The 56,015-nt window shown below is 36.6% G+C and carries 67 protein-coding genes and 1 riboswitch (1 of these 68 cut by a window edge); of the genes, 29 read left to right on the top strand and 38 right to left on the bottom strand.

All coding sequences use genetic code 11. The features are described 5' to 3' along the window. From carB to VB691_RS13920, 4 genes are all read left to right on the top strand, one after another. On the top strand, positions 1-257 hold the final stretch of the coding sequence (gene carB / locus VB691_RS13930; RefSeq protein WP_323292099.1) for a carbamoyl-phosphate synthase large subunit. The gene continues 2,989 nt to the left of window position 1, outside the view; the window shows 257 of its 3,246 coding nt (coding positions 2,990-3,246); the start codon falls outside the window, past its left edge; its stop codon occupies positions 255-257. 149 nt (positions 258-406) lie between these two features. Beyond that, the gene (locus VB691_RS13925) at positions 407-1,711 is read left to right on the top strand and encodes a transporter substrate-binding domain-containing protein (protein WP_323292098.1); all 1,305 of its coding nucleotides are present in this window, start codon (positions 407-409) and stop codon (positions 1,709-1,711) included. A 5-nt stretch (positions 1,712-1,716) separates the two neighbouring features. Further along, on the top strand, positions 1,717-1,863 hold the full coding sequence (locus VB691_RS25865; protein WP_416245126.1) for a DUF6888 family protein: 147 nt from the start codon (positions 1,717-1,719) through the stop codon (positions 1,861-1,863). After that, positions 1,860-2,066, top strand: coding sequence for a DUF6887 family protein (locus VB691_RS13920; RefSeq protein ID WP_323292097.1), 207 nt, complete (start codon positions 1,860-1,862; stop codon positions 2,064-2,066). Before VB691_RS25865 ends, VB691_RS13920 begins: the two co-directional genes overlap by 4 nt. 404 nt (positions 2,067-2,470) lie before the next feature. On the opposite strand, the gene gyrB is transcribed toward VB691_RS13920, so the two are convergent. Further along, a complete protein-coding gene (gene gyrB / locus VB691_RS13915; protein WP_323292096.1) occupies positions 2,471-4,399 on the bottom strand; it encodes a DNA topoisomerase (ATP-hydrolyzing) subunit B in 1,929 nt (642 codons plus the stop codon). Positions 4,400-4,678: 279 nt separating this feature from the next. Here gyrB and VB691_RS13910 point away from each other — a divergent pair, with 279 nt between their 5' ends. Then, positions 4,679-5,803 (top strand): AAA family ATPase, encoded by a 1,125-nt coding sequence (locus tag VB691_RS13910; RefSeq protein ID WP_323292095.1) that lies wholly within the window; start codon positions 4,679-4,681, stop codon positions 5,801-5,803. A gap of 279 nt (positions 5,804-6,082) precedes the next feature. Here the strand turns inward: VB691_RS13910 and VB691_RS13905 are convergent, their stop codons facing one another. From VB691_RS13905 to VB691_RS13865, 9 genes are all read right to left on the bottom strand, one after another. After that, on the bottom strand, positions 6,083-6,343 hold the full coding sequence (locus VB691_RS13905) for a type II toxin-antitoxin system HicB family antitoxin (protein WP_323292094.1): 261 nt from the start codon (positions 6,341-6,343) through the stop codon (positions 6,083-6,085). Beyond that, positions 6,344-6,724 (bottom strand): hypothetical protein, encoded by a 381-nt coding sequence (locus tag VB691_RS13900; protein ID WP_323292093.1) that lies wholly within the window; start codon positions 6,722-6,724, stop codon positions 6,344-6,346. 74 nt (positions 6,725-6,798) lie between these two features. Next, on the bottom strand, positions 6,799-7,185 hold the full coding sequence (locus VB691_RS13895) for a type II toxin-antitoxin system VapC family toxin (RefSeq protein ID WP_323292092.1): 387 nt from the start codon (positions 7,183-7,185) through the stop codon (positions 6,799-6,801). Beyond that, entirely contained in the window at positions 7,185-7,553 is a 369-nt protein-coding gene (locus tag VB691_RS13890) for a DUF2281 domain-containing protein (protein WP_323292091.1), read from the bottom strand. Before VB691_RS13890 ends, VB691_RS13895 begins: the two co-directional genes overlap by 1 nt. Positions 7,554-7,682: 129 nt before the next feature. After that, a complete protein-coding gene (locus VB691_RS13885) occupies positions 7,683-7,829 on the bottom strand; it encodes a type II toxin-antitoxin system HicB family antitoxin (RefSeq protein ID WP_416245105.1) in 147 nt (48 codons plus the stop codon). A gap of 275 nt (positions 7,830-8,104) precedes the next feature. Further along, complete coding sequence (locus VB691_RS13880) at positions 8,105-11,866, bottom strand: Eco57I restriction-modification methylase domain-containing protein (protein WP_323292090.1); 3,762 nt, start codon at positions 11,864-11,866, stop codon at positions 8,105-8,107. Positions 11,867-11,901: 35 nt separating this feature from the next. Then, positions 11,902-12,312, bottom strand: a complete 411-nt coding sequence (locus tag VB691_RS13875) for a putative toxin-antitoxin system toxin component, PIN family (RefSeq protein WP_323292089.1) — start codon at positions 12,310-12,312, stop codon at positions 11,902-11,904. Beyond that, on the bottom strand, positions 12,302-12,523 hold the full coding sequence (locus tag VB691_RS13870) for a hypothetical protein (RefSeq protein WP_323292088.1): 222 nt from the start codon (positions 12,521-12,523) through the stop codon (positions 12,302-12,304). The genes VB691_RS13875 and VB691_RS13870 overlap by 11 nt, the downstream gene beginning before the upstream one ends. Positions 12,524-12,600: 77 nt before the next feature. After that, positions 12,601-12,810 carry a hypothetical protein gene (locus VB691_RS13865; RefSeq protein WP_323292087.1) on the bottom strand — a complete coding sequence of 70 codons (210 nt, stop codon included), beginning with the start codon at positions 12,808-12,810 and terminating at the stop codon, positions 12,601-12,603. Between the two features lie 343 nt (positions 12,811-13,153). On the opposite strand from VB691_RS13865, the gene nifJ reads away from it, so the two are divergent. Beyond that, positions 13,154-16,792, top strand: coding sequence for a pyruvate:ferredoxin (flavodoxin) oxidoreductase (nifJ, locus tag VB691_RS13860; RefSeq protein WP_323292086.1), 3,639 nt, complete (start codon positions 13,154-13,156; stop codon positions 16,790-16,792). Positions 16,793-16,991: 199 nt separating this feature from the next. Here the strand turns inward: nifJ and VB691_RS13855 are convergent, their stop codons facing one another. From VB691_RS13855 to VB691_RS13830, 7 genes are all read right to left on the bottom strand, one after another. Beyond that, positions 16,992-17,234, bottom strand: a complete 243-nt coding sequence (locus VB691_RS13855; protein ID WP_323292085.1) for a YgiT-type zinc finger protein — start codon at positions 17,232-17,234, stop codon at positions 16,992-16,994. Positions 17,235-17,261: 27 nt separating this feature from the next. Then, positions 17,262-17,579, bottom strand: a complete 318-nt coding sequence (locus tag VB691_RS13850) for a DUF4258 domain-containing protein (RefSeq protein ID WP_323292084.1) — start codon at positions 17,577-17,579, stop codon at positions 17,262-17,264. A 191-nt stretch (positions 17,580-17,770) separates the two neighbouring features. Next, on the bottom strand, positions 17,771-17,938 hold the full coding sequence (locus tag VB691_RS13845) for a DUF6887 family protein (protein ID WP_323292083.1): 168 nt from the start codon (positions 17,936-17,938) through the stop codon (positions 17,771-17,773). Positions 17,939-17,982: 44 nt separating this feature from the next. Further along, entirely contained in the window at positions 17,983-18,141 is a 159-nt protein-coding gene (locus VB691_RS25860) for a DUF6888 family protein (protein WP_416245124.1), read from the bottom strand. Positions 18,142-18,313: 172 nt separating this feature from the next. After that, positions 18,314-18,529, bottom strand: coding sequence for a DUF6887 family protein (locus tag VB691_RS13840; RefSeq protein ID WP_323292082.1), 216 nt, complete (start codon positions 18,527-18,529; stop codon positions 18,314-18,316). After that, on the bottom strand, positions 18,529-18,705 hold the full coding sequence (locus tag VB691_RS13835) for a DUF6888 family protein (RefSeq protein ID WP_323292081.1): 177 nt from the start codon (positions 18,703-18,705) through the stop codon (positions 18,529-18,531). The genes VB691_RS13840 and VB691_RS13835 overlap by 1 nt, the downstream gene beginning before the upstream one ends. Before the next feature lie 237 nt (positions 18,706-18,942). After that, positions 18,943-19,542 carry a restriction endonuclease gene (locus VB691_RS13830; RefSeq protein WP_323292207.1) on the bottom strand — a complete coding sequence of 200 codons (600 nt, stop codon included), beginning with the start codon at positions 19,540-19,542 and terminating at the stop codon, positions 18,943-18,945. Positions 19,543-19,547: 5 nt separating this feature from the next. Here VB691_RS13830 and VB691_RS13825 point away from each other — a divergent pair, with 5 nt between their 5' ends. From VB691_RS13825 to VB691_RS13785, 9 genes are all read left to right on the top strand, one after another. Then, positions 19,548-20,819 (top strand): site-specific DNA-methyltransferase, encoded by a 1,272-nt coding sequence (locus tag VB691_RS13825; protein WP_323292080.1) that lies wholly within the window; start codon positions 19,548-19,550, stop codon positions 20,817-20,819. A 217-nt stretch (positions 20,820-21,036) separates the two neighbouring features. After that, positions 21,037-21,267 carry an addiction module protein gene (locus VB691_RS13820; protein WP_323292079.1) on the top strand — a complete coding sequence of 77 codons (231 nt, stop codon included), beginning with the start codon at positions 21,037-21,039 and terminating at the stop codon, positions 21,265-21,267. Continuing rightward, positions 21,264-21,569, top strand: a complete 306-nt coding sequence (locus VB691_RS13815) for a type II toxin-antitoxin system RelE/ParE family toxin (protein WP_323292078.1) — start codon at positions 21,264-21,266, stop codon at positions 21,567-21,569. The genes VB691_RS13820 and VB691_RS13815 overlap by 4 nt, the downstream gene beginning before the upstream one ends. A gap of 128 nt (positions 21,570-21,697) precedes the next feature. After that, positions 21,698-22,045: a hypothetical protein gene (locus VB691_RS13810; RefSeq protein WP_323292077.1), complete on the top strand. Its 348-nt coding sequence runs from the start codon at positions 21,698-21,700 to the stop codon at positions 22,043-22,045. A gap of 125 nt (positions 22,046-22,170) precedes the next feature. After that, entirely contained in the window at positions 22,171-22,407 is a 237-nt protein-coding gene (vapB, locus tag VB691_RS13805; protein ID WP_323292076.1) for a type II toxin-antitoxin system antitoxin VapB, read from the top strand. After that, entirely contained in the window at positions 22,408-22,695 is a 288-nt protein-coding gene (locus VB691_RS13800; protein ID WP_323292075.1) for a type II toxin-antitoxin system VapC family toxin, read from the top strand. A 246-nt stretch (positions 22,696-22,941) separates the two neighbouring features. Further along, entirely contained in the window at positions 22,942-23,262 is a 321-nt protein-coding gene (locus VB691_RS13795; RefSeq protein ID WP_323292074.1) for a DsrE family protein, read from the top strand. Between the two features lie 19 nt (positions 23,263-23,281). Further along, entirely contained in the window at positions 23,282-23,692 is a 411-nt protein-coding gene (locus VB691_RS13790) for a DsrE family protein (protein WP_323292073.1), read from the top strand. Between the two features lie 9 nt (positions 23,693-23,701). Then, the gene (locus VB691_RS13785; protein ID WP_323292072.1) at positions 23,702-24,082 is read left to right on the top strand and encodes a hypothetical protein; all 381 of its coding nucleotides are present in this window, start codon (positions 23,702-23,704) and stop codon (positions 24,080-24,082) included. Positions 24,083-24,130: 48 nt separating this feature from the next. Here the strand turns inward: VB691_RS13785 and VB691_RS13780 are convergent, their stop codons facing one another. Together VB691_RS13780 and VB691_RS13775 are read right to left on the bottom strand one after the other, a co-directional pair. Then, the gene (locus VB691_RS13780) at positions 24,131-24,469 is read right to left on the bottom strand and encodes a cupin domain-containing protein (RefSeq protein WP_323292071.1); all 339 of its coding nucleotides are present in this window, start codon (positions 24,467-24,469) and stop codon (positions 24,131-24,133) included. A gap of 122 nt (positions 24,470-24,591) precedes the next feature. Continuing rightward, a complete protein-coding gene (locus VB691_RS13775) occupies positions 24,592-26,961 on the bottom strand; it encodes an ATP-dependent Clp protease ATP-binding subunit (protein WP_323292070.1) in 2,370 nt (789 codons plus the stop codon). Between the two features lie 404 nt (positions 26,962-27,365). Between VB691_RS13775 and VB691_RS13770 the strand changes: the two genes are divergently transcribed. Beyond that, a complete protein-coding gene (locus VB691_RS13770) occupies positions 27,366-28,685 on the top strand; it encodes a hypothetical protein (protein WP_323292069.1) in 1,320 nt (439 codons plus the stop codon). Between the two features lie 50 nt (positions 28,686-28,735). Here VB691_RS13770 and VB691_RS13765 read toward each other — a convergent pair whose 3' ends face one another. Next, positions 28,736-29,158 carry an FHA domain-containing protein gene (locus VB691_RS13765; protein ID WP_323292068.1) on the bottom strand — a complete coding sequence of 141 codons (423 nt, stop codon included), beginning with the start codon at positions 29,156-29,158 and terminating at the stop codon, positions 28,736-28,738. Between the two features lie 337 nt (positions 29,159-29,495). Between VB691_RS13765 and VB691_RS13760 the strand changes: the two genes are divergently transcribed. After that, positions 29,496-30,125: a DedA family protein gene (locus VB691_RS13760; RefSeq protein ID WP_323292067.1), complete on the top strand. Its 630-nt coding sequence runs from the start codon at positions 29,496-29,498 to the stop codon at positions 30,123-30,125. 69 nt (positions 30,126-30,194) lie between these two features. Continuing rightward, positions 30,195-31,259 (top strand): molecular chaperone DnaJ, encoded by a 1,065-nt coding sequence (locus tag VB691_RS13755; RefSeq protein ID WP_323292066.1) that lies wholly within the window; start codon positions 30,195-30,197, stop codon positions 31,257-31,259. A 241-nt stretch (positions 31,260-31,500) separates the two neighbouring features. On the opposite strand, the gene glyQ is transcribed toward VB691_RS13755, so the two are convergent. The 3 genes from glyQ to obgE all read right to left on the bottom strand — a co-directional run bounded on the left by glyQ (position 31,501) and on the right by obgE (position 33,981). Beyond that, on the bottom strand, positions 31,501-32,373 hold the full coding sequence (glyQ, locus tag VB691_RS13750) for a glycine--tRNA ligase subunit alpha (RefSeq protein WP_323292065.1): 873 nt from the start codon (positions 32,371-32,373) through the stop codon (positions 31,501-31,503). 148 nt (positions 32,374-32,521) lie between these two features. Beyond that, the gene (locus VB691_RS13745) at positions 32,522-32,983 is read right to left on the bottom strand and encodes a DUF29 domain-containing protein (RefSeq protein WP_323292064.1); all 462 of its coding nucleotides are present in this window, start codon (positions 32,981-32,983) and stop codon (positions 32,522-32,524) included. After that, complete coding sequence (gene obgE / locus VB691_RS13740; RefSeq protein ID WP_323292063.1) at positions 32,980-33,981, bottom strand: GTPase ObgE; 1,002 nt, start codon at positions 33,979-33,981, stop codon at positions 32,980-32,982. The genes VB691_RS13745 and obgE overlap by 4 nt, the downstream gene beginning before the upstream one ends. Positions 33,982-34,185: 204 nt before the next feature. Between obgE and VB691_RS13735 the strand changes: the two genes are divergently transcribed. Next, positions 34,186-36,546 (top strand): GUN4 domain-containing protein, encoded by a 2,361-nt coding sequence (locus tag VB691_RS13735; protein ID WP_323292062.1) that lies wholly within the window; start codon positions 34,186-34,188, stop codon positions 36,544-36,546. A 95-nt stretch (positions 36,547-36,641) separates the two neighbouring features. Here VB691_RS13735 and VB691_RS13730 read toward each other — a convergent pair whose 3' ends face one another. The 8 genes from VB691_RS13730 to VB691_RS13695 all read right to left on the bottom strand — a co-directional run bounded on the left by VB691_RS13730 (position 36,642) and on the right by VB691_RS13695 (position 40,220). After that, positions 36,642-36,935 carry a type II toxin-antitoxin system RelE/ParE family toxin gene (locus VB691_RS13730; protein ID WP_323292061.1) on the bottom strand — a complete coding sequence of 98 codons (294 nt, stop codon included), beginning with the start codon at positions 36,933-36,935 and terminating at the stop codon, positions 36,642-36,644. Then, complete coding sequence (locus VB691_RS13725) at positions 36,935-37,225, bottom strand: ribbon-helix-helix domain-containing protein (RefSeq protein WP_323292060.1); 291 nt, start codon at positions 37,223-37,225, stop codon at positions 36,935-36,937. Before VB691_RS13725 ends, VB691_RS13730 begins: the two co-directional genes overlap by 1 nt. A gap of 74 nt (positions 37,226-37,299) precedes the next feature. Then, a complete protein-coding gene (locus VB691_RS13720) occupies positions 37,300-37,491 on the bottom strand; it encodes a type II toxin-antitoxin system RelE/ParE family toxin (protein WP_323292059.1) in 192 nt (63 codons plus the stop codon). Between the two features lie 29 nt (positions 37,492-37,520). Further along, a complete protein-coding gene (locus tag VB691_RS13715; protein WP_323292058.1) occupies positions 37,521-37,658 on the bottom strand; it encodes a hypothetical protein in 138 nt (45 codons plus the stop codon). Further along, positions 37,651-37,872: a type II toxin-antitoxin system VapB family antitoxin gene (locus VB691_RS13710; protein ID WP_323292057.1), complete on the bottom strand. Its 222-nt coding sequence runs from the start codon at positions 37,870-37,872 to the stop codon at positions 37,651-37,653. The genes VB691_RS13715 and VB691_RS13710 overlap by 8 nt, the downstream gene beginning before the upstream one ends. Positions 37,873-37,986: 114 nt before the next feature. Then, complete coding sequence (locus VB691_RS13705) at positions 37,987-38,685, bottom strand: Mo-dependent nitrogenase C-terminal domain-containing protein (RefSeq protein ID WP_323292056.1); 699 nt, start codon at positions 38,683-38,685, stop codon at positions 37,987-37,989. Between the two features lie 125 nt (positions 38,686-38,810). After that, complete coding sequence (locus tag VB691_RS13700; protein ID WP_416245094.1) at positions 38,811-39,365, bottom strand: L,D-transpeptidase; 555 nt, start codon at positions 39,363-39,365, stop codon at positions 38,811-38,813. A gap of 159 nt (positions 39,366-39,524) precedes the next feature. Next, positions 39,525-40,220 carry a ComF family protein gene (locus tag VB691_RS13695; protein ID WP_323292055.1) on the bottom strand — a complete coding sequence of 232 codons (696 nt, stop codon included), beginning with the start codon at positions 40,218-40,220 and terminating at the stop codon, positions 39,525-39,527. A gap of 315 nt (positions 40,221-40,535) precedes the next feature. Here VB691_RS13695 and VB691_RS13690 point away from each other — a divergent pair, with 315 nt between their 5' ends. The 4 genes from VB691_RS13690 to VB691_RS13675 all read left to right on the top strand — a co-directional run bounded on the left by VB691_RS13690 (position 40,536) and on the right by VB691_RS13675 (position 43,863). After that, a complete protein-coding gene (locus VB691_RS13690; RefSeq protein ID WP_323292054.1) occupies positions 40,536-41,624 on the top strand; it encodes a Fe(3+) ABC transporter substrate-binding protein in 1,089 nt (362 codons plus the stop codon). 138 nt (positions 41,625-41,762) lie between these two features. Further along, positions 41,763-42,020, top strand: coding sequence for a FeoA family protein (locus VB691_RS13685; protein WP_323292053.1), 258 nt, complete (start codon positions 41,763-41,765; stop codon positions 42,018-42,020). A gap of 11 nt (positions 42,021-42,031) precedes the next feature. Continuing rightward, positions 42,032-43,042, top strand: coding sequence for a multicopper oxidase domain-containing protein (locus VB691_RS13680; protein WP_323292052.1), 1,011 nt, complete (start codon positions 42,032-42,034; stop codon positions 43,040-43,042). A gap of 53 nt (positions 43,043-43,095) precedes the next feature. Next, positions 43,096-43,863 carry a hypothetical protein gene (locus VB691_RS13675; protein ID WP_323292051.1) on the top strand — a complete coding sequence of 256 codons (768 nt, stop codon included), beginning with the start codon at positions 43,096-43,098 and terminating at the stop codon, positions 43,861-43,863. A gap of 161 nt (positions 43,864-44,024) precedes the next feature. On the opposite strand, the gene VB691_RS13670 is transcribed toward VB691_RS13675, so the two are convergent. The 5 genes from VB691_RS13670 to VB691_RS13650 all read right to left on the bottom strand — a co-directional run bounded on the left by VB691_RS13670 (position 44,025) and on the right by VB691_RS13650 (position 48,591). Beyond that, positions 44,025-44,390 carry a nitrogen fixation protein gene (locus tag VB691_RS13670; protein WP_323292050.1) on the bottom strand — a complete coding sequence of 122 codons (366 nt, stop codon included), beginning with the start codon at positions 44,388-44,390 and terminating at the stop codon, positions 44,025-44,027. Between the two features lie 245 nt (positions 44,391-44,635). Beyond that, positions 44,636-44,938 carry a DUF4278 domain-containing protein gene (locus tag VB691_RS13665; RefSeq protein WP_323292049.1) on the bottom strand — a complete coding sequence of 101 codons (303 nt, stop codon included), beginning with the start codon at positions 44,936-44,938 and terminating at the stop codon, positions 44,636-44,638. Positions 44,939-44,979: 41 nt separating this feature from the next. Further along, positions 44,980-45,054, bottom strand: a riboswitch (Glutamine riboswitch). 209 nt (positions 45,055-45,263) lie between these two features. After that, the gene (locus VB691_RS13660; protein ID WP_323292048.1) at positions 45,264-45,692 is read right to left on the bottom strand and encodes a hypothetical protein; all 429 of its coding nucleotides are present in this window, start codon (positions 45,690-45,692) and stop codon (positions 45,264-45,266) included. Between the two features lie 306 nt (positions 45,693-45,998). Beyond that, positions 45,999-48,224 (bottom strand): PBP1A family penicillin-binding protein, encoded by a 2,226-nt coding sequence (locus VB691_RS13655; protein ID WP_323292047.1) that lies wholly within the window; start codon positions 48,222-48,224, stop codon positions 45,999-46,001. 127 nt (positions 48,225-48,351) lie between these two features. After that, a complete protein-coding gene (locus tag VB691_RS13650) occupies positions 48,352-48,591 on the bottom strand; it encodes a hypothetical protein (RefSeq protein ID WP_323292046.1) in 240 nt (79 codons plus the stop codon). A gap of 194 nt (positions 48,592-48,785) precedes the next feature. Here VB691_RS13650 and bioB point away from each other — a divergent pair, with 194 nt between their 5' ends. The 3 genes from bioB to lspA are packed head-to-tail and all read left to right on the top strand — an operon-like array spanning position 48,786 to position 51,015. Continuing rightward, the gene (bioB, locus tag VB691_RS13645) at positions 48,786-49,892 is read left to right on the top strand and encodes a biotin synthase BioB (protein WP_323292045.1); all 1,107 of its coding nucleotides are present in this window, start codon (positions 48,786-48,788) and stop codon (positions 49,890-49,892) included. Next, on the top strand, positions 49,855-50,496 hold the full coding sequence (locus VB691_RS13640) for a biotin transporter BioY (protein ID WP_323292044.1): 642 nt from the start codon (positions 49,855-49,857) through the stop codon (positions 50,494-50,496). Before bioB ends, VB691_RS13640 begins: the two co-directional genes overlap by 38 nt. 45 nt (positions 50,497-50,541) lie before the next feature. Then, positions 50,542-51,015, top strand: a complete 474-nt coding sequence (gene lspA / locus VB691_RS13635; protein WP_323292043.1) for a signal peptidase II — start codon at positions 50,542-50,544, stop codon at positions 51,013-51,015. 160 nt (positions 51,016-51,175) lie between these two features. On the opposite strand, the gene VB691_RS13630 is transcribed toward lspA, so the two are convergent. Next, positions 51,176-52,417: a bifunctional oligoribonuclease/PAP phosphatase NrnA gene (locus VB691_RS13630; protein ID WP_323292042.1), complete on the bottom strand. Its 1,242-nt coding sequence runs from the start codon at positions 52,415-52,417 to the stop codon at positions 51,176-51,178. A gap of 210 nt (positions 52,418-52,627) precedes the next feature. Here VB691_RS13630 and VB691_RS13625 point away from each other — a divergent pair, with 210 nt between their 5' ends. From VB691_RS13625 to VB691_RS13615, 3 genes are all read left to right on the top strand, one after another. Then, positions 52,628-53,416 (top strand): ABC transporter permease, encoded by a 789-nt coding sequence (locus VB691_RS13625; RefSeq protein WP_323292041.1) that lies wholly within the window; start codon positions 52,628-52,630, stop codon positions 53,414-53,416. A 48-nt stretch (positions 53,417-53,464) separates the two neighbouring features. Next, positions 53,465-53,884 carry a hypothetical protein gene (locus tag VB691_RS13620; RefSeq protein ID WP_323292040.1) on the top strand — a complete coding sequence of 140 codons (420 nt, stop codon included), beginning with the start codon at positions 53,465-53,467 and terminating at the stop codon, positions 53,882-53,884. 68 nt (positions 53,885-53,952) lie between these two features. Further along, the gene (locus VB691_RS13615) at positions 53,953-55,533 is read left to right on the top strand and encodes a hypothetical protein (protein WP_323292039.1); all 1,581 of its coding nucleotides are present in this window, start codon (positions 53,953-53,955) and stop codon (positions 55,531-55,533) included. A gap of 37 nt (positions 55,534-55,570) precedes the next feature. Here VB691_RS13615 and VB691_RS13610 read toward each other — a convergent pair whose 3' ends face one another. Next, the gene (locus VB691_RS13610; RefSeq protein WP_323292205.1) at positions 55,571-55,966 is read right to left on the bottom strand and encodes a four helix bundle protein; all 396 of its coding nucleotides are present in this window, start codon (positions 55,964-55,966) and stop codon (positions 55,571-55,573) included. Positions 55,967-56,015 lie beyond the last annotated feature (49 nt).

The following is a 56,015-nucleotide window of genomic DNA, read 5'->3' as shown; positions in this document are numbered from 1 at the left end:
TTGAAGTAGTGTTAAAACTTCATGAAGGTCGTCCCCATGTGATAGATTGGATCAAGAATAAACAGATCCAATTTATTATTAATACGCCAAGTGGAGAAGAATCACAAGTAGATGGTCGTATGATTCGACGCACTGCATTAGATTACAAATTGCCCATTATTACCACTATAGCAGGGGCAAAAGCAACAGTGGCAGCGATTCGATCTTTGCAGACTCAACCCTTAGAAGTTAAAGCATTGCAAGACTACCTTTCCTAACATTAGTAGGGTGGGCAATGCCCACCTTTTTTCCTTAAATTAGAAAAAGTATGCTACAATGCTATAAAAAAACACTAAATTTATCCATATTTGTTGTTCTTTAACCCACTTATCTATCTAAATTAGACAATCATGGAGTTGCAAAATTGATGTCATTCAAGTCAGTCAAACAGTGGGAAAAGTTATTTTTATTGGTTCAAGCATCAGCTATTATGCAGTTAACTATTCCTCAGTTGACTATTGCTCAAAATAATCCTGTAGACTCACAAAAAACTATTAATTTTGGTTTTGCAGAAGATGCTTATCCTGTAAGTTCGTTGGCAGATCAGTCTTCTAGGGATTTAGACAGGGATACATTTTGTTATCAGTTATATGAATATCTTAAAACAGAAAAAAAATTTTCGTCCTATAAGTTTAAGTTAATTCCAATTTCCTATACACAAGATTTTGGAGATAAAATAATAACTTATGAGGAAGAAGAAATTGAACTACAAGTTAATTGCGGTTCCATTTCAATAACTGATGAGAGAGAAAAAATTTTAGAAAGTAAGAAAGACGGTCCTACTTTTTCAAATAAATATTTTGAAACTCCATCTAAATATATAGTTAAAAAAGATAAACTTAATTTAAAATCAGCATTAGAGAATCGTTCAGAAATCGATCCAAAGAATAAGATTACAGTAATTTATGGAACCACTCAATATTTCTTTCTTAAACAATATTATAGTAAGAATCTTGATCAAGATTTGCCTCAAACTCAAAGCCGCTCAGAAGTTCGAGAAAAATTATTAGAAGATAATAATATTGTTGCTTACTTGACTGATGATATACTTTTAAAAGGGATGTTAATTAAGTTTCCAGAAATAATAGAAAAATATCAATATGTTACCAAGTATCCCACAAGAGATCCTGAAAAGTTAGGCATTCTTATTTATAATAAAGAGCTTTTAGGCGATACAATTAATCAGTGGATTAATGAGACGGGTAAGGATTGGATAAGGGAGAAAAATGAAGATTTAGACAACCAACTAAGAGATCTGAATCGTCAACATTGGATAAAAGACAATTTTCTATTAATAATAATAATAATCGTGGTTATAATATTAGTAGTAATTTTGTGTTTTATTGTTTTACAAAGAAAAAAATCTAAACAACAAAAATTAACGGCTATCATGCACTTGGAAACGATGGTAAAAGAATTAATTTCAGATTACGAAGATAACGAAAATAAAAAGCAACTATTAACGGCAATAGAAAACCTCAAACAAGGCTTTCAAAATTCCACTCAAGAACAAATACAACAGAGACTAATTGGAATATCTAAAATGATAAAAAGAATCACTGATTTTGCAAAAGATGCCCCTGGAAATATGGAAGAAGTTAACAAAACTCTCGGAGAAATAAAAAAAACTAAAGATATTCTTGAATCTTTATTCAATAAGCATAAGGACTAAAATGTATTTATCTATGTCAGTCATTAACCAATACTTATCAGCCAATTTATCTAATACGTCTTGATGAAAGAGATGGTAAATTATTTATTTTGGCAGGTAATGATATCCAAATATTAATTAGTCGTAATGGAGACTGGGAGTTTTTAACATGAAACCAGATTTTAATAAAATGAGTAAAGATGAGTTACGTCAATATGTTATTAGTCATCAAGATGATAAAGAAGCATTTTATATTTATGCAGATCGTTTAAAGTCTCATCCCTCTACTAAAGTTTATTGTAACTCACTTTCTCCTCAAGAAATTGATCAAGTTATTACGAGACATTTAGAACAACAAAATTTAACTAATGGTTAATAATAATAAGTATGGTTATTCGTAAATTATCAATTCAAAAATAAAACAGAGATAAAAGATCAACTTGATGCAGTATGGAATGCAGCAGGATATCCGCGATCGCTTAATTATGATGAACAGGGAAATTGGTTAGGAAATAAATGATATAATTTAAACAATTGACAGTGTTATATTGGGTTTATGTTAAATTTTTACTGTTCTTACTTATGTTTAAAATTAAAAACCTTACAAGTATGAGAACTGCTATAAGTAATCTTAAAAAGGAATTTTATTAAATCAATAAACAAAAGTAGATTGCCTATGAATTAAAGGTTGAAATGCCGTGTATCAAGAGCGTTAATTCTTGAGGGTAGGAAGCCCCACCCGATGGCGCAGCAATAGCTCCCGTAGGGTGGGGTACTTCGCTAAATATCTAAATCTAGTAAATTCAACTTCGGCCCATAGGTTTCAATAAATTCCCGTCGGGGGGCCACGCGATCGCCCATTAACACTGTAAAAATGCGATCAGCTTCAGCAGCATCTTCAATTTCTACCCGTTTCATGCTACGAGTTTCTGGGTTCATGGTGGTTTCCCAAAGTTGAGTGGGCATCATTTCTCCTAACCCTTTAAATCGTTGAATGTTATAATTCGCATTGGCTGGCAAAGTGTTCAAATGTTCTTGTAATTGTCTTTCATTGTAACAATAAACATGGTTGCGCCCCCGTTCTACTTTATACAATGGAGGACAAGCAATATAGATATATCCTTGATCCACTAAGTCCCGTTGATAACGATAGAAAAAAGTTAACAAAAGAGTTCTGATGTGCGCCCCATCAACGTCAGCATCGGTCATAATTACTATGCGATGATAACGCAATTGTGCGGAATCAAATTCTTCCCCTTTAATGCCTAATCCTAAAGCAGTAATTAAGGATTGAATTTCGTTATTTTTGTAGATTTTAGCATCATCGGTTTTCTCAATATTAATGATTTTTCCTCTGAGGGGTAAAATTGCTTGAAACCGTCGATCTCGTCCCTGTTTTGCGCTACCTCCTGCGGAGTCTCCTTCTACTAAGAAAATCTCTGATTCTTGGGGATCTCTACTACTACAGTCCGCTAATTTTCCAGGTAGGGGAGAAGATTCTAAAACCGACTTACGGCGGACTAACTCTCTGGCCCGTCTTGCTGCTTCTGCTGCTTTAAATGCTTGGACTGCTTTCTCAATAATATTATCAGCAACATGGGGGTTAAATTCTAAGTATTCTCCTAGCACTTCTCCCACTAAGGAATCAACAATTCCTCGCACTTCTGTGTTGCCTAATTTGGTCTTTGTTTGTCCTTCAAATTCTGGATCAGGAACTTTCACCGAAATGACTCCGGTTAAGCCTTCACGGACGTTTTCGCCCCCTAAGTTCGGTTCGTTTTCTTTGATTTTGTTGCGTTTGCGAGCAACATTATTCATTGTCCTGGTTAGGACTGTTTTTAACCCTTCTAAGTGGGTTCCTCCGTCAATAGTTCTAATGTTATTGGCAAATCCTAACAAGTTATCATTATAGGCATCAATACACCATTGTAAGGCAACTTCTAATTGAACCCCATTTTTTTCACCAGAAACGTAGATAATATCTTGATGTAATGGGTCTTTGTCTCGACACATATAGGCGACGTATTCTTTAATACCGCCTTCATAGCAATAACTTTCTATATGGGGTTCTTCTTTTCTGTGGTCAGTAAAGGTAATTCTGACTCCCGCATTCAAATATCCTAATTCTCGTAATCTTCCCGACAATGTATTATAATCAAACTCAATTCCTCCGGTGAAGATTTGAGTATCCGGCAAGAAAGAAATAGAGGTTCCGGTTGAATGTTCTGGATCGGGTTTTGCTTCTAAGGTCGTGACAGGAACTCCCCTTTCGTAGCGTTGTACATGGATTTTTTCATCTCGCCAAACTGTCACTATTACCCATTCGGATAAAGCGTTGACAACGGAAATTCCGACCCCATGTAACCCCCCAGAAACTTTATAACCTCCTCCCCCAAATTTTCCCCCCGCATGAAGTACGGTCATGACGGTTTCTAATGCAGATTTTCCCGTGGTAGGATGGATATCGGTGGGAATGCCCCGTCCGTCGTCGATAACAGTAACGGAACCATCAGCGTTAATATCCACTTCAATGTGGGTACAGTGACCAGCTAACGCCTCATCAATGGAGTTATCCACCACCTCATAGACGAGATGATGTAGTCCCCTCGGCCCAGTGGTTCCAATGTACATCCCTGGACGTTTACGAACAGGATCTAGTCCTTCGAGAACCTGAATTTGCTCCGCACCGTAGTTACTTGTTGTTGTCATGGAACTTCCCTAAATAATCCCTCACGAGGCGACTTCCGACTCCTCGATAACAAAATCTTCAAAAATTCTAACACAAAAGGGTTAAAGGTCGCTTTTAATAACGCTGAGAATATTTTTTTTGTGGGGGTAAAGCGTTTTCGTCTGATGGGGTGTTAATTTGGTGAAGGGTGAGGGGAATAATAAATTAGCACTTTTTGCGATCGCGTCTTTTGGGGTTAACATAACTATTTTAACCCATAATGGCAACAGTTTCTTAATTCTTTAGATGAGGCTATCAGTATGTCTGACTATAATAATTATCATGATTTGGTTAAACAAGATCTGGAAAAATTAAGGCTAGAAGAACAAAAAAAACAAGAGAGAATTAAACAAGAAGTTGAACGCGATCGCCAACTTATTAAACGGGAGGAAGACTATAAAAGGCAGCAAAAAATTGAACAAGAGAAAGTTAGATTGAGAGAAGAATTAAGTAGACAACAAAGAAGAAAACAAGAGGTTAAATATGAGAAAACTAAAACCACAAATTGGGGAAATGTCACCACGCAAAAAAGCTCTTATCATTCAGATAATTATACTCAGAGTCATTCCATTGATGAACATCTACAAGAATTAAATAATCTGATTGGACTCAATAATTTAAAAGATGAAGTGCGTCAATTTATTAATTTCCTGAAGATTCAAAAGTTACGGGAACAACAAGGTTTATCTCGAACTCCTATAACCTTACACTCAGTTTTTTGTGGTTCTCCAGGTACAGGTAAAACGACGGTTGCGCGTTTGATGGGTAAGATTTATCAACAATTAGGAATTCTTAAAAAAGGACATTTGATTGAAACTGATCGATCTGGAATGGTTGCAGGATATGTAGGACAAACAGCAGAAAAAGTCAATGAATTAGTAGAATCTGCGTTAGATGGGGTATTATTTATTGATGAAGCTTATACCTTAAAACCTGCTGATTCTGGTCATGATTTTGGACAAGAAGCGATTGAGATGTTACTTAAACGCATGGAAGATAATCGAGAGAGATTAGTGGTTATTGTAGCAGGTTATGGAGACGAAATGACCCGATTTATTGAATCAAATCCTGGTTTAAAATCTCGGTTTAATCGTTACTTTCATTTTGCAGATTATACCCCTCAAGAATTATTAAAAATCTTTGAGCAAATTTGTCAGACAAATAATTATGAGTTAACGTTAGATGCTAAAACAATGATGTTAACTCAATTAACTTATTTATACGAGAAACGAGATAAAAGTTTTGGTAATGGTAGATTAGTTAGAAATATCTTTGAAAAAACGATTGAAAAACAAGCAAATAGATTAGTAACTCTCCCTAATATTAATCAAACAATGATGAAAGAAATTGTCCCTCAAGATATTTATTTAGAAATCAATAAATAAGTAAGATTTATGTGACTTGTAGGGGGGGTTAGACGCGGGTATTATTTTGATGAAAAACTAATAAATTTTAATCCGCTTCGTAACCCACCATCTTAAGTATTGTAGCTAATTTAAGTTGTTTATATTAATCTATAGCAATCAGTAATGATATGTGAGAAGCAAAAATATACTAGGACATAATGGTATTATGTCCCTACAAATACACCCTTGTAGGGATTTAACACTGTTAAATCCTCCTCCTAATTTTCTCACAATTGAAACCTGATTGCTATAGGAAACTTAGGCAACTTTTACCTCCATAGTCATAGTCCAAATTTCTTGACTTAATTGTTCTTTTTCCTCGTCATCAGAAAGGGTAGACAAATAAAGTTCAATTGCTGTGTGAATATTCGTTTTAATTTCTTCTAAAGAATCTCCTTGTGTTTGACAACCTTCTAACTGTGGACAATAAGCATAATAACCATATTCATCTTTTTCGATAACAACACTGATTTGATAAACATCTTGAATCATAACTATTTTCTCTAAAAAGTGTTTCATTTATTCATTATCATGGGTGTCTAACAATGTTTGTCCTAAATATTGATTATGATTTTCTACCCAATCTGATCCTTTTGTATCAATTATGCCAATAAATGGTTCTAGAGGTTCGTTTTGATGAGAAGTATCTGTTATATATTTATCTTTCATTCTATCTCCTATAATTTTTTTACAAACATCTCTATCTGATAAGTTTCCAGTTCCCTGTAATAGAAACTTAGGATAACCTCCCATCTTTTCTATGACTGTTTTTTGTTGATTCTTATTGTTTTCATCTAAGGGTTCTATTGATTCGATGAATTCCAAAACTGTATTAAGTTGTTCTTGGGATAAATTCCATAATCTTTGATTAATTTGTGTGCGTATTTCTAACGAACTCATTAGGTTATTAACTCCTTTACTTGTTACGCTACTATCTACTATAGCAATTTTTACTCATACGCTTCATTGATAACTTATAACCAGAAACGGTGAATAGGATAATTATCAAAAATTTGATCTCGACTAACTAAAATTAAAGAATTATTGATCGATTGAGCAATTAAAATACGGTCAAAAGGATCTTTATGATGTAAAGGTAAATCGTAAAGCTTAATAGTATCTTGTAAAGTAATAGATAACAACTTGAATCGGGTAGCCAAAAAACGAGTTTCTATATCATTAAAATCACAACTTAAAGCAAGTTTACCAATTTTCACTTTAATAGATATTTCCCAAAAACTAGCAACACTGACAAACACATTTTCTGTATTTTCTAGATAATCTTTGATGGCAACAGGTAAACTAGAATCATTCTCCGCTAACCAGATAAAAACATGAGTATTTATTAAAACACTACTCATTACATATAATCCTCAAAATCTTCTAACGGTTCATCAAAATCCTCAGACAACGGTAAAACAAAAGTACCTTTCATTGAACCCGCTAATCCTTTTTTATTTGTTATCTCCTCATTTTTTACCCAATCTGATCCTTTAGTATCAATTATGCCAATAAATGGTTTTAGAGGATCATTTTCATGAGAAGTATCTGTTATATTACTATCAAGGCAACCTGCGAATTCTTTCGCCGCTTCAAGAAAAGATACTGGTTCCTCTATTTTTTCGGGTTCTATTTTAGATTGAAGAAATTCGATAAAATCTAACACTTCTTGCTGTTTGTCAAGGGGTAGTTCTAGTAATTTTGCTGATGCGATTTCTACAATTGTCATTATGGTTTCCTCTTTTTCTTTCGCTTCTCATTACAATTTATCATATTCGTCAGGTTCGGGATCGCTGACTTTATTTAAAACTTGTTGAAACTTTTCCCAACTTCCTTATTTTACTTCATTTTCCATTTCTCAACAAAGTTCTATCGCTTCTTTTATTCGTTCCATTAATTCATCAAATGTTTTTGCTTGAGTATGACATCCTTTTAAGCTAGGAACAGATGCGACTAAGTACCCATCACCATCTTTTTCTATGATTACATTAAAATATCGGGTCATTGTTTTTTCTCCCTTTTGTAAAAATTCTAAAAAAAGCTTGCTTTTGTTTGACTTGACATGATATATTATACATGATGGAAAAGGTGTGCGCCTGTAACCTCTATTTTTAGGGGAAAGAAGATACGATACAAAACAGTCCCAAAAGGCAAACATTTTAGCTATTGTAATAAGGTAATCAAACCAGTTTGTTGAAAACGAGGATTGAAGGATTTAACAGTGTTAAATCCCTACATGGGTGTATTTGTAGGGACATAATACCATTATGTCCATTGCACTTATTTGGTTACACTAGCCTCTATTATATCAATTTCCTCCTCATTTAACCCATAAAGTTCATACACTAATTGATCAATCTCTCTCTCTAATTCACTAACATCAGCATTAAGATTATTATTTTTAATTTCTAGAATTTTATTAACTATTTCTGTAACATACGCATCTTGTGTGTCTGTGGTTTTTGGAATAGGAATTTGAGAAACATAGGGAGTTTGCATAGCAAATGCTCCTCCTTGTAATTTAGAAGTTGTATAATCTAAGAAAAACCAAACTAATTTTGAATTTAATAAACCTAATAAAAATAGGTTAGAATCAGGAATTAAAAATGTTTTATTGTTAGAATATGCACCTGATATATCCCATGAAAATGCTTGATAAGTTGCAATCTCCTGATACAAAATTTTAGAACTTTCAAACTCATTATAATAAGCAATATTATCTTGTATTTCATACCATTGATAACTTCCTGCTTTTCTCCCTCCTTCTATTCCAGGTGTCAATCTATCTTTATACTGACTTAAATGATTAAGAATCGCAGGATATTCATTTATATTTATTCCCCGTCTTGTAAAAATTAACCACAAATCAGGATTATTTATCACCCATCTTTTAACATCCCGTCCCCTTAAAAACGGTTTTAAAACTTCTTCTGATGAAGGATGTTCAGCAATTAATCTATCTCTGGTTTCTCTATCAATAACAAACGCTTCATTAAACCCTGTTAAAACACCACGATAAAACCTACCGTTAATATAATCTCCTAATGGTGTACCTGCATTTCTCAACTTATCTAATAATCGTAATACAGCAGAAGATTCTAACCGCCATCCATCAGATAATAAATCTTTTTGCTGCATCACAAAATTATTTTTAGTAATAATAGAAATAAACTCATTAAAAGGTTTATCTGCTTCCCAAGTTAAGACATTTATAGTTGTATCACTATTTTGATTTTGTGGTGATAGATTAGAAAGCGTTGCTACATTTATTTTGTCTAAGATAATAATACTAGGATAAGCGATCGCTTCTTCAAAAACTGGTGCATCACCAAAGTCTATTAATGTATGTATGGTGGTATTTGTTGTTAAAAATGATCGCAATTTTTCCCCATATCCTGACCGAAAATATTTATTAGAAGAAATATAAGTCAAACTGCCTTGCATTTTCAGTATATTAAATCCTTTTTCATAGAAATAGATGAATAAATCAGCAACTCCTGTATAACAGGTATATTGTTGTTGTAAATAAGGTTTAAATGCTTTAATTTCTTCTTGTCTAATATAAGGAGGATTACCAATAATAACATCAAAACCAACAAAATCACCCTTATTATTTAACACTTCTGGAAACTCAAAACGCCATTCAAAAGCATTCTCATAAATCTTACCGCTTTCTATTTCTTCTAACTCAACAGTTAACTTATCAATCTCATTATTTAATTTATTGATTTTCTTTTCTCTTGCTTTTTTATCGGTTTTACTTTCCTCTAATAATAATGTTTGATTCTCCAATAAATTTAATTGCATTTTTAACTTTCTGATTTGAGATTTTTTTGGATCTTGTTCATTTAATATTGTTCTAAAATTATCCTTGATTTTCTTAATTAATCCTTCTGTTTCTCGTTTTTCTTGCTTACTTTTAGTTTTGCGATAAATTCGTACTGCATTTTGATAAGATAAAATATCATATTGCTTATTTTTCAATCCAAACCCTAAAGGAGAGTGTAACTCAAAACGACTAATTAAAGAATTCCCACACTTAATATTAATATCAATATTCGGTAAAGTTTCTAACTCATTTTGTCCCTTATAATAAGCATTCTTCAATAATTCAATCCATAACCGCAACCGACAAATTTTAACCGAGTTTGGGTTAATATCCACCCCAAACAAACAATTTTCAATTAAAGTCTGTTTCTCATGAAATAAAGTTTCTTGTATGCGCTGACTTTCCTTATTATTGGGATTATATTCAAACAAACTGCCATTATCATCAATAATAATCAACTCATCATTGACTACTTCAATTTGATAATCTCGTAAAGTTTTACCCTGTCTATCTAATAAGATTTTTAGTTCACTCTTAATAGCAATAATTTCATTCAATGCAGACACTAAAAAATGACCTGAACCCACAGCAGGATCACAAATTTTCAGACTATTGATAATATTGTTTGCTTCGGGTTTATTGTCAATTTTGTCATAAAGATCATCAATAGTTTGACAGTTCCAGTTTTTAACCTCATTAAACTTTTGAATAATAGCGCGTCTAATGGTTTCTCGACACATATACATAGTGATGAAACCTGGGGTAAAAAATGACCCATCTTTATAACCGTTGATCTTTTCAAATATTAACCCCAAAACTGACGCATTAATTAACCTTTTATTATCTTCTTGTATCGCTTCTGAACCCTCACTACTAAAATCATAAGCATCCAGAAACTCAAACAAATATTGCAGCGCATTGAGTTCACCCGTGCGCTTTTTACCTGCATTATCTTTTAATACCGTTGCCGAAAAAATAGATAAACTTTCATCTCTAAGATTACTAATAACAATGGTTTCATGTTCTAAGTTTGTGGGTTCAAATAGAGAACTATTGAGATAGGGAACAGTCGCAAAATTCTCGTTAATATACTCATCTCTTTGACTGGTTTCACAAGCTAATACATTGAAAAAGAGAAAATTTAAGTCAGAATAATTTTTAAGCTTATCTAAATTCAAAAAAGCAAAAGACTTGTCACCCTTATGGTAATTAATAAGTTGCGCTTCTAATAACTTTAAGAATAAAATACGATTAACCCAAGTAATAACTAATTCTAACCCCACCGCAAACAGTTGATCATCTTCATTTTCCCCAAACTGTAAAGAGTTTGTCAGTCGAGAAAGTTTGTCTAAACCGTGTATTTGAGTAATGACATTTTCTAAGAGAGAACCTATATTTCTGTTTCCTTCCTTATGACGTTGAATAAGTTTCTTACTCCCCTGTTTAACTTCGGTTAGACCAATAATATGTAATAATTCACTATAAAAGTCTTTATCTAAACTATTACTGTCATTAGCAAAGGGTAATTTTAATAAATGTTCTGGAGAAAATAACTTATATAGTGGGATTAAATTATGATCATGTTCTATATTATTATTCCTGAGATCAACATAAACAAATTTAAGTTCAGACTCTATCGCTTTAATAGCAGGTTTAGCAACCTCTTGATAGAAAAAATCTGTTTTTGTTCCGCTTAACTTTCCTTCTCTAAACTCATTAAACTGCTTAACTAAAGATTTATTGTTAAAAAATAATCTTTCAAAGTCTTGAACATCAAAAATAAACCATTCATAAATATTAGTAACAATTAAATGCTTAAGATTAATATTATTTTCTATAATTCTTTCCTGTAAAAAATACCAGAGTAACTGCTGCAATGCTTTAACATTGAGATTATCCAACTTAAGCATCTCATTTTTGGTACTAGGCTTTTTAAATTCTGAAATAACCCCGACTGAAGTATCAGAATTTTTGCCTGTATGAATAACTAAATCATTTCTATTTTTAGTATTGATAAAATGTTGAGACTGATAATAAGTCTGCTTAAGAAAATCACTAATGAGGTTTTTATGAAATTCTTCTGATTCTGATTCTTTAATTTGAGCAAGTAATTCTTGTAAATTAGTTTTAAATATGTCAATATCACTGCGGTTAGGTTTAACTTTGAGAAACGCTTTATTGAGTGCTTGACGAGGATATAAACAGTTAGACATTTAAGTTACTGGTTGAGAATAATGGGGTAAAAAAATTATAACATTTTCAAGAATTCATTAACAGTAATAACTGGAATATTTTTAAAAGAATTTAAAATCAATAAATCTTGATCTCCTGTTATAATGAAATCAGCTTTACCACTCACTGCTAATTCTAAAAATTTATTGTCTTTGGAGTCACGACAAATAGTAATAATTTCTGTAATTCTAACTAATTCTGATCTTTCTATAAATTTAAGAATAAATTCTTGTTTTTCTTCTAAAGTAAGATATTTATCAAACTTTTTGCGGGTTAAAACTTGGTTTATTTCTTGTAAAGTATCTTCAGAATATAAAGTCACTCCAATAGTTTCGATGATTTTGATGACTTTGAAGGTAGAAGAATTTTTAATCAGTAAGGCACTGACTAAGATATTCGTATCTAAGACAAAACGTTTATTCTTCATCGTTTAAGATATCTTCTAAAATTTCGGGAGTTAGACCTCTTTTTTTTGCTTTATCTGCGATCTCTGCCATTACATCACTAAGACTTTTGTTAGCAAATTCTGGTTGAAGGAATAGCTTAATAATGACACTTATTTTTTCCTGTTTTTTGCTATCAGATTCTCGATAAGCTTTGGCAACTTCTTGATCAACCTTAATCGTAATAGTTTCCATTGTTTTTCTCATTTATTCTAGATTTATATTATATACTCTTAATGCTTCAAGATAAAAAGTATCAAGAAATATTCTTGTTATTCTTCGTAATCTTCATCCTTTGGTGCGCCATACATATAATGTTCAAAATTACGAGCAAAATCTTTAGGTAACTTATTCCATTCTTCAATAGGAACTTGTTTGCCAATTTCTACAATACGCTTCCAAAAAGGTATTTCATCTTCGCAAAATTGCCGATCATCTTCCGTTGTCTTTTCAGTGATAGAGTTATTATTGGAATCATCCATTATTTTTACCCGTTTTAGATTTGACTATTACTTGATTCTATTATAACAAAACAAATCTTTTAATTAAATATCTTAAAAAATTATAATAAATTGTCCATCATATTTAATTCTATTCGATGATAGTAAGAGCAGGATTATCACACAAAAACCTCATCCCTTATATGGTACAGAAATTTGAAGCCAAACTATCTACCCTTCAATCTATCTAAAAAACAACCCTAAAGTTGCTTTACTGTCCCCAATAAATGAGTCATTTTCGGACGTTTATTCAAGAATTTGTCAAGCATTTGTCACAAAAAATTACCCTTGTCCTTAACCGATCGCTGAACTCACGAAAACACTTATGAACACCAAAAACTACGCCACCATCGATGGAAACGAAGCAGTTGCTAGAGTTGCCTACCGCCTCAATGAAGTGATCGCCATCTATCCCATCACCCCGTCATCCCCCATGGGAGAATGGGCCGACGCTTGGGCCTCAGAAGGGCGGCCCAACCTTTGGGGAACCGTCCCCTCTGTGGTCGAAATGCAAAGCGAAGGAGGGGCGGCCGGTGCGATACATGGCGCATTGCAAACGGGGTCCTTAACCACCACATTTACCGCCTCTCAGGGCTTATTATTGATGTTGCCCAACCTCTACAAAATAGCGGGCGAACTCACCTCAATGGTACTCCATGTAGCAGCGCGATCGCTGGCTGCCCAAGGGTTATCTATTTTTGGGGATCATGCAGACGTAATGTCCGCCCGTGGTACAGGGTTTGCCCTCATTAGTTCTGCATCTGTGCAAGAAGCCCAAGACTTTGCAGCTATCACTACGGCGGCTAGTTTTGAATCGAGAATCCCTGGAATGCACTTTTTTGACGGTTTTCGGACTTCCCATGAAGTGCAGAAAGTCGAGTTATTAGATGATAGTGTGTTGCGATCGCTGATTAAAGATGAATGGGTGATCGCCCACCGTGAACGCGCTTTAACCCCTGATCGTCCCATTATTCGGGGAACTGCCCAAAACCCTGATGTGTACTTCCAGGCCAGGGAAACTGTCAACCCATTTTATACAGCTTATCCCGAAATTTTACAGAAAGCAATGGATAAGTTTGCCCAACTCACAGGGCGACAATATCACCTTTTTGACTATCATGGTGATCCTGAAGCAGAAAGGGTGATCATTTTAATGGGATCTGGTTGCGAAACCGTTCATGAAACCGTTGACTACTTATTAAACCAAGGGGAAAAAGTAGGAGTCTTAAAAGTCCGTTTATATCGTCCCTTTGAAGCAACAAAATTAATTGAGGCATTACCCAAAACCGTCAAAAAAGTTGCAGTATTAGACCGCACGAAAGAACCAGGGGCAGGAGGAGAACCCTTATATTTAGATGTAGTCACTGCCTTTGTAGAGACGTTGCCTGCAACGTCTCTACCTAAAATTGTTGGGGGAAGATATGGACTATCTTCTAAAGAATTTACCTCCGCAATGGTTAAAGGAGTCTTTGATAACTTAGCTTTAGCTACTCCCAAAAATCACTTTACTATAGGTATAAACGACGATGTAAGCCATACCAGCTTAACTTATGATCCTAACTTTTCCACCGAACCTGATAACGTCGTCAGAGCAATATTTTATGGTTTAGGATCAGACGGAACCGTAGGGGCTAATAAAAACTCCATCAAAATTATTGGAGAAGAAACAGACAACTACGCCCAAGGATATTTTGTGTATGACTCCAAAAAATCCGGTTCTGTAACTGTCTCTCATCTTCGTTTTGGCCCTAACCCCATTCTGTCTACCTACTTAGTGACTAAAGCCAATTTTGTCGCCAGTCATCAATGGGAGTTTGTGGAAAAATTTGATCTCTTAGAAACTGCCATTGATGGGGCAACCTTATTATTAAACAGTCCCTACAAACCCGACGAAATATGGCATCATTTCCCCCGTCCTCTCCAAGAACAAATTATTAAGAAACACCTCAAAGTTTATGCCATTAACGCTGTCCAGGTTGCCCAAGAGGCAGGAATGGGAGGACGAATAAATACAGTCATGCAAGTCTGTTTCTTTGCCTTATCGGGAGTATTACCAAGAGAAGAAGCCATAGAACAGATTAAAAAAGCGATCCGTAAGACTTATGGCAAAAAAGGCGAAGAAATCGTTCAAATGAACATGAAAGCCGTTGATGCTTCCTTAGACCATCTCCATCAAATAACTATACCGACTGCGGTAGATAACGACGCAAGCGACATTCAACCCGCTATCCCTGACCGGGCCCCCGCATTCATCCGAGATGTACTAGGAAAAATGCTGTCCCGTGAAGGAGACGACATCCCCGTTAGTGCATTACCCTGTGATGGAACCTATCCCAGTGGTACAGCAAAATGGGAAAAACGCAACGTTACCCAAGAAATACCCGTTTGGGATACGGATGTCTGTGTGCAATGTGGTAAATGTGTGTTAGTTTGTCCCCACGCCGTTATTCGGTCTAAAGTGTATGAAGAAGCTGCGTTAACTAATGCCCCCGAAACCTTCAAAAGTACCGAGGCCAAAGACTTAGACTGGAAGAAAACCGATCTAAAATTCACTATTCAAGTTGCGGCCGAAGACTGTACAGGTTGTGGTATTTGCGTTGATGTGTGTCCCGCAAAAAATAAATCTGAACCCAAATTTAAAGCCATCAATATGGCCCCACAGTTGCCTATACGCGAACAAGAACGGGACAACTGGGACTATTTCCTATCTATTCCTAACCCAGATCGTAACACCTTAAAACTCAATAAAATTAGTCATCAACAGATGCAAGAACCTTTATTTGAGTTCTCTGGGGCCTGTGCAGGATGTGGAGAAACCCCCTATGTTAAGTTAGCGACTCAACTATTCGGCGATCGCATGGTAGTGGCCAATGCGACGGGATGTTCTTCTATATACGGGGGGAACCTACCTACTACTCCTTGGTCATATAACCAGGAAGGACGGGGGCCAGCATGGTCTAATTCCTTATTTGAAGATAACGCAGAATTTGGGCTAGGGTTTCGGGTTTCCATTGATAAACAAGCAGAGTTTGCTGCTGAGTTACTCAAAACTTTGGCTAATGAAGTCGGAGAAAGTTTAGCCACTGATATCTTAAACGCAAACCAAAAGGATGAAGCAGACATCTTTGAACAACGGGAACGAGTCGCTATCCTCAAGCAACGGTTAGCAGAGTTAAGCAATGGCAACTTAGAGGACAGTTTGCAAGCTAAAGTGACTATGTTACAGTCCTTAGCTGACTATTTAGTATACAAGAGTGTTTGGATCATTGGGGGTGACGGTTGGGCTTATGATATTGGTTCTGCTGGCTTAGATCATGTGTTCGCCAGTGGTCGCAACGTCAACATTTTGATCTTGGATACGGAAGTCTATTCTAACACGGGTGGACAAGCCTCTAAGTCCACTCCACGCGCTGCTGTAGCCAAATATGCGTCAGGGGGTAAACGTTCAGCTAAGAAAGACTTAGGGTTAATGGCTATGACCTACGGTAACGTATATGTAGCCAGTGTGGCCATGGGTGCAAAGAATGAACAGACCATCAAAGCTTTCATGGAAGCAGAAGCTTATGAAGGGGTATCTGTGATTATTGCTTATTCCCATTGTATCGCCCACGGCATCGATATGACCACTGCCATGACTCATCAGAAGGACTTAGTAGATACGGGACGGTTGTTATTGTATCGCTATCATCCCGACTTGATAGAAGAAGGAAAGAACCCCTTACAGTTAGATATGCGGACTCCTAAGCTTCCTATTGAACGGGTAATGTATCAAGAAAACCGTTTCAAAATGTTAGCAAGAAGTAAACCAGAGGTTGCTAAACAACTGCTAAAACAAGCGCAAGATGATGTTAATACCCGTTGGAAAATGTATCAATATTTAGCGGCAAGGCAGGTAGAACCAGCTAACGGCAATGGACATGATCAGGGGAATATTGAGTCTGAAAGTTCGGTTAGTGAGGTTTAGTTAGTGAGGGTTTAGGGTGGGTTTTTAGGACTCACCCTTGGTTTATTGATGGGTGTTAATATCTTATGTTTATTTTGTTTTTGAGTTAAGTCTATCATTTCCTCTCATTGACATATTTTTTGATACAATACCCAAATTTTAGTAATTTGCCTACCCTACGCGGATATTTTAGGGTATGTTATGATGACGCTAAAAACGTCTAATTAACGGTAAAAGATTGACCAACTAACACAAAATCTCCTGTTTCTTGACGTTCTAATTTAGCTTTAATATCTTCAAATCTTCTCACAACATCCGCATTATAATATCGTTCTCCACATTTTTGACAAACTAAAGCTTTAACTGTCAAAGTCGCTGTATTACCTGCCCCCCGTACAATTTCGGTGACTTCTTGCTCTTTTAAAGTTCCTGAACAGATAATACATTGACTAATAGGTAGCATTTTGATTAATCCTAATTTGGATATTAATTAGTTTGTTTTTCTTCTAGTACGACAATTAATCCATTTTTCAGGACTTGGACGATAAACTGTTATTAGGACAGCATAACCTGTATCTTCATTATATGCCCAAACACTGTGAATTGGTTCTTGTTTTTGATTATCACCATAAATTAAACAACTTGGGTATGGTTTATCATCATCATAATTCTCAATTATTTCTCCCTTAGTTACTGAATTTAGGATTTCTTCAAGCGTTAGATTGTCGGCTTCTGCTTCTTCTTTTGCATGACGAGAAACAATAACCTGATTCATCTCAACCGCTAATTTTATATTTTTTATAATCATAAAAGTTTTAAAAAAATCACTTAATAAAATTTAATTTTGGTTTTGTTCTTCTAACAAATTTTTCTATCGTTTATTATTCAGTTTTCAAGGTGCGCTCCTTTATAATAAAACAATAACACAACTAATAACAAGCAAGTGCGATCGCCGATCTTGTAGGGTGCGTTAATGATAATATAACGCACCTAACTAACTTATTGATTACTAAAATTTTCTAGATTACCCTCAATTTTCTGCTTAATTACTGATTTTATTTGTTCCCTTCCTTCTTCTGTATTAGGGAAATTATACTTAATTGAATTAGGATCACGACGACTCATTAAAGCGCGTAAAGCTTCCTTATCTTCTTTATTTTGTAACACATATGCTCTCAATTGTGCTTTATTCATTGTGTCAAAATTAGGTTTCATTTGGTAAAAACTCCCAACTTCCACGATAGATAAATAATAACTTCGATATCTTGTCCTGCCAAAATATAAATCTCCCCTTTAACATCATCAAAACGAAATAAAACAATATCTTGATGAAGATCAGAGAAACTTTGACAAAGTTCAACCGATTTAATTGCTTGTGCTACGGTTAAAGAAATTGACTTATCCTCAATGATAACATTCTCAATTATACTTGATCACCGACGAGTGTAGGTTGGGTTGAGGGACGAAACCCAACATAACCCTTCTTGTCTTTTACATCTATTTGTTGGGTTGCACGACCTTTAACCCAACCTACAATATCGTTTATGAATTAGAATGTTTACGATCTTGTAACTTTTGCTCAATTGCATTTTCTATCTTAAGATCAAAATCAGGATCACCTACTTTTGTAATTACCTGTCTAGGTTTACTTCTGCGTCTTTCTAAATAAGCTTGAAACGCTGACTCATCATCCCGATGCTTGAGAAAATATTCTCTTAACGCTTCATCAGACATCGTAGCATAATTAATTTCACTCATTAAATAACCTCCCCAATGGGTGTAACTTCTATTTCAATATCTTCTTGATCTCCTGCTAAAATGAACAAATTTTTTGTTCTTTGATCAATACAAATAAGATGAATGGGTTGAAACGCACGATAAGTTAAATAATAACAAATTCGATAAAGTCCCTCTAACTGTTGGTATGTCGGCATTTACTGATAATAATTGCATTTTACCTCGATTTTATAATCTTACCATAACTAATTGTTAGATAGCGATCGCCGATCTTGTAGTGCGATCGCCGATCTTGTAGGTTGGGTTGAGGGACGAAACCCAACATAACCCCTTCTTGTCTTTTACATATATTTGTTGGGTTGCACGACCTTTAACCCAACCTACAAGATCGTTCTTTTTTGTAAGGTGGGTTAATTGATAACTGATTTATTACTTTAACGTAAAGCCCTTCCATCTGTGCCTTTAAGAATACGAGGGACACTTTCTGAAGTTCCATCATGTTCTACTTCGATAACAGCTAGAACTCCCTGTTTTACTGTGATACTACGCCATAATGGAAAATATGGCTCAATTTCTGGGAAGTTCCCAATGCGATCTGTTAACCAATTGTATAGTTTACGAGAAGGAATAATGAGGATTCCCCCAATAATTACCTCCTCAATTAATCCAGTAGCAATTTTATTTAATGCACGATGACTCGAAGATATATTTCCTGTTTCCCACTCAACAACAAAAGGTTTATGATTAGATAAAATTTTAAGTGCATCAACCGGCCCTGGTCGAGTATTTGCAACAATACTCATCCGTTCTTCTCTTTGCCAATTATAATTATATAGTGCGTTGATAAAACCTTCTTTTATTGGTTTGACACCATTACCTTTTTTTTCAGGATAAAGAATAAACTGGTCATTCCCTGGTGGCCAACAAACTGCATTAATAGCTTGATAAACCTCTTGTAAAACCTGATTAAATTCATTGGAATCAACAAACTTACCTTTTCTAATAAGAAATTCAGATCGATTATGAGGAAAAATAATTTATGACTTTATCCCATCTATTTTTTACAGCACTTGGGATTAATCCCAAGGAGATAAAAGAAATTAAAAAATTATCATCTCAAACAGGAATTTCTGTTAATGAACTCAAATATTATGACGAAAATAATATCGTGCCATCAGGACATAATCTAGAAAAAATTTGTAAAATCAAAGAAATTAATCCCCTTTACTTAAAGTTATTCATGGGAATCATTGATCAAGAAACTATTATAGGTATTCAAAATAATGCTGCTCAAATTTATAATCTAATTAAAGATCAGATAGAAGTTACAAAGATTCGTGACATCAAACCTCAATTAAGATTAACAACGGATTATGGTAATCTTTATCAAGGAGATTGTCTAGATTTAATGTTTCACACACAATCAGATAGCGTTGATTTAATCTTTGCCGATCCTCCGTTCAACTTGAGTAAAATTTATCCTTCAAAAATCAATGATCAACTAATAGATAAAGATTATTTGAGTTGGTGTGAAACTTGGCTAAAAGACTGTATTCGTATTCTTAAACCAGGAGGGAGTTTATTTGTTTGGAATTTACCTAAGTGGAATACTCACTTATCATACTTTCTTAATCAATATCTAACTTTTCGTCACTGGATAACAGTTGATATAAAATATTCTTTTCCCATTGCAGGAAGACTATATCCTTCTCATTATTCTCTACTCTATTATTGTAAGGGAGATAAACCTAAAACATTTCATGCAGATAGACTCCCCTTAGAACTTTGTTCTAATTGTTATCAAGAATTGCGAGATTATGGTGGTTATAAACATAAATTAAATCCCCAAGGAATGAATTTAACTGATGTTTGGTATGATATTCCACCTGTAAGACATCACAAATATAAAAACAGACAAGGCGCAAATGAGCTTTCTATAAAACTCCTTGATAGGATTATTGAGATGGCTTCTGATGAAGGAGATACGATTTTTGATCCTTTTGGTGGTGCAGGAACCACTTATATAGTTGCAGAAATGAAACATAGGAAATGGTTAGGGATTGAAATTGGGCCCATTGATGATATTCTAAATCGCTTTGAAAGAATTGATCAAGAAAAAGAATATTTGCAAAAAATTCGAGATAATTATAATTGTCTATTTAATCACAAAAATTTGCAGTCAAGAATCAATCAAGGATTGTGGACTCCTGACTCAGTTAGAAAACAAAATAATCAAGTCAATAATGGAAATAAAAATAGTTTAGTTGTCCAAGCTGAGTTAGATTTTTCTTTAAAAGTTGATAATATATAAACGATAAATAATCTACATATAATCAGTGCGATCGCTGATCTTGTTCTTGTAGTGCGATCGCCGATCTTGTAGGTTGGGTTGAGGGACGAAACCCAACATAACCCTTCTTGTCTTTTACATCTATTGGTTGGGTTGCAGGTCGTTTAACCCAACCTACAGACTGAGATAGAACTTTTAGTCTATAATTAAGAATAAATAGTAATTAATCATCATAAACATGGCAAAGACAGCAGAAACCCTTAAACAAGAACTTTCTCAGCTTTCTCAACAAGATCGCGCTGAAATTGCTTACTTTTTAATCCATTCTCTCGATGAAGATAATGACGATAATATCACAGAAGCATGGGATCAAGAACTTACCCAAAGATTAGCAGAAATCAAGGAAGGAAAAGTCAAAGGAGAATCTTTTGAAACAGTTTTCTTAGAATTACGAAAAAAATATTCATGAAATCGATTATTATCCATGATAAAGCTAAACAAGAACTTGATCATGCTATTAGCTACTATGAAAAGCAAAAACAAGGATTAGGATTAGATTTTTTGTCTGAAGTTGAAAAAGCTTTAGAAAAAGTTAGAATTAATCCTAACATTGGTTCACCTTATAGCATTAAAGATTTACGTTATTATGTTATACGTCGTTTTCCTTTTAAGATATTTTATACAGAATTTGAGGGATTGATCTGGATTATTGCTATTGCACACGCAAAACGTAAACCTAATTACTGGAAAAAGCGTACACTAGATGATTAGCGATCACGCTTTCTTGTAGGTTGGGTGATCGGAACTCAACCCAACATTTGAAATTCGCTATGATGAGGAGGGGGAATATATCTGGTTGATTACCTATTGGAAAAGTACCAAACAGGAGAGAAGACTTTATGAAAAAGATTTCAATTGATGAACTAGAACAAAAAATTGAAGCAGGAGAAGAAGTCATTGATCATTATTTTGATGCTTCAACGACAAGAGAGGGGAAAGTTTATAAGCAAGTTTCTCGAAGAAAGCAACCTGAAGTAATTGATCAATCAAAAGTAACAGCGAGTGAGGTTAAAGAGGAGTTATCAAACATGAATTACCCTAATATGAGATACTGTGAACTAGAAGAATTAATCTTAAGTTTAAATTTTATAAATTTATCTACAGAAGGGAATCAAAAAGTATTTGAACATCCATCAGGTGCTTTAATTATTTTGCCTGACTATTCAGTGCGATCGCCGATCTTGTAGGTTGGGTTGAGAGACGAAACCCAACATAACCCTTCTTGTCTTTTACATCTATTGGTTGGGTTGTACGACCTTTAACCCAACCTACAAAGTGATATATACTGAGGATATAGATCATAATAATTACAATGAAACGAAAAACTGCTAAACTCTTTATGAATGGTCGTAGTCAAGCTGTAAGACTTCCTCAAGAATTTCGATTTGAAGGCAAAGAAGTCTATATTCAAAGAGAAGGAAACAGAGTCATCCTTTATCCTAAGTCTAGTTCTTGGCAAGACTTTTTTGACAAAACCCCTTTACCCTCAGAAGATTTTATGGAAGAAAGAATTGATTTACCTCCTCAAAATAGAGAGGAATTATTCTAAATGTATATGTTAGATACTAATATTTGTATTTATATTATTAAAAAGCGTCCATCCACAATATTGACTCGTTTTCAAACTATTTCTTATGAAGATTTGTATATTTCTGTAATGACTGTAGCTGAATTACAATATGGTGTAGAAAAATCTAATGCTAAAAATAAGAATCAAGAGATTTTAGATAATTTTATCTCACGCTTGCAAGTTTTACCTTGGGAAGAAACAGCCGTACAATACTACAGCAAAATTCGTAAATACATCAAGTGCGATCGCACTCAAAGATGGGCATAATAATATTATGCCCCTACAAGACACAAATTTGATGATTAGCGAAGTAAATAAACCAAAACCCCGAACCCGTTTATAAGCAGAAATTTGCGATCGCTTCTCAAATCAATAAAATCATCAATGAAAAGGGATTGACAAATATAGATAATATGTAGGGCTTATAATTGCTTATAAAGAAAGCTTTAATTTCCTCGATCTTAACGCTATTTTCAACTATAGTTAAAGACTATAGTCATTAAATCGGAGTCAATGGGTAAATATTTCTTAATTGAATCACAAAGTCCTTTCGAGTCGACCGAGGTAAATAATAATTATCAACTGGCCGCTGATTTGGCTACATCTGGTAATGAAGTCACCTTGTTTCTCGTAGAAAATGGAGTATTAGCTGCCCGTTCTTTTGTTGCTGCTCAGGGTTTAATAAATCTTAACAAAGTAACCATGTTAGCCGATCAATTTTCTCTAGATGAAAGAGGAATCAATTCATCCGAATTGGCATCTAACATTGAAATTTCTAGCGTTACGTCTATCGTTAATGCTATGAGTCAAGGTCAAAAAATGATGTGGTTATAATTATTAGGAGACAGAAAAAATGAGTAAAGCCACCTTAAGTTTTTTATTAATGGATGGGCCTTTTGAACAAGCAAGAACAACCACTGCATTTCGCATCATTGAGGCAGCATTAGACCAAGGAAATGATGTTAAAGTTTTCGCCTATGAAGGGGGAGTATCCTTAGCATTTGCTCACCAAAAACCCCATGCAAATGCCGTTCATGGTCGAACTTTTGAAGAAGAAAATCACCCTTTGACCAAAGATTGGATCGCAGCACTTTTTGCTAAAGCCAAAGCCAAAGGCTGTCAATTAGAGTGGGTTAATTGTGGTCTTTGTGTGGATGAAAGAGGGGTAAATGATGCGCTTGAAGGCTGTCGTAGAGGTGCGCCCAAAGATTTCTGGGAATGGTCAAAAGAAGCCAATGGAACTTTAGTAATTGGAACCAAATAAGGGAGAAAAATGAAAACATTACAAATTGTTCAATCTGCTTATCGTTGTACCATTGAAGAACAAGATGATCCTGCAATTTGGTTTATCCAAGTCTTAAAAAGTATTGGCGGTGATGTCGATATTTTATTAAGAGGAAATGCTGTTAATTATGCTGTCACGGGACAAGTGGTAGAAGGGCTTTCTTTTGGGGAATGGAAACAAACCTATCCAGCAAAAATTGATCAAGATTTACAGCAGGCACTCGATAATGGGATTAAAGTTTATGCCTTAGCTGAAGATATCACCCAGAGGGGAATTCCTGAAGGTAAATTATTAGGGGGAATTGAAAAATTATCTCGTCAAGAATTGCCGAGTTTGTTTGAAAAATACGAACAAGTTTGGCACTGGTAAATTAAGTAGGGTGGGCATTGCCCACCTTAGAATCAATAATGATATCAACTATTCAGAAACGATTCCAAAATAAGTTAAAATCAAGTCTGTTGATCCCCTATTCATTAATTCATGAACTTCCCCTGGTTCAACTGTAATACAATTGCCTTTTAGTAAGGGATAGTCTACCTCATTGATCCTAATTATTCCTTCTCCAGATTCAACAAAAAAAACTTCATACATTGTTTCATGAAGATGAGGAATTGTTTTCTGCCCAGGTGTGAATGTGGCTTGAGAAAAGTTAGTTAAATTAGGAATGTCACCAGGTTTTAACATCACCTTTTTTTGAATATAGTGATTATGATTACTAAACTCAATAGGAAGTTGAGAAAATACCGTTAATTTCATAATTCATTCTACTAGATAAACCTTGATTGTACGGCATTAATATAGTAACATTTTTCGGAATACAATAAAAAAATCCGATACCAAAATTTTACCTTTAATACCGGATTTTATTTAATTAACAATTAGCCCATAACAGAGACTAAAGCAGGTTGTAAAACTGATTGAACAATAATATTATTTTGTTCATCAACATCAACTATAATCGGATCACCATCCTTCACTTGTCCCCCTAAAATTGACTCAGCTAAACTATCTTCTAACCGTCTCGTAATGGCACGACGTAAGGGCCTTGCACCATAACTAGGATCATAACCTTCATTGACAATAAGTTCCTTAAATCCCTCTGTTACTTGTAAGCTAATTTGACGTTGTTCCTGCAATTGTTGAGCTACTTCTGCTAACAAAATATCTGCAATTTGTGTTACTTCAGATTTAGTAAGTTGACGGAAGACAATAATTTCATCTAAACGGTTGAGAAATTCAGGAAGAAAATATTGTTTTAATTCTTCATTAACCGCCCCACTAATTCGCTTATAATTGAGGTTATCATCATTGCTTTCCGTTTCAAAACCCAAATTATAACCCCCTTTTTCAATCACTTTTGACCCCACATTAGAAGTCATGATAATTAAGGTATTTCTGAAGTCTATTGTGCGGCCTTTACTATCCGTTAAACGTCCATCTTCCAGCAATTGCAGCAGCAAATTAAACACATCAGGATGGGCTTTTTCAATCTCATCAAATAACACCACACTGTAAGGTTTACGACGCACCGCTTCAGTTAATTGTCCCCCTTCTTCATAACCAATAAATCCAGGAGCAGAACCAATTAATTTAGATACCGTATGACGTTCCATATATTCAGACATATCTAAGCGAATTAGAGCATCATTAGACCCAAATAAAAACTGTGCTAACGCTTTAGTTAATTCCGTTTTACCAACCCCAGTTGGCCCCGCAAAAATAAAACTAGCAATGGGACGTTTAGGATTTTTTAAACCAATTCTCGCCCGACGAATAGCACGAGAAACCGCTTTTACTCCTTCATCTTGACCTACAATTCGCTCATGTAGATTATCTTCTAAATACATCAAAGATTCTGACTCAGTTTCTGTCAGCTTATTGACCGAAATACCTGTCCAAGATTCCACAATTTGAGCGATATCTTCTTCGTCCACCACCGGAACTAAAGAATCAGGATTAATCATTGGGGTTTCCTGTTCCCCTTCAACAGAAGACTGCATTTTCTTCTGTAAAGAATGACGTAAATGAATACGAGATCCCGCTTCATCCATAAGATCAATCGCCTTATCCGGTAGAAAGCGATCGCTAATATAACGATCTCCTAAATAAGCTGCTGCTGCCAACGCTTTTTGAGAGAATTTAACATGATGATGGGCTTCATATTCTTTCTTTAAACCTTGAAGAATTTCGATAGTTTCCTCAACAGAAGGTTCCCCCACCATAACAGGTTGAAACCGTCTTTCTAAGGCCGCATCTTTTTCAATATATTGACGATATTCATCCAGGGTTGTTGCACCTAAACATTGTAATTCTCCCCTCGCTAATGCAGGTTTGAGTAGGTTAGATGCGTCCATAGCCCCGCCCATGTTTCCCGCACCGACTAAGGTGTGTAATTCATCAATCACCAGGATAATATTACCTGCTTCTTTAACTTGATTAACAATCGATTTGAGTCTTTCTTCAAATTCTCCCCGAAAGCGGGTTCCTGCTACTAATAAACCCAGATCTAGGGCAATCACTTCCTTATCCTGTAACATTTCAGGGATGTCCCCTTCAACAATTCTTTGGGCCAATCCCTCAGCGATCGCCGTTTTACCCACTCCAGGTTCTCCCACTAATACGGGGTTACTCTTTGTCCGACGACCTAAAATTTGGGTCACTCTTTCAATTTCTTTGGTTCGTCCCACAACCGGGTCAAGTTTGCCTTCTCTCGCTTTTTGGGTTAAATTTGTCCCAAACTGCTCTAAAGTCGGTTTACTGCCCGAAAAATTGTCAAATGGAGAGGGATTTTTCCTAGGGGTTGCCGCAACTGCTTGCTGTTCTCCTAAATTTTTAATTAAAGTGGTGCGTAACGCTGTAATATCGATGCCCTCATAGATTAAAACTTTAACTCCAACCGTATTCGGATCTGAGAGCAACACCAGCAGAATATGTTCTGGGGTGACATAATGATTGTCTTTACGGGCAATTTGGAACGCTTTTTCCAGCATTTGTTTAACTGTTGGCGTAAAAGGGATCGTCTCTGGGGCAAAACCGACTCCTGTTTCTTTCAGTTTCTTCACTGTCTGTCGTATTTGCGCCACACTTAGACCAAACTCTTGTAAGACTCTAGACGCGACTGAATTACCTGATCCGAGCAAGCCTAATAGAATATGTTCCGTTCCCACCAGATTCTGCCCCGCACGGTGAGCTTCCTCTTGAGCAAGCATAATGGCTTTGATGGCTTTGTCCGTAAAGTTTTCAAACATGAGTCCGTTGGTTGAGGTTAGTTACATTTCTTAATCTTGTAATCATACTCTATCGTCTTTTAAAGGGCGATCGCAGTGGTGATAGCCGTAATTTATAAATTTATACGGATTTTTACTGACTCAGACTCAACTTTCCTTCGTATTTTAAAGATTTCAATTAGTCAAAATTACTGAAAGTGATCAAGATCACTACTTGCAAGTGATCTTGATCACTGGGTTTTGGGTACACCTTTGTTATACTGATCACATAAAAGTATCGAAACTATCACCAAATTGCTAATTGCTTTGTGCTGTAGTCTAGATAAAGAACCTACTGTCTTGATAGCTTTTGTCGATCTAGTTATTACTATCCGTAAACTAAAGGTCAAATTGGGAGATTTTAACAAGTAAAAAGGAGAAAAGAAATGTTACTGGCGACTCAATTACAACAAGACTTTGAAAATTTAGCTAGAGAAGAAAGCTTATTTGAGGATTACTTCAAGCATTGGAAAAATAAGCCTCAAACTTATTTAGATAAGCTAGAAGAACTCCTCTTAGAAGATCACAACAAGCTTGTTCACATTTGCCGTAATATTCCTGAAAATGTCAGCTATTTTGTTAATCGTATTTGCTGCTATTTTATTAACAATCTCGGCTTAGATAGAAGATTTAGAAATGATTTATATGAGTCTCTTAGCCGACTGATTAATATTTTAGAAAACGCCTCCGAAAAGACTATCATTGCCCCATCCCTGGAGCCATTTTTTGTTAAGAAAAATCAACTAGAAGGAGAACCAGAAACCCCCACAGCTTTTGAAAGACTTAAAGTTACTGTTGATAAATATAAGAGATTAGAAGACGACGATGCCGAACCAAATTGGAAGCGCAAACAAAGACTGGGACAACGATTAATTCGTTATCCTCATCTTTATGGTTGTTATTTAGGCGCATCAGAAAATACTAGCTTTGGACAAACTACCCAAGTTAGACAAGATCAATATATTAGTAATTATACTGTTAATTTACATCGTTATCTTCGTCAAGAAACCACTAAAGATAATAATAAAGACCTGGCAGGATTATTATCCTCTCGAACCGTGGGTCAAGATTGGGAAAATCCAACCCAGTTATCCAAAGAATCCCTATATAAATCAATTTATTATTACAAAAAAACAGAAGAAAAATTTAGAGAAAGATCATTATTTGTTACCAGCTATTATGACAAAGCTTCTTTGTTGGAATGCAAAATGATTATCCATAAAGCTATTATTACCCTATTTCCGCCCCAATATCAAAAAGCCTTTATTACCCAAAAACTTTTAGCGAATCTTCAGGGAGAAGAATGCAGCTACAATAGCGCAAAAGCTGATTTAGCCTTAATTAAAATTGCCATCGATTATTGTTTCAAACTTCTCGTTATTGACGATGATAAAAATCACTTTTTCTTTATTGATATGGTGAGCAATATGGGAAGCAAGAAAACCTTAAATATTCTTTTACAACTAATTCATTGTTATCCTATAGATCCTAATAGTCATGACAAAAGAGACAAAAAACAAAGAATGTTATTAGCCCTAGAAAAAAGATTAGCTATCTTATTTAAAAATTACGAAGACTTTGATGAAAGTGAAATGCAATGGTTAATTTATTTCCTAGAACATTTTCACATAGCAACTGCCCTTCAATTTGATGGACTAGAGCTTTCTGGTATTAAAATCCCCACCGATGTCCTAAAAGCCCATTAAAACCGACAAAAATAGTCCCTAACCACTGACAGTTAGGGATTATTTTATTATTAAGTTGGGTTAGCGGGTTCATTCGTTACAGTATCTTTAGCAGAAGAACTTTTTAGATCAGCAGGGGGAGAGGACAAAGAGCGTGTCAACTGAGCGAGTTGGCGTTGAATTGGGGACTCCTCTGGGGGAATATGAATCTGAATTTTTGGGCCAGAACTAGCTAAACGAATAATCATGCCATCGATGGCCAGGGTTTTGGTAATAAGTTGGCCATCAACATAAGTTCCATTCGTGCCAATATTAACCACCTCCCAATTGTTTCCTTCACGCCGAATTTCCAGATGATGACGAGAGACAACAGCACTATAGAGAACCACCTCATTGTCCATAGAGCGTCCAATGCGAATGGTTGTGATCGTGTCAAAAGTCCAATTTTGCACGGGTATGGTTTTTCCGGGATGAAGTAAAGTCAGAGTAATCACCGAAGTTCAAGCAGATAAAGGATGTTTCTTGTGTGGCAGTTCATCTGGGCCCCAAAAAGGAAAAGTCTGAACGGCTCCCGACTTTGGAAAAGATCAAGTTAGAATAGAGTTAGACACTTACTTCTCTATAATAATTGCTTATCACCTCATTTTTTCTTTTTTGTCTAGGTATTTGAGCTTAAGTCAGGACAGAAAATGAGTAGGTTTGAGTAGATTTTTGACTTCTGTTTTTAACCCTTAATCCTGAAGAGGAAAAGCTTTGTCTGGATTCATTGACACTTCTCCTTGATATAAGTCAAGATATATATAACGTAAACCTTTGTAAAGCTTGGGCTAAATGTCAGTAGAGTTTCTATCACTAGACAACATTCAGGAAATCGCCCATCAATACGGCTACTGGGCAGTGTTTATTGGCATTGCCTTAGAAAATACCGGAATTCCTATTCCTGGGGAAACCATCACCATTGTAGGTGGTTTTCTGGCAGGAAGCCAAGAGTTAGACTATTGGCTGGTTTTAGGCACAGCGATCGCTGGTGCTGTCATCGGCGATAATTTTGGTTATTGGATCGGAAGATTTGGGGGTTGGGAATTTTTAGTTAAGGTAGGAAGTCTCTTTAAAATTTCCCCAAGACAACTCGAAGATGTTAAGGAACAGTTTAGTAAAAATGCGGCTAGAGCCGTATTTTTTGGGCGTTTCGTCGCTTTATTAAGAATTTTTGCCGGCCCGATGGCTGGCATTGCTCAAATGCCCTATTCTCAATTTTTATTGTGCAATTTGGGCGGGGCAACGGTTTGGGCTTCAATTATGGTCACGCTTTCTTTTTTTGTGGGACGAATAGTTCCCTTACATCAATTAATTAACTGGATGGCTCAATTTAGTGTCTTAGCTCTTATTTTAGTGCTTGGATGGGTTGGGGTAACGATTTGGTTAGAGTCTCGTAAACCTAGGTTAGAGGGGAAAGAATAAAATTAAATTTGAGTCATTAATGAGACATTTTCCCTTTACAATAAATGAAATAGAACCACTTTTATTTTTATGCCTCGACCCTCAGCCAAACAACCATCAACCCCTTTATCCCCCACTACTTTAGGTCTTTCTTCTTTTCATCTACGTCGTCAAGTTCTCGAAGACGAGCATGAATGGCTACTCAAACAAATTAAACGTAAACGCAATGAACTCAAAAAATTCCTTGACCAAATGCGTTCTATTGCAACGGAAATTTTTCAGAGAGGAAACCCTCTGTATCACAAACTTATTGAACTTGACACGGAAATTCATGGTTTGTTTGATGAGATTTTAACAGGGCGAAAATTAGGAAAAAAAAGTCAGAAAGATATCATCAGCGTATATCATTCCCTGCAATTTATGGGAGTCCTCAGCCCCAAATTTGATGAAGATGACGACGATGAAGATGATGACGATGATTCATCAGAAGATGACTTTAATGGTGAGCAAACAGAAAACTTCTTTAACCAAAACTCTCATCAAGATCATTCTGAGGAAACTGATAGAGAAAACCCGATTAAATCTTCAGCATCTCGACACATTCGACAAACTTTTATCAAATTAGCTTCCCTGTTTCACCCTGATAAGGTGACAGACAGCGAAACCCAAATGCACCATAATGAGATTATGAAGGAGGTTAACCGCGCTTATCAAGAAGGTGATCTCGCTCGACTTTTGGAAATTGAACGACAACATCATCTTGCTGAAGATATTGATATTAATAACGCGACAGGTAGCGAGATAGAAAGAAAATGTCAACAAAGAGAAAGAGATAACCAACTCCTCAAAAATCAATACGAAAACCTCAAAGAAGAACTGAGAATTGCTCGAAATACTCCTGAAGGGGAAATGGTTAAAGACTATCGTGCTTGTCAAAAAGAAGGGCTTGATGCTGTTGCTGAAATGCTTTCAGAAATAGAAGCTCAAGTCAAAACTGTTGAAGAAATTCGTGACTTTGTACGGGATTTTCGGGATAAAAAGATAACGATTAAAGACTTTTTAAAAGGGCCAACTTCAATGACTGCGAAAACTCAAGAAGATCCTGATGAAATGCTCGAAATTTTGTTAGGTGAATTGTTAGGACTGAAGATTTAACTGAGATCTTGCACCATGATTTAAAAATCACAAAAACCCGATTTTTAAAGACTGAAACCAAGCATCACTTCGTTACTGTTTGGTAAAAAATCGGGTTTTTCAATCTTAGGTACAAGATCTCAGTTTAACAATTCTACAGTAACACAAGTATACTTTGACAAGCTGTTACTGAGCGCAGTCGAAGTAACAGCTTGTGTTAATTTTTACATCTCAAATGTAAATACTATAGTTGATATTTAGCTTATTTTTGCAGAGGAAAATTTAATCTTTCTCGTTGCTGTAAATATAAGTTAGCAACTTCCCTCGCTAAGTTACGAATACGACCAATATAACGGGTTCTTTCCGCAACGGCAATGACACCCCTTGCATCTAATAAATTAAAGGAATGGGAGCATTTTAAGACATAATCTAAACTGGGTAATACTAACCCCCTATCAATTAATTGTTTGGCTTCTTGTTCATATAAACTAAACAATTTAAACAGTAAATCTGGATCAGAAGCTTCAAAATTGTAGGTACATTGTTCCACTTCACTTTGTAAGAAAATATCCCCATAATTAATCTTGTCATTCCATTGTATCTTGGTCATGGCTTCTACCCCTTGCAGATACATTGCTAACCGTTCTAACCCATAGGTTATCTCAATAGAAACGGGACGGCAATCAATGCCCCCACATTGTTGAAAATAAGTAAATTGGGTGATTTCCATGCCATCTAACCAGACTTCCCAACCCACACCCCAAGCACCCAAAGTTGGGGACTCCCAGTTATCCTCGACAAAGCGAATATCATGATCTTCCGGTTTAATTCCTAATGCTCTGAGGGAGTCTAAATAGATTTCTTGAATATTATTAGGTGAAGGTTTAATTAAGACTTGATATTGAAAATAATGCTGAAAACGGTTAGGATTTTCTCCATAACGGCCATCTGTAGGACGACGACAGGGTTCTACATAGGCCACTGACCAAGGTTCCGGGCCAATCGCTCTGAGAAATGTATGGGGACTCATGGTTCCTGCCCCTTTTTCTGTATCATAGGGTTGGGCAATTAAACAGCCGCGATCGCTCCAAAATTCGTGTAATTTGGCAATGATTTCCTGAAAATTAATTGACACTGTTTAACTTTCCTTACCTAAATGACTTTATTATGTTCAATCACTTCCCATTGTACCGAAATTAGGCTCAATTATCATCTTAATTCTAGAATTTTTTAATTTTCAGTTAGTACAATCATAAAAATATTGTATTCTGACTGGTAATTGTCTAGGGTAAATAGTCAGGATTTAAGGTATTTTCTGGGGTAAAAGGAGAGGTTTCAGGAAAGGTTTGTAAGGGTAAACCTGTTTCTGCTGCGGCTAAATCTCTAGAATCTTGATAGCATTCTTCAAATACTTCAATAAAATAACGTTTTAAACTAGGACTGGTTTGAAAAGATTCTTTCAGTCTTTTTCGATGTTCAACAATGGTAAATAACCAGCTATTGCTTCGTTTTTCTGCTTGATATTGATATTTTAGTAAGTGCATGAGAAGAATTCTTAAATTGCTGGTGACAGATTTTTTCTCACTTCTTCCCATGTCTTCCATTTCTTCAATTAAGTTTACTAAATCAATTTCTGTAAATTTTTCTTGACTTAGTAATTTAATTGTGTTAACTATCCACAAATAATAATCTTTATCATACAAATTATGATTTTTTTGTGGGTTTATTTTTAAGTTTTGGGTCATAATACTTCCGCTTCATCTAACATTTTCCAAACAGTTTGCAAGAGTTCATCTAATCCAGTTCTCGTCACTGCTGAAATAGTAAAAATAGGAGAATCACTTAACTTTTGTAGTTCTTTTGTCATTAATTCCAGAGTTTCTTGATCCGCAGCATCAATCTTATTAAATGCAAGAATTTGGGGGCGATCGCTTAATCCTCGGCCATAGGCTTTTAACTCTTGTTGAATCACTTGATAATCTTTAATAGGATCATCTGAAGTAATATCAACTAAATGCAATAATAGGCGAGTTCGTTCAATATGTCGTAAAAATTCATGACCTAATCCTATACCTTCGTGGGCCCCTTCAATTAACCCAGGAATATCAGCAAAAACTGTTCCATCTCCCGTCGGTTTTCTCACAACACCCAAGTTAGGAATTAAAGTAGTAAAGGGATAATCGGCAATCTTTGGACGAGCAGAGGAAAGAGAAGAAATTAAGGTCGATTTTCCCGCATTAGGTAAACCAATAATTCCCACTTCAGCTAACAATTTTAACTCTAATCTTAGGTTTCTATGTTCCCCTTCCAAACCTGGCAAAGCATATTCTGGGGCGCGGTTTTGGTTGCTTAAAAAGTATTTATTTCCTAATCCTCCTTTTCCCCCTAGGGCCACACAAAGAATCTGACCATTTTCAATCAAATCTCCTAATATTTCATCGGTTTCTAAATCATAAATTACCGTGCCACAGGGAACCTCAATAATAATATCTTTACCCATGGCCCCCGTACGATTATTGGGGCCGCCACGTTGGCCATTGTCTGCTTTAAAAAGACGCGCATAACGGAAGTCTAAGAGAGTTTGCAGGTTGTTTACGGCTTTTAAAATTACTGAGCCACCTTTTCCTCCATTTCCCCCCGCAGGGCCCCCCGCAGGGACGTATTTTTCCCGTCTGAAGGCGACAATACCATCTCCTCCCTTACCAGCTTCTACTTCAATTTCAGCGCGATCAATAAACTGCATTCTGATTCTTCTAACTTCTCAATAGGTATAACATTATATTAGAGTTTGCTCTCAAATAGCGATCGCTTATCCATATCAGGTGACAAAAAACTCTAGTGCTAGAGTTTTTCTCTCAAACAGCGATATAGTTGCACTCACGGAACAAGACCGTACTATAATTTTAAGGAAATTAGAACTTTAAGATTATTTCTAACTTCTACGGTAATGACAGAATCTACAGATAAATCGTCTAATAGTATTACTGTTGGCGATCAACCAGCGACAGAAGATGCACTTGGTTTTACTCCTTATGTCATTGCAATGGCTGAGTTTTTAACTCATCCTAACACAAAAGCACCTCTTACTATTTCTATTGAAGGTGAATGGGGTAGCGGTAAATCTTCTTTTATGAAGCAGCTTGAAACCCAGATTAAAGAGAAGTCTAAAGAATTAGAAAAAGAAAAGTTAAAGGAAATTTGGAAGGAAATAAAAGAACTAAATACATTAAATATATGTGATTTTTTACAATTAAAATTTGGGTTAAAACAAAAAATACAAACAGTTTGGTTTAACGCTTGGAGACATGATAAATCCGAATCTCTCTGGGCTACTTTTGCTTTATCATTTCTAGAGCAAATTTCTGAAAATCGAGATCTCCACGATGTTATTCCTAATTTCTGGAGTCATGGCAGGCTGCTTGTCTCTCGTCTTGATTTAAAAAAAAACTGGGTTAAAAATGTGTTAGGTATTCTACAAAAATTTGCTACATTTATATTTATTGGAGGAATAGCTGTAACAATTCCCTATTTATATATTAGAGAAAGAAATAACCTAGCAACCTTTTCTAAAGAGATTGTTTGTCAATTAGAAAAAAATGAAAAAAATAAAGATGATAAGAAAGATAATGAAGATAAGTCAACAACCGAAAATAAATCAAAAACGATAGAAAATAACAGTTGTTCAGGAAAATATGATAGCACTCTTAACATTTTACTGTTTTTGATGGGAGGAGGAGGAAGTTTTTCAGTAACTTTTGTTTTACTGGCTAAATTGAGAGATTTAATTGGAGATTCTAAGCTAGATTTAAAGGAATATTTAGAATCACCTGACTATGATAGCCAAGTTACTTTTATTGAAAAGTTTCATGAAGATTTTTCTAAAATTGTCAATGCTTATGCAGGTAAAGATGAGAAGGTTTATGTTTTTATTGATGATCTTGATCGTTGTGAATTAGGTAAATCTGCTGATTTGTTACAATCTCTAAATCTCATGATTTCCAATGACCCAAATATAATTTTTATCTTGGGAATGGATCGAGAAAAAGTTGCAGCAGCAATAACATTTAAACAGAAAGATGTACTTCCTTTTCTAGCTTCAACCTTAACAGAAAATCAGGCTCAGAAAACAGAAAATGATAAATTAAGGAAACAATTGGACTATGGCTTTAGTTTTATGGAAAAGTTTATCCAGTTATCATTCTCAGTGCCTAAACCTTCTCAGAATACATTAAATGGCTTTCTTAAAACAATCTCTGAAAACAAAAAAGAAACTTCCCCAGAAAAATACTTTTTGGGGATTTCTCATGTTTTAATTATCAGATTTTTTGATGAACTGAAAGACGAGCCACCAAAGGAGAAAACTCCCAATTCACAACAAATAGAGGATTCATCTCTAAATTTAGGTTTAGATATTTTTCCCATTATGGAAAAAGATTTAACTGATGAAAATCTTGCTGATCTGATCAAGATGGTTGCGCCTTTTTTTGATTATAATCCCCGTAGTTTAAAGCAATATATTAATGTAGTTAGACTAAGAACTTATATTGCTTATTATGCTGTGGGTGTTACTTTTGAAGAAAGAGGAACGATAACCATAGAACAAATAGGTAAATTTATTGCACTTACCCTTAAATATCCCCGTCTTCTTCTTGCACTACAGAAAGATGATCAGTTACTTGTTACATTGGAAAAACTCGCTCTCGCTAACCCTGAATTAACAAATAATGCCAATGAGTGGATTAATAACCCCCAAATAAAAGAAATACTTTGCTATGGGAAGGAAAATGAGGAAAAATATAGTCTTCAGAAAGTAGATATACAAAAACTTTTGGTGGTTTTACCAGGTAAAGGGACGCTATCTTCTAAATATTTCAAACTCCGTGACTTCCTAGCCGCAGGTAAATGGAAAGATGCTGACCAAGAAACCACTAAAGTCATGCTTCAAGTTGCTAACCGAGTGTCTGAAGGATACTTAAATATTGAAGATATCGATAACTTCCCCTCTAAAGACTTACGCACCATCGATCAACTTTGGGTTAAATACAGTAACGGTAAATTTGGCTTCAGTGTTCAAAAGAAAATCTACATCGATGAACTTGGTGGGACAAAAAAGTTTAATGTAAAAATCTGGAAAGAATTTAGCGATCGCGTCGGTTGGATGAAAGGAGGCAACTGGTTGAGCTACTCAGACCTTACTTTTGAATTACTTGATACTACACCTGTAGCACACCTACCTCGGCTGGACGTTGGCGTTCTTCGTTGGGCTTCGTTGGCTTGGGTTTGTCTTCTCTCGCGCAAAGAGTTGTGACCTGTAGCATATCGCCATTACAAGCCATTGTCAAAAGTTAATTTTGAGTTCTTTTTTTAGGAACTCGTGGGCTTTTTTCCGATTTTTTATCCTTTTTATTCTTCAAATATTGCCTCTAAATCTCGATATCCACTAACGACTCTTGCGATTTCAATTCCATTTTCAACAGCAAAATAAAAGATTAAATAATCCTCTACTGGAAAACTTCTTAAACCAGAAAATAACTCATCCCGTCTACGTCCCATATTAGGAAATTGAGTTAATCTATCACATACTTGCCTGATTTTTTCTTTAGTTCTCCTAGCAGCTTGTGGATTTTTAGAAGCCAAATAGTAATTAATCTGTTTTAAATCCAGTCTAGCAGAGGAAGTAAAAATGACTTTGCCCATTATTTTGATTCCTCATTCATTGAGAAAAGATTAGCTTCTATTTGTTGAATATCTTCTTCTAATTCTTTAAACACTTCTCGTCCATCAACCGTTTCACCCCGTCTTAATTCTTCCACTCCTATCATGACTTCCTTTTTTAATTCCTCAAATCTTCCCTTATAAATTCTTTCTCTTTCTTCTAACAAACGCAATGCTTCTTGAATCACCGCTAAATCATCTTGATACTTCCCAGTTTGAATTTGCTGATTAATCGAATTCTCTATTTCTGGAGTTAGTTTAATGGTTTTCATGGCTTTTTAATTATTAGTTTTACCCTTATATTTTACCAGATTTAGAGCAGATTATAAAACCATCCCTGTTAATATCATTGATCTTTTTTTGATTCATATTCAGTAATAATCCTTTGAATATCATCTGCTGCGATATCAGTTTGTTGAGATTTTGAGTAAATGGTTAGTAAGATGATTGCTTGGGCTGTTTTAAGATAGTAAATTAAGCGATAACCCCCGCTTTTTCCTTTTTGGTTGTCCCTATTTCTGACTCTCAACTTAAACACTTCATAGCCAATATTAGAAATGCGATCGCCTAGTTTTTCTCCTTGTTGGAGTTTTGTATAATAGGTTGAAGATCATTACGAATATTGAGATACTTTTTAGCTAGTTTGCGGAGATTGCGCTGAAATCTTTGGGTTACTTCAACTTGAACTTTTGGTATTTCAGACATTTTCCATTTCTGCCCAAAGTTGAGAAATTGGAATGGTTTGTCCAGTCATAGCTTCATGCCAAGCTTGAGAAAAATCTTGGAGTGTTTCCTCTTTTTTTCGACGCTCAATATATTCTTTTAACGCTTCTTCAATCAAAGTTTGTTGATTGTTATGTTTCCCTAATTCTAAGGCCTCTTGTAGTAAATTATCATCAATTTGTAGCTGAAATTCCATGTCAATTTCCCCCTTTTTTTTTATATCTGAAAAATCCCCTAAATTATAACTGAATCCCCATGAAATAGAGAGGCGATCGCAGATGAAAAATAAAGCGATCGCCCCTCAAAAAAATCAAGTAAATTCCGAAATATCTTCCTCACAGTCATCTGCTAAATAACACAAAGCACGAAATCTTAACCCGACTAATTGTTCATAGAGGGGGTTTAATTTACATAAAGGGGGAATATGAACAATTTTATGGCCAAATAATTTAATATCTCGCTCAAAAGGACATTGAGGGGGAACCATCTTACAGATAAAACGGGCCAAACGGGGATCATGAATATCCATCCCATCTAACCAGTCTTTGAGAGGATATAAAAGATCGGGGTGAGGATGAGGGGGACTGACTAAACCACTGGTTTGATCTAATGCTAAGGCTTCAGAATGTTCTGCCAGGGGTTCACAAAGGGTGTGTTCTAGACTTTCTAAAGCCTCGACTTTTAAGCCTAATGCCTCACTAAACTCATGTAACAGTTTCGCTTCAGGAGCAGAATAAATGCCATCCGCGATCGCCACCAAAACAGCCGTTCTTAAGAAGTTTTCACCGATTTTGGGATCATGGCCTAAAACCTCAGCTAGTTCTTCCGGGGTGATAGAGGTGTATAAGACAGTTTCTGGGTAATCAAGAGCTAAGTCTTGGGTTAATTCGGCAATTAACTGTTGTTCTTGGGGGTCATAGTCCCCGTCACACCAAGCAATGGTGAGTAAACCTCGCAACCAGGCGGAAATTTGCTCGGTTGTATAGGAGTATTTTCTAACACTAGCCATAATCGTCTTAATATTAAACGCTTCGGGTGAGATCGGGAGACGATTGGTTTTTGTCTCCCTACTCTTGATCTTAACTTTTCTCTGGCGTTAATCGAAACAATTCACAGCTAGAAGCTTGTGTCAATTCATTGAACAATTACCGGAATTCCCGTTTTAACTAATTCATACAAGGCTTTAACATCCCGATTTCTCATGCGAACGCATCCATGAGACACTGCTTGACCCATGACGTGTTCTCCAGGGGTTCCATGAAACCCGATGTGATTTTTGCCATTTGTCCAAAAACCAATCCAGCGTTCTCCTAAAGGACTATTGGGGCCGGGTGCGCTTATTCTGCCATTCCAGGGGTTTTTCCACTTCGGGTTCTCGACCATCTGCATGACTGTAAAGTTACCTTTGGGGGTTTCCCATCCTTTTTTGCCGATCGCCACAGGATAACTGGCTAAAACCTTATCATCTTGATAGGCATAAACCCGACGTTCTTTCAAGTTAAGCACAAGACGGGTGGCTAAAACTTGGTTGGTTTCGGAAGGTATGGCCACGGCCTCTTGTTGAACAGCAGGGGCCGTCATTTCTGGGCTTACTTCCTCGGCGATCGCATTTCTTGCTATCCCTACAATGGGTAATAGTAAACTCCCGCTAAGCACTGCAATTGTCAATAGTGAACGATTGAAAAACATTTTTTGAAATCCCAATGCAATACTAATGGTTTAAGTTAATCAGGGGTGAGTTGTCTCACCTGCATTCTAAAAGCGTCCTTCAAGAATACTTTCTAAAATTAGCACTTTCTTAATAATTTTTCAGCTATCCTGAGCTAAATATCAAGAGTCCATAATATATCACAACAAAGTTTTCAAGACAAGCTCTCTATTAAGGGATTGATTTTGGGTAGTAGAAACAGCAATAATTCCTAACACTTTGAATCCTTGAATACTTAAAACTTTCGCTGCTTCTTTGGCGGTTGTGCCTGTGGTATAAATATCATCAATTAAAAGAATTGGGGTTGATAAAGGATGATTTTGTAGGGACTTTCCTAACGAAAATGCTTGTTGAATATTAGCTTTTCGTTGTTCTGGTGTCAAGCCAAACATTGCTTCTGTTTGACGAATTCGTATTAACCCTTTAGTTTTTAAGGGATATTTAGTGATTTGACAAAATCCTTTAGCAATCAGATCTGATTGGTTAAATCCTCTTTCTTTTTCTTTCGTTAAATGTAAGGGAATGGGAATAATTGTCGGTGTTTTCTGGGTTTTTATTAAAGTATATTTTAGCCAAGTTTCGCCGAGCCAAAATCCTAAAAATTCTCCGATTTGAGGATTATTCTCATATTTTAAAGCTGCGATCGCCTGTTTTAATTTTCCTTCATATTTTCCCCAAGCAAATAAGGGTAATTCTCCTTGCCACAATTTTTTAGGATGTTTTAATTGACAGCTTTTTAATTGTCGTTGACAATCATAACAAATTTCTTCATCTGTGGAACGTTGACAGAGGGGACAATTCTCTTTAAGAAAGATTGATAAAATATTCTTTAACATAATTATTTATTGTACATTTAATGATTAACTATTCTCAATTATTTCTGCTTATTGATAAAAATCAGCAAGACAAAATTGATTGAGGGAATTTGTCAAGACTTGCTAACGAAACAGGCTAAACTCCTCAGCACGCCTAAAACTAGCTTGATATAAGGGTCATAAAGATTTTTATCCCTGAATAATATGGCGATTTTGTTGGGTTTAAGGAAAAATTACGAAAAATTATCGGGAATTATTAGCAATAGTGCTACAATACATCAGACAATATCGAGAATAAAAAGCAATCTAGTATCAAGGAGTGGAACCCAATAAACCGTGAGAAAACTATCGAGACGACTATTTCTGAGTGGAAGTACAGCGACAGCAGTTATTGGTATGAGTCAACTGATGACTAGCTGTGGACAAAAAAACAGCAATAACACCCCGTCCCCTAGCCCAAGCGCATCAGTAACAGGGGAGTTAAACCTTTATTCTTCCCGTCACTACAACACAGATACGGCATTGTATGAAGGGTTTACCAAGGAAACAGGGATTAAAGTCAACTTGGTAGAAGGGAGTGCAGATGAACTAATTGAGCGCATCCAAAGCGAAGGAGAAAATACCCAAGCTGATATTTTAATGACAGTGGATGTAGCCAAATTATGGCGGGCCCAGGAAGCAGGTCTTTTTGTTCCTATCTCCTCTCCTATTTTAGAAGAAAAAATTCCCCCATCCTTGCGTAACCCAGAAGGATATTGGTTTGGGTTTACCAAACGGGCGCGGGTGATCATGTATAACAAAGAAAAGGTGAAACCAGAAGATTTATCGACTTATGAGGCGTTAGCTGATCCCAAATGGAAAGGTAAGATTGTGATGCGCCCTTCTAGCAATATTTATAACCAATCTTTAGTGGCATCCTTAATTCAAGCAGATGGGGAAGCGAAAACGGAAGAATGGTGTCGGGGTTTAGTAGCGAATTTTGCCCGTCCCCCCCAGGGTAATGATATGGGACAAATTGAAGATGTGGCCGCAGGAGTAGGGGATTTAACTTTGGCCAATACATACTATTTAACCCGTTTTGCCAAGTCAGAAGAACCAGCGAAAAAAGAAGTTTTTGCCAAAATTGGGGTATTCTTCCCTAACCAAGATGGCAGAGGGGCCCACGTTAATATTAGTGGGGCCGGGGTGGTGAAAAATGCGCCCCATAAAGAAAATGGGGTCAAATTTCTGGAATATTTAACCAGTAATACAGCCCAAGAATTCTTTGCTAAGGGCAATGATGAATATCCGGTTGTAGCAGGAGTAGCCCTCGATCCAATTTTAGCCAGTTTCGGCACATTTAAAGCAGATGAGACGGATATAGCTGCTTTTGGCCCTAATTTAGCCACTGCGGTCAAAATTATGGATCGGGCGGGCTGGAAATAGGGAGAGAAGGATGTGTTGTCGGGGCAATTCATGAATTGCCCCCAGGAAACGAAACAAGGTGTGAGGATTTAATTAATGTCAAACTTATTACGTCTGACAATTTATTTATCAATTACTGTGATTTTTTTACCTTGACAAATGATGCAACAAACCAGAACAACTTATCTGCGAGAACTCCCCATAGGAGCAAAGGGTTATATTGTTGGATACGACAAAATATTTAGGGGTTATCAAGGCAAATTATTGTCTATGGGTTTAACCCCAGGAACAGAATTTATTTTAGTCAGACAAGCATCAATTTATTGGCCGGTGATGATTGAAGTTAAAGGTAATTTAATTAAATTACAAAAACCGGAAGCTGATGCTTTATGTATTGAAGAAAATGAGTATTTATAGGTTAATAAATCATGTCACAATTTTCAACAGATTCACCGCTTAATAGTTGGAGTCGTCGCCAATTTATGCAAAGTTCCCTTACATTACTAGGACTAGGTTTGGCCGGAGGAACTATAGGATTACGTCATCTGATTTCTCGCAGTAATTATGGGGTAAAGATTCCTGATATTACTCAAGATGATAACCCAACTCTTGATAATCCTTTTAATCCTATGATGCTTTTAAGGGATTTTGATTATGGGACAATTAAACGAGAAAATGGGCGAGTTGTTCGAGAGTTTAAAGTGGTAGCTAACAGCAGTTTATTACATCTCAACGGTAGCATTTCTTTTGTTAGTTGGAATCTCAATAATCGTGTTCCTGGCCCGACTTTGAGAGCAAGAGAAGGGGATAAAATTAGGATTATTTTTGAGAATGAAGATGGCCATTCTCATAGTTTACATTTTCATGGGAATCATCCTTCAGAAATGGACGGCGTTAAACCTATTCGTCACGGTAAAACTGCTATTTATGAGTTTGAAGCAAAACCATTCGGAGTGCATCTTTATCATTGTCATGTTGCCCCTGTTACTCGTCATATTAGTAAGGGTTTATATGGAATGTTTATTGTTGATCCTCCTCAACTACGTCCCCCCGCAGATGAGATGGTTATGGTATTAGGTGGCTATGATATTAATAATGTTCGTAAAAATGATTTATATGCTTTTAATGGCATTCCAAATTATTACCGAGATCATCCTATTTCTATCTACAAAAATCAGTTAATTAGACTCTATATTCTCAATATGATTGAGTTTGATCCTGTGGCAACTTTTCATATTCATGGCAATATGTTTAAAGTCTATCGTACCGGGAGGAGTTTAACCCCTGATGAGGAAACCGATATGATTACAATGGGAACCGCAGAACGCCATATTTTAGAGTTTTCATATAATTATCCTGGAACATTTATGTTTCATCCTCATCAAGATACTATGGCAGAATATGGATGTTTAGGAATATTTAATGTTCTAGATACTTAACTGATTTACAATGACAGTAAGTTTGAATTAATGACTAATAAGGAGCATCAACTATGATTAATTTTCGTTATATATCTCCCCTACTTTTAGTTCCTTTTGCTATCACTTTAACCAGTTGTAGTCAAGCAGAAAAAACCAAAGATAATGCTCAAAGTTCTCCCCAAGAAGTGGTAGAAACTGATTCTAAAAATGAAGACAGAGAATATTTAACTACTTTAGGGTTAATGAAAGGTCATTTGTTCATTGCTAAACAATTAATAGACCAAGGAAAATATGCAGAAGCAGAACCCCATATTGGTCATCCTGTAGAAGAATTATATGGGGATATTGAGGAACAATTAACTAAACGCAATGTGAAGGATTTTAAATCAACTTTAAATCAACTTCATGATGGTGTCAAAACAAATCCAAAGTCTGATAAAATTAAAGGGCAATATGATACTTCAATCATCGCTATTGATCAGGCGATCGCAGCAGTTCCTGCGGATAAATTACAATCTCCTGAGACAATTTTACCCGTTATTAATGGACTATTAAAGACAGCAAATGCCGAATATGAAGCGGCGATCGCTAATGGTAAAATTGTCGAAGTAATTGAATATCAGGACTCCATGGGATTTCTGGTTTATGCAGAACAATTATATCAATCTATTGCTAAACCCATGAGTGAAAAATATCCTGAGAAAAATGAAGTTATTACCACTACATTACAGGAATTAAAAACAGCCTGGCCTTCCGTTAATGCACCAGAAAAACCTGTCATGACTCCTGAACAAGTATCAGAATTAGTGACAAAAATCAAAGATAATAGTAAAATGTAGACTGAGTTTAGGATAATCTATACCTACCAGATTAACACAGCTAAGATGAAGCTATAAATTAAGTTTGTAGTTAACAATATCTGCTAAAAATAAGCCATTTAGAGTTAACTACAGACTAATAGTTGAAAGCATCAAATTAGCTGTGTTATTTCATTTTAAATTTAACAGCTACCATCATCTTTATGGGGTGTGGGTGCTACCGTATTAATATTCCCTTTTATCACACCATTAATGGCTATCACAGGGTCAGTTTCACTGGTAATATAAACAGTAATGCCGCGACGACTCAAACGTTGAGTTAAGCCCTCTCCAGCTTCTCCTGTAATTAAGATACTATGATCCAAAGGATGGGGTGTGATATCATCATCATGGAGATCGTGAAAGGTGGGTAAAGTATCAGGAATTTCTAACTTTTCAATCAGGGTTGGTTGGGTTTCTTGACTCCCTTCATATACCAAAAATTTCCTGGCCCGGCCAGTTTTTCCGGTAATTGTTTGAAAATCTTGACTAACTAGGGCGAATTTCATGACTAACTTACCTAATTCTCGTTCCGAAATGTTAGCATAAGTTCATCCTAATTGATGGAAAATAATCTTAAATTTTAATTATTTTTAGCACATTTCGCAAATTTATGAATTATTAAATAACATATTCTACATAAATAAATCCTGTTTATGATGATATAACATCAGAAATAGGTTCTATGCAACGCTAAAATTCTCCCGGCTGAAATAGCAAGGAGAATTTTATTGTTAATAATATCTGCATTGTTTTATGCTTGCGTTAGGCCAATTTCATTAGCTAAACGAATGTGCATAGATTCAGCGCGATCGCATTGTTTTTGTTGACGACGTAACATCAACCACCGAGACTTTTGTTTAATATTGCCTTCAGAAGTAGGGTTATTGTCGTATTTAACGCCCCGCCAAGTCAAGTTAACATTAGGTTGATGTGCAACTGATGTATTTTGATTGCGGAACCGCCAATCAAGTTCCTGACTATTGATATCAAGGGGAGAAAATTCGACCGTAGGGGGGTTGTATTCGTATTGGACACCGCGATAATTAAGTTTCATCGTTCTTGCCTCCGAGTAGTGGACTGTTATTGCGATCGGTAGGCGCGTTCCTTCGGGAGAGTTCCCTACTTCCGTCTTTCAACCTCCCAGACAGGAAAACTTGAAAGATGAACGATTTAGTTTCTGTATCTATTGTTACCGTTTTTTAGATAAATGTCAAGGGAGCATAACTTAATCTGGGGAGGGATCTCTGACGGATTTATTTTAATGGAAACCCTATCATTTCTTGAGATCAGGGTTTATTTGTGTTGGGTTTTTGCTGGAAATAGTCTGCTCAAACAGTCATAAAACTTAATGATTGGCTGAAGTTAGAAAACTAGATTTATCACTCTGTGCTTTTTTCGATTAAATCTTTGAGATATTCCTCTGTATTAATATCTTGATTGTAAGAGACTTTAATTAGGTTCTTGTAAGCTTCTGAAACTATTTTGATAATTTGATCTAATCTGGCTATTTGTTCTTTACATAAATTGATTTCTGTGGTTTTTATTTCCAATTGATTCCAATATTTATCTTCTATTGCTTTGATAGTCAATTGATGATTATTGTGTAATTCTTCATATATTTGTTTGTCTCTAACTGCATTATCAGAGATTTTTTGATTAAATATTTTTTTAGAATAGTGAGTCATTATATAGATCGCAATGACGTATAAAGTAATTAAAATTTTGCTGCTTATGTCATTATACTTCATCGCCCATAGTGCTATTATTACTGCAATACCTGAGAGAATATGTATGGTTTCTTCTAACATTTTTTTTGGTTCCTTTTTAATGAAAAATTTAACTTGTTATTATTATAATGTTGCTTTTTTTGGAGATGCCTATTCTAAAGAATTAAGCAATATTTTGTCCTAGGGGAATAATAGACACAATACTCACTCACAGGCCCGAACTGTAGAGGTAAGTAGTCGGACATAATTAAACGAATACAACTTGTAGGGTGGGCATTGCCCACAATAATCTCTAGATCAGCGTTTTAGCCTTTTGGTGGGCAATGCCCACCCTACGCTTATTTATGTCCGACCACTTAATTCATGAATTACCTCTACAAAAATCACCTAATTTTCCTTCATATAATCACCCCATAAAGCAGCAGCTTGACCACTGCTGCCCCTGGTTGCCGAATTATCATCATTACCCAACCAAATACCCGTAGCCAGATGACGACTGGGAATATAGCCCACAAACCAGAGATCAACCGCTTTATCAGTGGTTCCCGTCTTTCCCGCTTCCCCCAAGCCAATACTAGCCCCTCGCCCCGTACCACCGCTTACAACACCCCGTAACATAACCGTCATGGTTTGGGCCACGGGGGGAGACATAGCCTGTTGCGTCCCGCTATTATCCTGGTCAAAGGTATAAATTTCTCGACAAGTCTGCCAGTTATTATCATCTGTGCAGTCACTGCCATCTAAAATACGACGAATAGCATGGGGACGGTTCCAAACCCCATCATTAGCAAAGGCAGAATAGGCCCCCGTCATCTCTAATACAGTCGTCTCACTTTGCCCTAAAACTAAGCCAGGAACAGCCTCTAACTCAGATTTAACCCCTAACCGTTGGGCCATCTCTACCACACGGTTTAACCCCACTTCTCGCGCTATCTGTAGCGCAATAGTATTCTCTGACTGAGCCAAACCGCGATACATATCCGCGGCCCCGCTACTTCTTTCACAGGGTTTATAAGCTTGTCCCTGCCAACGAATACCCCCACAAGAATAGGACTTACCTGGGGAGATCCCTTGTTCTAAGGCCGCAGCATATGCAAACACCTTAAAAGTTGAACCTGGTTGGCGTTTTGCTTGGGTAGCCCGGTTAAACTGACTTTGTTTATAGTCTGTTCCCCCGACTAAAGCTAATATTTCCCCTGTTTTGGTGTCTAAAGTTACCATGGCCCCTTGGGAAAAGCCATAATTAGGCCCTTGGGTTTTTACTGTTTCCCCTAACTTCTTTTCTGCTTTGGCCTGTTTTTCAAGATCGAGGCCTGTTTCTACAATAAAGTTACCTTCTTTGGCCACTTCATCCCCTAATAAGTCCTGTAATTCTTCAAAGACATAACCATAGAAATAGGGGGCAAGACTGTTAGCGAGGGCTTTTCGGGCTTCAGGACTAATATCAATACGCGATCGCCGGGCCCGGGCTGCTTCGTCAGGGGGGATCATCCCTAAAGCAGTCATGCGACTAATCACCCGATTTCGCAATTGTACGGCGGTATCATAGTCTTGGACGGGGTTATATAGGTTGGGGGCCGGTAACATGGCCACTAAGGTTGCAGCCTCAGAAATATTCAGTTTAGTGGCAGATTTATCAAAATAGAATTGGGCCGCATCTTCAAACCCATAGCTTCCCACCCCTAAATAGACGCGGTTAAGATAGGTTTTTAAGATAAAATCTTTGCTATAAACTGCTTCTAGTTTCAAGGCGACGATCATTTCTCTTAACTTGCGCCCTGCGGTGTTTTGTCGTCCCACTTCAGGGAACAAACTGCGGGCCAACTGTTGCGTTAGGGTACTAGCCCCTTGACGAATACCGTCATCTTTTAAATTAATTACCACTGCCCGCAAAATACCATAGGGATCTACCCCAAAATGCCAATAAAAGCGACTATCTTCAGAAGCAATAAGGGCTTTGGTTAAATAGGGGGAAAAGTCTTTTAAATTATCAATTTCTTGGTGGGTGTCCCTACTAATGGGGTTTAGGTGCGTTTCTTGATCACCCGCATAAATGACGACGGGGCCGCTGACTCCAGAAGGTAAGGGACGCACAGCAATTTTACTGGTTTCCCAGATCAACCATAAAATAAGTAGGGTAAATATTGATCCGGTGCCATAAAGTCCATATCTGAACCAACGCATCCATACTGGCGGGGGGTTATGATAGGTGAAGGTGGCCGCATTCTTTAATTCTGGGGGCCCCAAGGTGATCACATCCCCATGACGCAGGGGTAAATTATCTAGTCTTCGTCGTTTGTAGTAAACCCCATTGGTAGAGTTTTCATCTTTGAGGATGAAGTGACGGGGGTTCTTTTTGTCGCGGTGGAGGGAACAATGAACTTGACTGACAACAGGGTTTAGTATCTTTATATCACAGGATCTTGAACTGCGTCCGATGATGTAGCGATCGCCAATTAAGGGATAGGTTTTAGGTTCTTCTTTTTCTTCCTCTTTTACCCTTAATTCTGGTACTTTTGCCCCTTTTTTCAGCACTGATGGGCCAAAGTTGGTCTTAGCCATTTGTTGGACAGCTTGGGTTAAGATTTGACTTAGGGGTGGCTTTTGGGTCATAGGTTTGGGATGGGCGATCGCTGGTTAATGCGTATTCTAGCTTACCCATTATAAAGACGATGGTAAGGCTTTCAAGTGTTTCCTAAATTTTTGTCAGTTAGAACATCAATAAATAAACAGTTTTGTATTAAGAACTATTACAAAATTTTGGTCTAAGGTTTCCCATCAGAAAGGACAGTTTTATCATTGGAGCAATGGAAATAGAGGGAATGGACAGCAGACAAACTAATAGTAAATAATAAAATACCTTACGAGCTTGTCCTACTTCTAAATGATTAAGACGCTCATCTATTTTATCGAGCTTTTGACTGATTTGTCCTAAAACTTCACTCAGATCAGTTGTTACTTGTAGGGGCGTATTAGACATGATTCATAATGGTTGAATTAATGATGTTGAGATTTGTGCCTTCTCAGGCTGTTTCAATTAAACCCCCAGGAATAGGCATATATAGACATAACGATATTATGTCCCTACGGAAAGATTTCTTGCTGTCAACTCTGGTTAAAATCCTTCAAATGATACAATGCAGATGATTCTAAACAGCATCAGGTAAGACTATCGTGGTTCAAATATCCGTCTCACCCCCTCAAACTCAGTCCCTACCCCAAGAAACCGCCCAATTAAAGGCCTGGTTACAATCAATCGTACAACGCATCATAAATGGCGATCGCCTCAAAAAAACCGAAGCATTAACCCTCACCCAAATAGAAGGCAAGGACAACATTTTATTATTGTGTGAAGCAGCAGATCAAATTCGTCAAGCCTGTTGCGGTAACGTAGTTGATTTATGTAGCATTATCAATGTTAAATCGGGCAACTGTTCGGAAAATTGCCGTTTTTGTTCCCAGTCAGTCCATCATCAAGGGGAAGACTCCCCCATCTATGAGCTAAAATCTTCAGAAGAAATTCTCGCCCAAGCCAAGGCAGCAGAAGCCGCAGGGGCCAAACGCTTCTGTTTAGTCAGTCAGGGACGGGGGCCAAAATATAGTAGCCCGAAATCAGGAGAATTTGAGCAAATATTAGAAACAGTAAGACAAATTACCACCCAAACCAATATTAAGCCCTGTTGCGCCCTCGGAGAAGTTACCTTAGAACAAGCACAGAAACTTAAAGAAGCAGGTGTTACCCGTTATAACCATAACCTAGAAGCCTCAGAAAACTTCTATAGCGACATTGTAAGCACCCATAGCTGGGGCGATCGCGTGGAAACTGTAAAGAACCTCAAAGCTGCCGGAATACAAGCCTGTACAGGCGGTATTATGGGGATGGGAGAAACCTGGGAAGATCGGGTAGATTTGGCTTTATCTTTGCGGGAATTACAAGTAGACTCCGTTCCCATTAACCTCCTCAACCCAAGAGAAGGAACCCCCTTGGGCCATTTACCAAAATTAGATGTATTTGAGGCATTGAAGGCGATCGCCATTTTCCGCTTTATCCTGCCTGAGCAAATTCTCAGGTATGCGGGGGGCAGAGAGGCTGTTATGGGAGAATTACAAAGTCTAGGGTTAAAATCGGGAATTAATGCTATGCTGATTGGGCATTACCTTACAACCCTGGGACAACCCCCAGAAAAAGATCACGCAATGCTAGAATCTTTAGGACTGCAAGGGGGTGAAGCTCCAATTCCTGGTGAGTATCAAACGCAAACCCATAAAACAGCTAACTAATACAAAAACCTCATCAACGGTGTCTTTTGCCAATGAATTTCTTTGGGCGATAATCGGCTTATTATTAACAGTTTTCAGCACCTTTGTTGAAGCTTTCGTCACCAATATGCCCTGGACTTGGTCAGATCAAGGGGTTCATTCCTTACCCCTTGGGGTCACGTTTCAAGTTGGGGCCGTACTCCTAACGGGGTGTATGGGAGGGAAAAACGCGGGGTTACTCTCTCAAGTTGCCTATGTATTCTTGGGACTATTTTGGCATCCTGTCTTTGCTCAAGGCGGGGGTTTGGACTATTGGCAGCAACCAAGTTTTGGTTATATTTTGGGCTTTATGCCTGGGGCTTGGCTTTGTGGTCTTATGGCGTTTCAAACTAGGACAAAATTAGAATCTTTGGCTATCAGTGGACTGAGTGGGTTGTTAGTGATTCATCTTTGTGGCTTAATTTATTTGCTTGGGTTGTCTTTTTTAAGCCCTGTAACTGTTCCTCATAGCAGTCTGTTCGAGATGATTATTAATTATTCAGTACATCCGATTCCTGGTCAGTTTGTGATTGTTTGTGCTATGGCAATTATTGCTTTTATTTTACGTCAAATTTTATTTTATTAATTGCTCAAAATTATTTGATAAACATCCCATTGATGGGGAAGATTTATGAAAAGAAATCGGTGGTTTTGGTTAGTAGGTTTGCTTGGTTTAATTCTTGATCAAATCACCAAGTATTGGGTAGTACAATCATTTACTGATATTGGAGATACTTTACCTTTATGGTCAGGGGTTTTTCATTTTACCTATGTAGTTAATACAGGAGCAGCTTTTAGCTTTTTTACGGGAGGGGCTAAATGGTTGCGTTGGCTTTCTTTAGGGGTAAGTTTAGCCTTAATGGCCTTTGCTTGGTGGGGAGAAAAAATGAGTATAACGGAACAATTAGGCTATGGTTTTATTTTATCCGGTGCATTAGGAAATGGGTTAGATCGTTTTTTGTTTGGTTATGTAGTGGATTTTTTGGACTTTCGTTTAATTAATTTTCCGGTGTTTAATTTTGCTGATGTTTTTATTAACATTGGCATTGTTTTACTTTTAATTGCGAGTTTTACTCCTCAGTCTTCCCCTAAGTCATTTCATTAAAAATTAGTCTCAGTTTCCCGTAAAAATTTTAGCCTTTTATTAATACGCTTTTGACAATTCATGACTTATATTTACCTTTAAAAATTGTAAAAGCTACCTAAATAGGTAGCTAATTTTTCTAAATCCTCAAGGATGTTTTTTGTTAGAGTATTATGAAAATCTAAGCATGAATGACTTGATTTTTAGGATTAATTAATCGCAAAAGTTTTTGTTTAATTTGGGCATCTACTAATTCCCATTTCAACTTAGTATAATCGCTGTCATCATTGCCACCGCCAAAAAATCCCATGGAAATCTCAAAACCACCAGCCATCTCTCTACCGCCACCATAATAACGGCCTTGAGCATCTTTTCCTAATGCTTCTTTGAGAAATTCATCGGGATCTAGGGTAAGTTTATTGGTGCGTAAAGAACCTATTATCACTTCGATTTCATGCTCTTGGTCATGAATAATACCATAAACCACAGCAGTGTGAATATTCTCCTCAGTCACTAAAAAATCGGCAGCTTGGGGAATGGCATCACGATCTTCATATCTTAAGTAGCCAACCCCCGCAATGGAGAAATTATTTTGAATCATACGGTTTTTCAGCGATCGCTCGATCACATCCATTACCCGACCCGATCGCGCTGATTGTAACACCGAATTGAGTAATTGAGGATCATAAACACGGGATAAATAGGCCGCTGCGAGTAAGTCTTCTTCCTGTGCTTGTAATAACCCATTGGTATCAGAGCGAATGCCGTGCATTAACGCTGTGGCACATTTGACATGAGTGGGGTTATTACTATTAAAGTCTAATAGTCCTGCTTGTAAATATTGAGTGATAATGGTGGCAGTGGCGCGAATTTTGGGGCGCAAATCAATAAATTCAGCGTTGATGTTACCCTGTTGTGTATGATGATCTACCACGATCACAATGGGGATTTTTGCCTGTTTAACATAAGGCATTAATTGGCTGGTATTACCCTGAGAGTCTACTAAGACACAGCCTTGATAAATGGAAAGATCACGCTCTTTCAGGGTGCTAACACTCCACCGTTTGGCGGGTAAACCTGTCAGTCTGACAAGGGCAATATTTTCTTGGTGAGAAAGTGTCCCTGCGTAAACGATATCACATTCGATCTCATAAGGCTGAGCCATCAATTGATAAGCCCAGGCACTCGAAAGGGCATCAGGATCTGGAAAATCCTGGATAACGACGATATGACGCTCACCATGGTGAGATTCTAAGGTTTGTTGCAGCTTTTGTGCCAGTTTCCCCAAGGATAGACATTGACTCCCCTTTCCACTTTCTGGGGCAGTATTTGTCCCATTGTCCTCTTCTACTTTATTGAAGGTGGATGGTAATTTGGTGGGTGAGCTATTATTCCCCGTAGGAGTAAGTAAGGTTGATTTCATCTGCTAAGCTTTGGTTAAACGATGATTGGGTTGATTAACGTTTGTGATTTAGATCACTTGGGGTTAAGGTTTACCATCTCCTCAATAAAATGTGGAAAGGACTATCTTGATGAAGTGTAAAAGCTATTTAAGGAGATTTACCGTATATTTGACTACTTTATTCATGACTCTACTTATTATTATTATATCTCCTCTAGATGATTTTTTACTATGAAGTGGTTCCTTAAAAAAGTCTTCACCATTCTTTCGGTTTATTATGCTGATATGTTAGAGTATCGAGCAGAAATATTTTTATGGGTTTTATCTGGTTCCCTGCCTATTATTTTGATGGGGGTTTGGGTAGAAGCTGCCCAAGGGGGAAAATTTGTCTTAAGTGCGACAGAATTTGCTCGTTACTTTTTTGCTGTTTTCCAAATTCGTCAATTTACTAATGTTTGGGTGATTTGGGATTTTGAACAAGAAGTTATTGAAGGAAAATTATCTTTTAAATTGTTACAACCTTTTGATCCTGTATGGCATCATATCGCCCGACATATTGCCGAAAAATTTACCCGTCTTCCTTTATCTATTTTTCTTACATTTTTATTTTTCGCTCTCTATCCTCAAGCTTTCTGGATACCCAATATCCTGAATATTTTTCTATGTTTAATGACGATAGTAATGGCTTTTACCTTACGATTTTTAATTCAATATACTTTTGCGATGGGTGCTTTTTGGACAGAAAGGGCAGCCGCAATTCAACAATTTTGGTTGTTATTTGATATATTTTTATCAGGTGTTGCTGCCCCTTTGGATGTTTTTCCCTCTACTGTTCGTGATATTGTTATGTGGACACCCTTCCCTTATACTGTTTATTTTCCAGTGGCTTTATTGCTTGATTTTCCGGTTAATATAATTAATGGTTTCTTGATTATGTTAGGTTGGATCAGTATTTTTGCTATTCTCAATCGTTGGTTGTGGAAACTAGGGTTAAAACAATATTCAGGTATGGGCGCATAAACTAAAACGCATTCTATCATATATCTTATTAGTATAGGAAATTTAACAATGGAACGGGGTCTTTTCTGGTTGTCTTTACTTATGGTTTTCTTTGGGTTAGCTTGGGCTGGTTGGAATGAATATAAAAAAGTAGAAGCCTATGGTAAATGGGCAGAAGATTTTGACCAAGCTAAATATGATATCTATGCTATGATTGGGGTCAAAGGGAAACAAATAACTTGGGGTAAACCTGCTCGTTTTATTCCTGATAATTTACATAACTTTTCTTTACATGATGTTGACAAAATTCAACTTTTAATCAATGATCGTGTTGTAGAATTAACGGAGTTGCCAACCAAAGGAAAAGCCGTAATACAATTTAGTTTCTTCGCTCAAAATACTCCAGCAATTAAAATTCCCTTTACGGAGATACCCTTAGCAGCTAAATGGACTATGTATTTAGAGGAATTGAAAAACAAAATGATCTAGTATAGACTTTTTGTAGGCGTAATTCATGAATTTCCTCTACAGATATTGTTTACATTATTGTCTTTAATATGAAACCATTTATTATTTTTGTCAGTCTTGCTTGGTTACTCAATAGTTGTAGTAACCCTAAACAAGCAACGCTTAAATCTAATAAAAATTGTCCTTCTCCTCCTTCATCTCCTCCGATTTTTCAAGTGAAGGGAGAGGAAGAAATTTATCGTCATTTACAAAGCCTGGATATTATTAAAACTGAGTCAACCCTGACCTTTCAAAGTGCATATTATGACTTTATTTTTTGCCAGGAAAATCAAAGTTGGATCGTTAAAAAAGGAACCTATAAACCTGCTGAAACTCCCCCGAAAACCTATGAAGAAGCGATCACAGAATTAGGAGATCCTCCCTATAAAACCTTAGAATGGCAAGGGAAATCTTATCAATATCGGGTGTTTCTTGATCCTAATCCTTTTCCCGATTTTAAGGTTGAACCCAAACAGGTTATTTTAGAACTGATTAAACCAGATAATAATCAGCCTCAGCGTCAGATTTTATACACCTTAGATCAAGTTAAAGCGAAAAAAGCCGGAATTCAATTGGGTATTCCTGCCATTACAGCTAGTATTATTGACCAAGATCGCTTTTATTGGGCAATTTCCCCCGAACAAGGGGAAGGCAATGGGGGAATTGCTACCATTGCGACTTATGACCCCAAATTGGCTAAAATTAGCCTAATTCAACCCCCAGAATTAGCTAAACAACAAATTAATGATCTAGCGATCGCCAAAACCTCAACCGGACTAATTTTTTGGTTAGGGACACAAATTAGTGGGGAGGGAAACCCCTATTTAGCTGGAATGGCCCTGGTTTCCTACGATCCTAAGTCTCAAAATATTAAATCCTATAATCCCCGAAATAGTCCCTTAATTGGGGTAATTCCCCATGAATTAGCCTTAGATCAAGATAAATTATGGGTTGCCACAGGTAATGGCGTTTGTCAGGTAAAATGGCAAAAAGTCGAGGTTGCTGAGAGTTGGCAATGTTGGCAGTTTAAGTTACAAGCCAAGATCCCAACGGAGGGACTTAAGTTATATTCTAGTTTGTTAGATTCGACCCCAGATGCTACCCTGAAACCGACTGAGACAGAGGAAACCGTTGAGGTGTTATGGTGGTCACTTCAAGATTATGAAACCCGTCAGGGACGCTATGAAATCCTCTATCAGCCCGGTTTTAAGGCAACTTTAAAAGAGAATGGGGCTATTCTTTGGTCAGAAATTTATCCCGACTCCCAAAAACCCAAGCCTTGGCAAGCTATTTTATACTGGCCAGGGAGAGATTGGGTATGGAAAGGCGATCGCTTTGTACGTCCTTTTGATAGTGTTCCTCTCAATAGTTTTGGGGGTGGCCCTGGGGGAATTAGTACCTGGAATATGCCTCAACAACAACGGCCAGAAATCTATGCTATGCGCGGCAATTTAGATTTAATTAAGTTAACTAAAAATTTAACGGAAGTGAAACATTATTCAGCCTGGGTTGATGATAGTTTGTTACAACCTTCTGTGAAGATCGTTCCTGTTACCAAACCCCAAACAATTAAACCAAACCCTTTACAGGCGATCGCCGAAAAAATTAATTCACCAGTGAATAATGAATAGCAGAGGGGGCAGAGGGGGCTGAGGGGGCTGAGGAAGATTAACGTTTCATTAACCAAGGGGTGGGATTTTTAATCATGTTTACGAGGCCAGCAAGCACTTGATTATAAATTCCGTAAAGTCTTCGTCCATCTTCAACGTCCATATAATTACATTTTACAGCAAATTCTAGCCAAGTCTGGGTTTCAGCCGCTTCAGATTCACAATCATTTAGTTTAGCTACAAATGCTGCTTCATATCTCCGCTTTCTCCAGGCTTCAGCTAGATTGGCACAGACAGAACGGGAAGAACGGCGAATTTGATCAGTCAATGAATATCGTTCTTCAACCGGAAATTTCTTGGATAAATGGAAGATTTCCATAGCTGCACCAAACGCCTTTTTATAGATTTCTAGCTCTCTATGGTCTTTTATAGCTTCTTTTTGATGAGTTTCCATCTCTTGATCGATCGCCTTAACAACATCATCCCAGTCAATGACTTCAGTT

Source organism: Crocosphaera sp. XPORK-15E, from assembly GCF_034931425.1.
GTDB lineage: Bacteria > Cyanobacteriota > Cyanobacteriia > Cyanobacteriales > Microcystaceae > UHCC-0190.
The sequence above is the reverse complement of the archived record's forward strand: the minus strand, read 5'-3'. Positions and strand labels throughout refer to the sequence as shown.

What these genes read in the sequence shown, in the direction of transcription:
- VB691_RS13810 (WP_323292077.1), top strand. Translation starts at nt 21,698, where the DNA reads ATGAAAAAGATTTCAATTGATGAACTAGAACAAAAAATTGAAGCAGGA.
- VB691_RS13905 (WP_323292094.1), bottom strand. Translation starts at nt 6,343, where the DNA reads ATGAAACACTTTTTAGAGAAAATAGTTATGATTCAAGATGTTTATCAA.
- VB691_RS13890 (WP_323292091.1), bottom strand. Translation starts at nt 7,553, where the DNA reads ATGACAATTGTAGAAATCGCATCAGCAAAATTACTAGAACTACCCCTT.
- VB691_RS13705 (WP_323292056.1), bottom strand. Translation starts at nt 38,685, where the DNA reads ATGGCTAGTGTTAGAAAATACTCCTATACAACCGAGCAAATTTCCGCC.
- VB691_RS13680 (WP_323292052.1), top strand. Translation starts at nt 42,032, where the DNA reads ATGTCACAATTTTCAACAGATTCACCGCTTAATAGTTGGAGTCGTCGC.
- VB691_RS13835 (WP_323292081.1), bottom strand. Translation starts at nt 18,705, where the DNA reads ATGCCGACATACCAACAGTTAGAGGGACTTTATCGAATTTGTTATTAT.
- VB691_RS13800 (WP_323292075.1), top strand. Translation starts at nt 22,408, where the DNA reads ATGTATATGTTAGATACTAATATTTGTATTTATATTATTAAAAAGCGT.
- VB691_RS13820 (WP_323292079.1), top strand. Translation starts at nt 21,037, where the DNA reads ATGGCAAAGACAGCAGAAACCCTTAAACAAGAACTTTCTCAGCTTTCT.
- VB691_RS13775 (WP_323292070.1), bottom strand. Translation starts at nt 26,961, where the DNA reads ATGTTTGAAAACTTTACGGACAAAGCCATCAAAGCCATTATGCTTGCT.
- VB691_RS13880 (WP_323292090.1), bottom strand. Translation starts at nt 11,866, where the DNA reads ATGTCTAACTGTTTATATCCTCGTCAAGCACTCAATAAAGCGTTTCTC.
- VB691_RS13760 (WP_323292067.1), top strand. Translation starts at nt 29,496, where the DNA reads ATGTCAGTAGAGTTTCTATCACTAGACAACATTCAGGAAATCGCCCAT.
- VB691_RS13655 (WP_323292047.1), bottom strand. Translation starts at nt 48,224, where the DNA reads ATGACCCAAAAGCCACCCCTAAGTCAAATCTTAACCCAAGCTGTCCAA.
- VB691_RS13735 (WP_323292062.1), top strand. Translation starts at nt 34,186, where the DNA reads ATGACAGAATCTACAGATAAATCGTCTAATAGTATTACTGTTGGCGAT.
- VB691_RS13780 (WP_323292071.1), bottom strand. Translation starts at nt 24,469, where the DNA reads ATGAAATTAACGGTATTTTCTCAACTTCCTATTGAGTTTAGTAATCAT.
- VB691_RS13770 (WP_323292069.1), top strand. Translation starts at nt 27,366, where the DNA reads ATGTTACTGGCGACTCAATTACAACAAGACTTTGAAAATTTAGCTAGA.
- VB691_RS13875 (WP_323292089.1), bottom strand. Translation starts at nt 12,312, where the DNA reads ATGAAGAATAAACGTTTTGTCTTAGATACGAATATCTTAGTCAGTGCC.
- VB691_RS13695 (WP_323292055.1), bottom strand. Translation starts at nt 40,220, where the DNA reads ATGTTAAAGAATATTTTATCAATCTTTCTTAAAGAGAATTGTCCCCTC.
- VB691_RS13825 (WP_323292080.1), top strand. Translation starts at nt 19,548, where the DNA reads ATGACTTTATCCCATCTATTTTTTACAGCACTTGGGATTAATCCCAAG.
- VB691_RS13910 (WP_323292095.1), top strand. Translation starts at nt 4,679, where the DNA reads ATGTCTGACTATAATAATTATCATGATTTGGTTAAACAAGATCTGGAA.
- VB691_RS13610 (WP_323292205.1), bottom strand. Translation starts at nt 55,966, where the DNA reads ATGGAAACTCATCAAAAAGAAGCTATAAAAGACCATAGAGAGCTAGAA.
- VB691_RS13885 (WP_416245105.1), bottom strand. Translation starts at nt 7,829, where the DNA reads ATGACCCGATATTTTAATGTAATCATAGAAAAAGATGGTGATGGGTAC.
- VB691_RS13710 (WP_323292057.1), bottom strand. Translation starts at nt 37,872, where the DNA reads ATGGAATTTCAGCTACAAATTGATGATAATTTACTACAAGAGGCCTTA.
- VB691_RS13730 (WP_323292061.1), bottom strand. Translation starts at nt 36,935, where the DNA reads ATGGGCAAAGTCATTTTTACTTCCTCTGCTAGACTGGATTTAAAACAG.
- gyrB (WP_323292096.1), bottom strand. Translation starts at nt 4,399, where the DNA reads ATGACAACAACAAGTAACTACGGTGCGGAGCAAATTCAGGTTCTCGAA.
- VB691_RS13620 (WP_323292040.1), top strand. Translation starts at nt 53,465, where the DNA reads ATGGAACGGGGTCTTTTCTGGTTGTCTTTACTTATGGTTTTCTTTGGG.
- VB691_RS13615 (WP_323292039.1), top strand. Translation starts at nt 53,953, where the DNA reads ATGAAACCATTTATTATTTTTGTCAGTCTTGCTTGGTTACTCAATAGT.
- VB691_RS13745 (WP_323292064.1), bottom strand. Translation starts at nt 32,983, where the DNA reads ATGACCCAAAACTTAAAAATAAACCCACAAAAAAATCATAATTTGTAT.
- VB691_RS13900 (WP_323292093.1), bottom strand. Translation starts at nt 6,724, where the DNA reads ATGAGTTCGTTAGAAATACGCACACAAATTAATCAAAGATTATGGAAT.
- VB691_RS13790 (WP_323292073.1), top strand. Translation starts at nt 23,282, where the DNA reads ATGAGTAAAGCCACCTTAAGTTTTTTATTAATGGATGGGCCTTTTGAA.
- VB691_RS13675 (WP_323292051.1), top strand. Translation starts at nt 43,096, where the DNA reads ATGATTAATTTTCGTTATATATCTCCCCTACTTTTAGTTCCTTTTGCT.
- VB691_RS13925 (WP_323292098.1), top strand. Translation starts at nt 407, where the DNA reads ATGTCATTCAAGTCAGTCAAACAGTGGGAAAAGTTATTTTTATTGGTT.
- vapB (WP_323292076.1), top strand. Translation starts at nt 22,171, where the DNA reads ATGAAACGAAAAACTGCTAAACTCTTTATGAATGGTCGTAGTCAAGCT.
- VB691_RS13795 (WP_323292074.1), top strand. Translation starts at nt 22,942, where the DNA reads ATGGGTAAATATTTCTTAATTGAATCACAAAGTCCTTTCGAGTCGACC.
- VB691_RS13685 (WP_323292053.1), top strand. Translation starts at nt 41,763, where the DNA reads ATGATGCAACAAACCAGAACAACTTATCTGCGAGAACTCCCCATAGGA.
- VB691_RS13630 (WP_323292042.1), bottom strand. Translation starts at nt 52,417, where the DNA reads ATGAAATCAACCTTACTTACTCCTACGGGGAATAATAGCTCACCCACC.
- VB691_RS13665 (WP_323292049.1), bottom strand. Translation starts at nt 44,938, where the DNA reads ATGAAACTTAATTATCGCGGTGTCCAATACGAATACAACCCCCCTACG.
- VB691_RS13670 (WP_323292050.1), bottom strand. Translation starts at nt 44,390, where the DNA reads ATGAAATTCGCCCTAGTTAGTCAAGATTTTCAAACAATTACCGGAAAA.
- VB691_RS13815 (WP_323292078.1), top strand. Translation starts at nt 21,264, where the DNA reads ATGAAATCGATTATTATCCATGATAAAGCTAAACAAGAACTTGATCAT.
- lspA (WP_323292043.1), top strand. Translation starts at nt 50,542, where the DNA reads ATGAAAAGAAATCGGTGGTTTTGGTTAGTAGGTTTGCTTGGTTTAATT.
- VB691_RS13865 (WP_323292087.1), bottom strand. Translation starts at nt 12,810, where the DNA reads ATGGATGATTCCAATAATAACTCTATCACTGAAAAGACAACGGAAGAT.
- VB691_RS13870 (WP_323292088.1), bottom strand. Translation starts at nt 12,523, where the DNA reads ATGGAAACTATTACGATTAAGGTTGATCAAGAAGTTGCCAAAGCTTAT.
- VB691_RS13895 (WP_323292092.1), bottom strand. Translation starts at nt 7,185, where the DNA reads ATGAGTAGTGTTTTAATAAATACTCATGTTTTTATCTGGTTAGCGGAG.
- VB691_RS13650 (WP_323292046.1), bottom strand. Translation starts at nt 48,591, where the DNA reads ATGTCTAATACGCCCCTACAAGTAACAACTGATCTGAGTGAAGTTTTA.
- VB691_RS13755 (WP_323292066.1), top strand. Translation starts at nt 30,195, where the DNA reads ATGCCTCGACCCTCAGCCAAACAACCATCAACCCCTTTATCCCCCACT.
- VB691_RS13660 (WP_323292048.1), bottom strand. Translation starts at nt 45,692, where the DNA reads ATGTTAGAAGAAACCATACATATTCTCTCAGGTATTGCAGTAATAATA.
- VB691_RS13855 (WP_323292085.1), bottom strand. Translation starts at nt 17,234, where the DNA reads ATGCTACCTATTAGTCAATGTATTATCTGTTCAGGAACTTTAAAAGAG.
- VB691_RS13920 (WP_323292097.1), top strand. Translation starts at nt 1,860, where the DNA reads ATGAAACCAGATTTTAATAAAATGAGTAAAGATGAGTTACGTCAATAT.
- VB691_RS13725 (WP_323292060.1), bottom strand. Translation starts at nt 37,225, where the DNA reads ATGAAAACCATTAAACTAACTCCAGAAATAGAGAATTCGATTAATCAG.
- obgE (WP_323292063.1), bottom strand. Translation starts at nt 33,981, where the DNA reads ATGCAGTTTATTGATCGCGCTGAAATTGAAGTAGAAGCTGGTAAGGGA.
- VB691_RS13700 (WP_416245094.1), bottom strand. Translation starts at nt 39,365, where the DNA reads ATGTTTTTCAATCGTTCACTATTGACAATTGCAGTGCTTAGCGGGAGT.
- nifJ (WP_323292086.1), top strand. Translation starts at nt 13,154, where the DNA reads ATGAACACCAAAAACTACGCCACCATCGATGGAAACGAAGCAGTTGCT.
- VB691_RS13715 (WP_323292058.1), bottom strand. Translation starts at nt 37,658, where the DNA reads ATGTCTGAAATACCAAAAGTTCAAGTTGAAGTAACCCAAAGATTTCAG.
- VB691_RS13850 (WP_323292084.1), bottom strand. Translation starts at nt 17,579, where the DNA reads ATGATTATAAAAAATATAAAATTAGCGGTTGAGATGAATCAGGTTATT.
- VB691_RS13840 (WP_323292082.1), bottom strand. Translation starts at nt 18,529, where the DNA reads ATGAGTGAAATTAATTATGCTACGATGTCTGATGAAGCGTTAAGAGAA.
- VB691_RS13625 (WP_323292041.1), top strand. Translation starts at nt 52,628, where the DNA reads ATGAAGTGGTTCCTTAAAAAAGTCTTCACCATTCTTTCGGTTTATTAT.
- VB691_RS13785 (WP_323292072.1), top strand. Translation starts at nt 23,702, where the DNA reads ATGAAAACATTACAAATTGTTCAATCTGCTTATCGTTGTACCATTGAA.